Raw genomic sequence first — 55,249 nt, forward strand, 5'->3', positions numbered from 1 at the left:
CCGCCGTGGCCTTCCTGACCCTGGTGGGCGCGGCAGGTTTCCGCGCCGCCCCGTCGGTCCTGATGGTGCCGCTGGAGGAGGAGTTCGGCTGGTCCCGGGGCGTCCTGTCGCTGGCCGTCAGCATCAACCTCGTCCTCTTCGGGCTCACGGCACCGTTCGCCGCGGCACTCATGGAACGGTTCGGCATCCGCCGGATCACCTCGCTCGCGCTGCTGGTCATCGGAGCGGGCAGCGCCCTGACGGTCCTCGTGCGTGAGCCCTGGCAGATCCTGCTCACGTGGGGCGTGCTGATCGGGCTGGGCACGGGCAGCATAGCCCTCGTTTTCGCGGCGACGGTCGCCTCCACCTGGTTCGTCCGCCGCCGCGGCCTCGTGGTCGGCATCCTGACGGCCGGCAGCGCCGCGGGCCAGCTGGTCTTCCTGCCGGTGATGGCCGCCCTGGTGGACACCGCGAACTGGCGTGTCGCCTCCCTGGTCATCGCCGCCGGAGCGCTCGCGGTGATTCCGCTCGTCCTCGTCTGGCTGCACGACGCACCCGCCGACATCGGCGCCCGGCCCTACGGTGAACCGCCCGGCGATGCGGTTCCGGCATCCGCCCCGGCGCAGCGGACCAACGCCGCGGCGCGTGCGCTCCGTGCCCTCCGGACCGCCTCGCACCACCGCACGTTCTGGGCACTCGCCGGCGGCTTCGCGATCTGCGGGGCCACCACGAACGGGCTGATCGGCACGCACTTCATCCCGTCCGCCCACGACCACGGCATGTCGACGACGACGGCGGCAGGCCTCCTCGCCCTCGTCGGGGTCTTCGACATCGTGGGGACCATCGCCTCCGGCTGGCTCACCGACCGGTACAACCCGAAGGTGCTCCTTGCCGTCTACTACCTGTTCCGCGGGATCAGCCTGTTCGTGCTGCCGGCGCTGCTCGCGGCGACCGTGCAGCCCCCGATGATCATCTTCATCGTCATCTACGGGCTCGACTGGGTGGCCACCGTGCCACCGACCGTCGCGCTCTGCCGCTCCGCCTTCGGCGCTGACGGCCCGCTCGTCTTCGGGTGGGTGTTCGCCGCACACCAGCTCGGTGCGGCAGCGGCGGCCGTGGGTGCTGGCTTCATCCGGGATACCAGCGGCGAGTACACGATCGCGTGGTTCGGAGCGGCGGCCCTGTGCGCAGTGGCAGCCCTCCTCACGTTCCTCGTCCGGCGGGACATCGCGCAGGACCCTGGGGCGTCGGCACCGGTGGGCGGTGCCCGTGCGGCCGCCGAAGCCGCACCCTCCGGCCGCTGAGCGGTGGCAGGGCGACGAGGTCCTCGAGGAGGGCGTCGGACGGTGCCCGGCGTGTCACGGGGCGCCTGCTGGTGCCCGCACCAAGAACCGGTAGGCAGGGGGTTGCGGGCGTCCTACGCTGGTCTCGTATCGGACACGGGCCCCCAGCACCGGGATGGAGTGGACCAGCAGTGAGTACTCGCACGTCGTTCGTGGATGACGAGCTCCCCGGCCTCGAGGAGCGGGAGCGGCGCGCCCTGCGTCTCCTCGACGCCTTCCCTTCGGCGCAGGCGCGGGAGGCGTACCGGCGGGCGTCCCTCGACCTGCTGGTCTACCGGCTCGGCCATCAGCAGGTCCCCCGCTAGCTGCGGTCAGGCCCGGGCAGGATCACCTCCGGAAGCGCACCGTGGATCCCGGCGCGAGCTGCGCCGCACGGTCGAGGTCCGCGGCGGCCACGACGGCGATGACCGGATAGCCGCCCGTGACGGGGTGATCGGCGAGGAACAGCACCGGCAGACCCGACGGCGGCACCTGCAGGGCGCCGCGGACCGCGCCCTCGCTCGGCAGCTCCCCCTCCCGGGTCCGCGCCAGTGCAGGACCGTCGAGCCGCAGCCCGATCCGGTTGGACTGTGCCGTGACCGTCCAGTCCGTCGCGCACAGGCGGGCCGCCCCGTCCTCGAACCAGTCCTCGCGGGGCCCGGGGATCACACGCAGCACCTCGGGGTCACCGATCCGCCTCGGCTCCTCGGGGTCCCCGACCGTCGACCCCGCGGCCGGCCGGCCCACCACCAGGCGCGTGCCCGGCCCGAGAGCGGGTGGCCCGAGCCCGGACATCGAATCGGTGGAGCGACTGCCCAGCACCTCCTCGGCCTCGAAGCCTCCGCGGACGGCCGTGTAGGTCCGCAGCCCCGACGCCGGGGGCGACTGTCGCAGCACCTCGCCGGCGCGCAGGAGGAACGGGGCGCACAGGGCGGGCTCGCGCTCCTCCTCGTCGGGCAGGGCGATGGTCAGACCGACGTCGGCACCCGTCACGGCCAGCACCTGGTCCTCGTCGGCCTGCAGCACGAGGCCGCCGTGCACACTCTCGATCACGGCGGATCCGGCGCTGTTGCCCACCAGCCTGTTGGCCTGCCGCAGGGCGGCGCGGTCGAGCGCACCGGCCTCCGCGACGCCGAGGGCCATGAGACCGGGCCTGCCGAGATCCTGGAGCGCACTGTAGAGCCCGGGGTGCACGACGGTCAGTCCGGAGGCCACCGGCGCGGGCGTCGTGTCCCGATCGGACGACGCTGTGGTGTACGGCCCGGGAGCGACGCCGGAGCGCACCTCAACGAGTTCGCGCACCGCGCTGAACCGCACCCTGGCACCGGGACGGATGAGGGCGGGCTCTATCCGGCGGAGGTCCCACAGGACGGCGTCCGTGCGTCCGATCAGCTGCCATCCCCCGGGTGACTCCCGCGGGTAGATCGCCGAGAACTCCCCCGCGAGCGCCACGGACCCGGCGGGGACGGCCGTGCGGGGCGAATCCCGCCGGGGCACCTCGAGGCGTGCGTCGCCTCCGGTGAGATAGGCGAAGCCGGGTGCGAAGCCTCCGAACGCCGCCACCCACGGGGTCGCTGTGTGGGCCGCGACGACGGCCTCCTCGCTCAACCCCGTCCGGGCGGCGACGTCGGCCAGGTCGTCGCCGTCGTACTGCACCTCGATGGTGATGAGCGTGCCGTCCTGCCCTGCGGTCAGGGTCGGGTCGATCGTCCGGAGCCGGTCGGCGAGGGCGGCGACGTACCGGGCGTCCTCGACCGTGACGAGGACCGTCCTGGCCGCGGGCACCACGTCCACCTGTCCTTCGGCGGGGTGATCCCGCAACTGGGCCTCCACGCTCAGCACCTCGGGCAGGCCGGGCAGCTCGGCGAGCAGGGCACGATCGCCGACGGGCCGCAGGGAGATGCCCGGGCCTGCACCGCCGGGACCGGCGGCGCTAGGCGAAGGCACCGACGTCCACGCCTGCCGAGGTGAGCGCCCGGCGCACCGCTGCGGCCATCGCGACGGCCCCCGGCGTGTCCCCGTGGACGCAGATGCTCTCGGCGGCGATCCGGAGGCGCGACCCGTCGACCGCCACCACCTCGCCGTCGGTCGCGATCCGCAGGACATGCTCGACGACGTCGGACTCGGCGTGCAGCACGGCGCCCGGCTCGCGCCGGGGCACCAGGGCACCGTCGGGCCGGTACGCGCGGTCGGCGAAGGCCTCCACCACCGTGCGGAGCCCAGCGGTGCGGGCCTCCGTCTCGATGACGGTTCCGGGGAGGACCAGCAGAGGCAACGCGTCGTCGACCTCGCGGACCGCCCGCACCACCGCGCGTGCCTGGCGCTCGTGGACGGCGATGGTGTTGTAGAGCGCGCCGTGGGGCTTCACGTACCGCACCGAGGTGCCGGCCGCGCGTGCCAGCGCCTGCAGCGCGCCGATCTGGTACACGACGTCGTCGGTCAGTTCGCCCGGGTCGACGTCCATGAACCGCCGGCCGAACCCCGCGAGGTCCCGGTAGCCGGGGTGCGCGCCCACGGTGACGCCGGCGGAAGCGGCCGCAGTGCAGGTGGCGCGGATGCCGGTGGGGTCTCCCGCGTGGAATCCGCAGGCCACGTTGGCGCTGGAGACCGACGCGATGATGCCCGCGTCGTCGCCGAACGTCCAGTTGCCGAAGGACTCCCCGACGTCGCTGTTCAGGTCGATCGCCACACGCTCTCCATCCCGCTGCCTTGTGTCCTGCCGCCCTCGGTCACGCCGACCTCAGGGGTCGGAGCGGAACCCGGTGAGCTTGTGCGAGCCGTCGCAGTACGGTTTCAGCACCGATGCCCCGCAGCGGCAGAGCGCCACCGTGCGGCGCGTGCGGGGCAGTTCGTTGCCGTCGGCCCCGATCAGTTCGAAGTCCCCGCGGATCAGCAGCGGACCGTTGGGGCACGCGACCACGGACACCGGCGTGGCGGTACCCGAGTTCAGCGCGTGCGCCGGAGGGCCGCCCGGCTCCTGCGCCCCGCTCCCGGTTCCCTCGCTCATGAGGCCATCACCTCCGAGGGGCGCAGGGAGGAGCGACCCTCCTCCCAGGCGGCCATGATCCGCACCGTCACGAGGGAGTCGATGGCGAGAGCCGCCGCAGCTCCGAACAGGACGTCCGGCAGGAGCGCGGGGTCGGACTCGACCAGCCCGCCCGCCATGTCGCGGCCCGCGATCTGCTCGTGCACGGCGTCGGCCTCGACGTGCTCGTCGAAGTACGCGGTGGCGGCGTCACCGTACCCGAGCCGCGCGAAGCCGCGGGAGTACAGCCGGTTGGGCTGGGAGGACGTCATCTCGTAGGCGGCGAGGTGCCCCACGATCGCACCTCGCAGCCGGCGGTTGAGCCCGAAGAGGGACATGAGGTTGTTGTTCGCCAGTGTGATGGCCGGCGCGGCATCGAGGTAGGCGCCGTAGGCGTCGTCCATCCCCAGTTCGCGCATGGTGCGGGCGAAGAGGGACGAGTGCATGCGCGCAAGCAGGCCGTTGCCGTACTCGTCGGCCTGGATCTCCACCAGCGCGGCCTTCGCCCGCCCTGCCAGCCGGGGGATGGCCCACGTATGGGGATCGGCTTCCCGGAGCTGGGAGACGGACTTGTGGACGAGGAACTCGCGCAGCTGGTCGTTCGATGCGGTCTTCGCCACGAAGCGGGACATGCTGGGGCCGGAGTCCTCGCCGGTCAGGCGGAACAGTTCGGCGCAGACCGCTTCGCTCGTGGCCTCCGGCAACGCGCCGACGACCGCCTCGGCACGGACCCGGGCCTCGAAGGCCGCCTCGAGGCGCTGCCGCACGCCCAGCAGCCGGAGGTTCCACTCCCACTCGTCGGCCGCCCCGTCGATGCCGCTGTAGTGCAGCTCGTAGAGGCAGAAGAGCGCGAGCTGGAGGTCGTCGTCGTGGAGGATGTCCGGGGTCCGGGCCAGGGCGTCCTCGACCACGGCCTCGAGGCGCGAGAGGGCTTCCTGCCCTGATTCCACGGTGCCGGCGATGACGGCCAGGAGCAGGGCGCTGGCTTCGCCGCGGGGTGAGGGTTGCTTCATCGAGGACCTCTTCTGTCGGGTTGACCCGCTGGGCCGGGCATCGATGCCAAGCCTACTTCCCTCCTCCGACGTGGGGCCCGGAACAGGATTGACGCGACGACGCCGGACCCGCGGCACCAGGGGTGCCGCCGGTCCGGCGTCGATGATCCTGCTCCCGGACGAAGGATCCGGGAGCGTCGTGCCGCCCGCTGCCACGGGCGCCGCGTCTAGGTGCGCGCCGACCTGTCCCGGGCGCCACGGCTCAGGGCGAGTGCGAGCCCGATCATGGCGACGGCCAGGATGAAGTGCAGCCAGTTGTCCGCGGTGTTCAGCGGGACGAAGTTGGCCGACGAGTCCTGCCCGATGACGAGCCCGTAGATCCACAGGATGGCGTAGATGATGCCGCCGCCCAGCAGGTAGTTCCTCGAGCCGGAGACGGTCTTCGCCATGGCGAGACCGGCGACGCCGAACAGGAGGTGGACGATGTTGTGCAGGATCGAGACCTGGAAGATCCCGAGCAGCAGCGCCCCCGACTGATGGCCGGCGAACTGCAGGGTCCCGTAGTTCGAGGTGATGCCCGGGATGAACCCCAGGATTCCGACGAGCAGGAACACGACCCCCATCGCCTGTGCGGCGCGCTGCAGGGTCGTCCGGCCGCCGGCCCTGGTCCGGTCGTTCGTATTTGTCATCAGGGTCTCCTTCTCTTCTGTATGCGAACGGTTATTCGCGGTTCAGTTTGTCCTGCACGGTGCCGGCCATCTTCTCGACGGTGTTCGGGATCTCCGTGGTGCCGTAGAAGCGTGCATCGGGATGCGTGGCCGGCGGCATCGGGGCCGAGGTCGTCGGGCCCTCGTGGTACGTGAACTCGCCCTTGCCGTCCGGTGTGGGACCGGAGGCCCAGCTGCCCTGCGACGCCGTCTTGCCGTCGGAGAAGTTGAGGTACTGGTAGGACACCTCGCGCAGTTCCTTCTTGAGGGGGAAGTTGCTCGGCACGGGCAGCTCTTCCAACTTCTCCTCCTGGAGTTCCCGCGCGGCCGCGGTCCACTGGTTCTGGTGCATGGTGTCCCTGGCCAGCAGGAAGGACAGCATGTCCCGGACCCCGTGGTCATCGGTCATGTGGTACAGCCGCGCCACCTGGAGCCGGCCCTGCATCTCCGCGTTGGCGTTCGCGGTGAAATCGGCGAGCAGGTTGCCGCTGGCGGTGATGTAGCTGCCCTGCCAGGGGTTTCCCATGCTGTCCACGGCACGGGCGCCGGCGCCGGCGACGATGGCGTGCTGCATGTCCGTCCCGCCGATGACCGCTGCGACGGCCGGGTCGGACTGGACCGCTTCCTCGGTGATTCCGAGAGGGGACTTTTCGAGGAGCTGCGCGATCATCGTCGCGAGCATCTCGACGTGCCCCATCTCCTCGGCCCCGATCCCGAAGAGCAGATCGCGGTACTTACCGGGGATGTGGGCGTTCCAGGCCTGGAAGCTGTACTGCAGGGCCACGGTGATCTCGCCGTACTGGCCGCCGAGGACCTCCTGAAGCTTCCGCGCGTAGATCGCGTCCGGCTTGTCCGGGGTCGCCTTGTACTGGAGCTCCTGCTTGTGGAAAAACACGGATTGAACCTCCCCACGTAGGGGCCGCCCGGGCTTGGCCCGCTCCTTCTTGAAGCGGCCGCGGGCGGTCCTCTTGTTTCGACCGTACGAGCGCCCCTACGATTTTCGGAAGATACTAAGTCTACTTATTTAGAAGTTGCGGAATCTCCAGAAAGGGCTTGCACGGAGGAAGGTAAGCATGCTTAGCTTCAGTGACAGATCCAGCACGAGATGCGGACCATCGTATCGATCCACACCGTGGATGGTCCGCATTACGGCAATATCAACGTTAGGAAGATCATGACTACGCAGAATTGGCCGCAGGATCCCCTGGTTCCCTCCACGACCGGCAACGAGTCGTCCACGTCGAACCTCGGCGCAACCGAGCTCGGCACCACCGGCGGTAACACCGGCGCCGACGACTCCAAGAAGTCCGTCGCCAAGGATCAGGCCAAGCAGGTCGGCCAGGAGGGCAAGGAAGCGGCCAAGAACGTGGCAGGCACCGCCGCCGCCGAGGCGAAGACGGTGGCCGCGGAGGCCGGCTCGCAGGCCAAGAATCTGCTCGGTACGGTGACCTCCGAGGTCAAGAGCCAGGCCGGTACACAGCAGCAGAAGATCACCGAGGGCATCCGCGGGATCGCGAACGAGCTGAAGTCCATGGCCGACAAGTCGGACAACCACATGGTGTCCAACGTCGTGCAGCAGGCCTCGCAGCGCACCGACACCGCCGCTAGCTGGCTCGAAGGCCGTGACGCCGCCGACATCCTCGAGGACGTCAAGGCCTTCGCCCGCCGCAAGCCCGGCACCTTCCTCGCCATCGCCGCCGGCACCGGCCTCGTGGTCGGTCGCCTGACCCGCGGCCTGACCGGCAACCGCTCCGACAGCACCCCGGGCGGTCAGGGCTTCACATCGACCGGCACGTCGACCGGCACTGCGACCGGTACCTACCCGGGCTACACCGAGGTGGACTCCGACGCCTACAGCGGCACCCCCGCGACCGCCGGCTTCGGCGAGACCACCCGCGGTCAGCACGTCGCCGGGTCCAACCCGGCCTTCGTCGACCCCACCGACGACTACCCCACCATCCCGCCGGGAACCCCTCCCGTGGGCACCCTGCCGAATGACGGGAGCCTGCGCTGATGAGTGAGGCATACGTGGGCGGTGCCCACCAGGGCGGCGCCCATCAGGCCGCCGCACCCCTGCCGACGGAGGCGGAGCAGCGCTCCGCCAACGCCTCGGTGGGCGAACTCCTCGGGGAGGTGACCAAGGACCTCTCCAAGCTCATGCGCCAGGAGGTGGCCCTGGCGAAGGCCGAGGCGACCGAATCGGCGAAGAACGCCGGAAAGGGCGCGGGCATGTTCGCCGGCGCCGCGGTCGGCGGTCACTTCGTCCTCCTGTTCCTCTCCCTCGCACTGATGTGGGGACTCGGAGCGCTCATGCCCCTCGGCTGGGCCGCCCTCATCGTGGCCGTCATCTGGGGCATCATCGCCGCGGTGCTCGCGCTGCAGGGCAAGAAGGAAGTCAAGAAAGTCAAGGGTCTCCCCCAGACAGCGGAGACCGTCAAAGAGATTCCGCCGACACTGAAACCAGGTGAGCAGACACGATGAGCCAGACACCAGACGAGATCCGCGCAGATATCGAACGCACCCGCCAGGAGCTGGGAACCGACGTCGACGCCGTGGCGGACAAAGTGAACCCGGCGAACATCGCGCATCGCCAGACCGAGAAGGTCAAGCACAGCTTCAGCAACGTGAAGGAGACCGTCATGGGCAAGGCCGAGGACGTCAAGGATTCCGTGCTCGGCAAGGCCGAGGACGTGAAGGACACGGTCGCCGACAAGGCCGGGCACGTCAAGGACAAGGCTGGAAGCGGGATCGGCAGCGGTGTGGGCAGCGCCCAGTCCGCCGGTGGATCCGCAAAGGACAAGGCGCATCATGCCGGGCAGGTCGTCCAGGGTGCACCCCGCCAGCTGAGCAGCAAGGCTGCCGGCAACCCGCTCGCCGCAGGCCTCATCGCCTTCGGGCTCGGCCTGCTCGTGGCCAGCATCATCCCGGCCAGCGAGAAGGAGCAGCAGGCAGCATCGCAGCTCAAGGAGCAGGCCGCTCCGCTGAAGGACAAGGTGACCGAGGCTGCCAAGCAGGTCGTCGAGGATGTCCGGGAGCCCGTGCAGGAGGCCGTGCAGTCCGTCAAGGAGTCGGCCGCCGACTCGGTCCAGACCGTCAAGGGTGAGGGCCAGCAGGCTGCCAGTGACGTCAAGGGCAGCGCGCAGGACGCGAAGTCGACCGTCCAGCAGAGCTGACCACGTCGATCCGAACGGAAGGCCACCGGTTCATCGCCGGTGGCCTTCCGTCGTTCCACAGCGCCGGTCAGCCGAGGAGCGCCTCGGCCTCCGCCTGTCCGACGATGCCCTGCCGGTATTCGACCGACAGGATCTCGAGCATCGCTTCGGCGTACTGGTCGTTGGTGCTGCCGATCGCATCGAGCGCATAGCTGACACGGAAGTCGTGGGCGAAGGCATCCGCCCCGGTGTGCGCCACGCAGTTGTGCGTGGACACCCCCGCCAGGACGAGCCGCTCCACCCCCAGGGTCCGGAGGCGCGTGGCGAGGTGCGTGCCGAAGAACGCGCTGTCGCGGGTCTTCGTCACGGTCTCCAGCCCGTCCACGCGCAGGCCGTCCAGGACGTCGGCCTGATGGGAGCCCTCGAAGATGAACCCCTGGTCGTCGTCGAGCATGGAGAGGGTCCACGTGGAGCGGTCGCTGAGGTGCTCGGTGCGTGCCACGATGACGGGCGCTCCGCCCCGGCGCGCGGCGTCGATCAGGTTGTTGCACGCTCCCACCAGCGGCTGCTGCACGCGGGCCAGCTTCTCGTCCTCGAAGAAGGCGTTCTGCATGTCGATGATCAGCAGGGCCGTTGCACCCTGCGGTCCGGCCGGACCGGAAGCACCATCAGAGCGCGGCATCGGGCTCGCGGGAGGCACTGCCGGACAGGTCGATCAGTCCGTGATCCTCGTGCGGCTGTGTCCCATCCGTCAGCGACGGCGTGAGGGACAGGGAGGGATGCGCTGCCAGGGACGGTGTCGCGAGGGCGACGAAGTCCACGGGGACCTCCGGTCCGACGGATGGCGCCTCGGCATGGCGGCGCACCTCCGATTCGGTCATGTTCGCAGCCTGGGCGATCTGCGGGTACAAGAAACCGCCGGCGAGGGCCTGCCGGATCGCGGCGCCGCAGGCCAGGGCGAGCCTGTCACGGTGGAATTCGGCGTCCTCGAGATCCGCTGCGGCGATCAGGACATCGTTGAGGTGCGGGTGCCGTTCAGTGTGCATGGTTGCCCTTTCAGGGGCTCGGCGAACCGGCCGGCCGGCCGGCCCCGGGGAACCGCTCCACCCGCCGCCCGACGGGTTCCGTGCGGCGGCGCCCGGCGGTGCCGGACGTCTCGGGGGGCTGCTCCGCATGGGACCCATGCACTGGCTCGATTCGTGAATGTTCGGCCGGTGGCTGGACCTTCTTGCCATCATACGGAAGCGGACGGCGGCACGAAAACCGCGCGGCGACGGACCTCGATCGTGCCCGCACGGCCTGGGTCGACCACCCGGTCGCCCCACCCGGACGCTAAGCCTGCTTCCAATTAACTACTAAGTGTGCTTACTCTAGAGGCCGGTGGTTCGCACGGGCTTCGGCCCTGACGGAACCTACAGCCGAGAATTCCATACCCCTCGCATGAGATTGCTCAGAAGGAGAAGGAAATGATTACTCAGGAACACATCGATACCCTGCTCGGTAACGGCGGCAACGTCCTCGGTTCGGATGGCGAGAAGATCGGCTCGATCGGACAGGTCTACCTGGACGACCAGACGGGCGAGCCCAGCTGGGTCACGGCCAAGACGGGCCTGTTCGGCACGTCCGAGTCGTTCGTCCCCCTGCAGGGCGCAGACGTCGAGGGCCATGACGTCCGCGTACCCTACTCGAAGCACCAGGTGAAGGACGCCCCCCGGGTCGAGTCCGACGGAAACCTGAGCCCCGAGGAGGAGGACCGCCTCTACCGTCACTACGAGATCGGCGGCGGCACCAGCGGCTACACCGACACGACGACGACGGACACCACCGGCACCGGCACCGGCACCGGCACCGTCGGCCACGGCGACCGCGACGTGGACATCGACACGCACTCCGGTCGCCACACCGGCGTCGGCGACACGACGAACACCTTCTCGGACACCGACACGAGCACGGGCCGCGACACCGCCCGCGACACCGTGGGCCATGACACCTCCGGCCCCACGACCGACGATGCGATGACCCGCTCGGAGGAGCAGCTCCACGTCGGCACCGAGCGACGCGAAGCCGGCCGCGCACGCCTGCGCAAGTACGTCGTCACCGAGAACGTCACACAGACCGTCCCCGTCAGCCGCGAGGAAGTCCGTGTGGAGCGCGAGCCCATCACGGATGCCAACCGCGGCGACGCGTACGACGGACCGGCCATCAGCGAGGAGGAGCACGAAGTCGTCCTCCACGCCGAGCGTCCCGTCGTCGAGAAGGAAGCCGTCCCCGTCGAGCGAGTGCGCCTCGACAAGGAGACCGTCACCACCAACGAGACGGTCAGCGGCGAAGTCCGCAAGGAAGAGATCGAAGTCGAGGGCGCGGATGACACCCGTCACGGCAAGAACCTCTAAGTAGTACCTGCCGACGCGAGGAGGGCCCGGAGCTGCGCTCCGGGCCCTCCCGTCTTTCCGGTCCGGCCCCGATGGGCCACTCCGGCGCACACGGGCTCCGGCAGAGCCGGCCCCACCCCGACCAATAATAAGCATGCTGTCTATTTAGGGCAAAGTTGTCTACAGTAAGTAGTGAGCAAGGGAATTCACCGCGTAAGAACCAAGGGGAAGGACACGCCATCGTGCCGGAGTTGAACGATTGGTCGACCAGCCGCCTGCTCACGACCGCGGCCCGCATCGTCGAGCACTCATGGAACGAGAAACTCCTGGGCATCGGCATAACGCACGCGGGACTGACCACATTGGGAGTGCTGGAGCGGGAGGGGACCCTGACGGGCGTCCGCCTGGCTCAACTCGTCCATGTGCAGGCACAGACCGTGGGACGCACATTGGACCGCCTCGAGAAGCGCGGTCTGGTGACGCGCCTCCGCAACACAGCGGACCGCCGCAGTCAGCGGATCACCATCACCTCGGCCGGGCTGAAAGCCCTGGAGCGGGCGAAGAACATCGAGAACGAACTGATGGCCGAGGACGGCCTCGCCTCGCAGGACCTGCGAGACCGCCTCAAGACCGTCATCAACGAGCTCGGTCCGAAGAAGGACTAGTAGCCGCCGCCGTCCGCAGCCATGTTGTTGAAGCGCGAGTAATGGCCTTGGAAACCGACCACCAGGGTCTTGGTCGGGCCATTACGGTGCTTCGCGACAATGACGTCCGCCTCGCCGGCGCGCGCCGACTCCTTATCGTAGACGTCGTCACGGTGCAGCAGGATCACCATGTCGGCGTCCTGCTCGATCGAACCGGACTCGCGGAGGTCCGAGACCTGGGGACGCTTGTCGGTCCTCTGCTCGGATCCTCGGTTGAGCTGGGACAGCGCGACGACGGGGACGTTGAGTTCCTTCGCCAGCAGCTTGAGTGCCCGTGAGAACTCCGACACTTCCTGCTGGCGGGATTCCACCCGCTTGCCGGAGGACATCAGCTGCAGGTAGTCCAGCACCACGAGCTTGAGGTCGTGCCGCTGCTTGAGCCGCCGGCACTTCGCCCGGATCTCCATGAGCGACATGTTCGGGCTGTCGTCGATGAACAGCGGGGCGTCGTTCATGCGACCCATCGTGGTGGCGATCTTGCCCCACTGCTCGTCCTTGATGGTGCCCTTGCGCAGGTCCTGGAGACCGATGGTCGCCTCGGCCGAGAGCAGGCGCATGGCGATCTCGTTCCGGCCCATCTCGAGGGAGAAGAACACCGTGGCCATGTTGTGCTTGATGGCCGCCGACCGCGCCCAGTCGAGCGCGAACGTGGACTTGCCCATCGCGGGACGCGCGGCCACGACGATCATCTGACCGCCGTGCAGCCCCTGCGTCAGTTCGTCGAGTTCGTAGAAGCCCGTGGGCACGCCCGTCATACCCTCTCCACGGTGACCCGCGGACTCGATCTCGTCGACGGTCCCCTCGATGATGTCCTTCAGGGCGACGTAGTCCTCCGCGGTGCGGCGCTCTGCTACCGCGTACACCTCGGCCTGCGCGGCGTTGACGAGGTCGTCCACCTCGCCGTCGTTGGAGTAGCCGAGCTGCACGATCTTGGTGCCGGCGTCCACCAGGCGGCGGAGGACGGCGCGCTCGCGCACGATCTCCGCGTAGAACCCCGCATTGGCGGCCGTGGGCACGGACTGGATGAGCGTGTGGAGGTAGGCGGGGCCGCCGATGCGCGAGATCTCGCCACGCTTGGTCAGCTCGTCCGACACCGTCACGGCATCCGCCGGCTCGCCGCGGCCGTAGAGGTCGATGATCGCCTCGTAGATGCTCTCGTGCGCCGGCCGGTAGAAGTCGAGCCCGCGAAGGACCTCGACACAGTCGGCGATGGCGTCCTTCGAGAGCATCATCCCCCCGAGGACCGACTGCTCCGCGACGAGGTCCTGCGGAGGCGTGCGTGAGAACTCCGGGCTACGTGTGTCCGTCGATGAATCTGCATGTGCCAGGGACACTGAAGGGCCTCTCTCCTGCTGCTGAAGCGGTGTTCGCCAGAGCGGACCACCGGGTTCCCGGGGCTGGTCTGACAGGACAGGCCTATCACCCGGCGCCCTCACTATTGGGAATCTCCGGCTACGGTAGTCCCCCGATCGGAGGCGGCAAAGCGCCAACCCAACAGGGGGTGTGGGTAAGTGGGAGGATGCTGTGGATTGCAGGCCGTATCTTGTGCACAGGATGGGGACAACCCTGTGGACAGTACTTCCCATTCCCGGCAAAAGGGCCTCTGACCTGCGGGAACGTTATCCCCCGGGTGTGGATCAAAACTATTTTCCTGGCCACTCCATCCACAGGGGCGCTGTTGACAACTCCCGGTTCGAGGTCGCGGCGAACGCCTACGAGCCCATATGCCCGTACTGCCACGTGTCCTGTCGACGTGTGCCGGATCATGCGGACCCCGGACGAGGGCGTATGAACTGCAGGGCACCCCTTCCGAGGGTACGCGAAGCCGAGAAGTCGCCGCCGGGCATGTCTCAGGAGCTGCATACCGTCGGGGCCATGGAAAGGCCGGCGCGGGGGTGGGCCGGCGCGGGAGTGGACGGCCACTGCGGCCCCGGCTACCAACGCAGGAAGCCCCCGCCAATGGCGGGGGCTTCCTGATGAACCCGGTGAGGCCGGCCGGTCATGCCGCCGGCCTCGCTCCCGGAGCCGCTTCGCGGGTCCGGGAGCCCGGCTTCCCTAGCTGGCGACGACGTCCAGGTCGATGACGGCTGCGACGTCCTCGTGGAGACGGACGTTGGCCTGGTACGAGCCGACCGACTTGATGTGAGCCGGGAGTTCGACCTTGCGCTTGTCGATCTTGCCGAGACCGGCGGCCTCGACGGCCTTCGCGACGTCGTCGGCCTTGACGGTGCCGAACAGGCGGCCGGAGCCACCCGCCTTCACGGTCAGGGTGACGGGCTTGGCCGAGAGGGCCGCCGCCTGGCGCTGGGCGTCCTCGAGCGACGCGTGCTCGCGGGCGGAGCGGGCAGCCTTGATCGACTCGACCTGCTTCTCGCCACCCTTGCTCCACGTCAGGGCGAAACCGCGGGGCAGAAGGTAGTTACGTGCGTAACCGTTCTTCACCTCGACGACGTCGCCTGCTGCACCGAGTCCGGTGACTTCCTGGGTCAGAATGAGCTTCGACATTGTGTGTCCCTTTCCCTAGCCGCGGCCGGCGCCGGAGTACGGCAGCAGTGCGACTTCGCGGGCGTTCTTGATTGCCTGGGCGATCTTGCGCTGCTCCTGCACGGTCACGCCGGTGACGCGACGGGCACGGATCTTTCCGCGATCGGAAATGAACTTACGCAGCAGGGCTACGTCCTTGTAGTCGATGACGGTGACGTCAGCGGCCTTCAGGGGGTTGGACTTTGGTTTGGGCTTACGGAGTTCAGCCTTAGCCATCGTGGTGCTCCTTTTACTCTTGGAGCCCGCAGAACGATTCTGCGGGATGGGAGATACCAGTCACTCGCGTGACTGCGGCAGGGATCCCGGGAACGGGACCGCGCTGCCTGGGAATGCTAGAAGGGAGGCTCGGAGTCGGCGCCGTTGCCCCAGCCCTGCGAGCCGCCACCCGAGGGCGCGCCCCAGGGGTCGTCCGCGGGCTGGTTGGACTGCTGGCCGCCGCCGAAGCCGCCACCCTGGTTGCCACCGGAGTTGCCGCCGAAGCCGCCACCCTGGTTGCCGCCCGAGTTGCCGCCGAAGCCGCCACTGTTCCCGCCGCCGGAGCGCTGGGTACGGGTGACCTTCGCGGATGCATAGCGCAGGGACGGACCGATTTCGTCCACCTCGAGCTCCATGACGGTGCGCTTCTCGCCCTCTTTGGTGTCGTACGAACGTGACTTGAGCCGGCCCTGGGCGACCACACGGGTTCCCTTGGTCAGGGTCTCGGCCACGTTCTCCGCAGCCTCACGCCATACCGACGCGCGGAGGAACAGCGTCTCGCCGTCCTTCCAGTCGTTGGACTGGCGATCGAACGTGCGAGGAGTGGACGCGATGGTGAAGTTGGCGACCGCCGACCCGGACGGCGTGAACCGCAGTTCGGGGTCGTTGGTGAGGTTGCCGATCACCGTGATGACTGTTTCGCCTGCCATGGTGCCTCCTTGAGTTCCTGCCCGCCGGAGCGGGATGGATGGATGAGGGATCTGCCGAGACTACTCGGCGGAAACCTTCTGCTCCTCGGGGCGGATGATCTTGGTGCGCATGATCGTCTCGTTGAGGCTCAGCAGGCGGTCGAGCTCGGAGGCAACGGCCGGGGTCGCGGTGAAGTTGACGACGGCGTAGATGCCCTCGGTCTTCTTCTGGATCTCGTACGCAAGGCGCCGGCGTCCCCAGATATCCACCTTGTCCACAGTGCCGCCGCCGTTGCGGACGACATTGAGGAACTTCTCGAGTGTCGGGTCGATGGAGCGTTCCTCGACATCGGGGTCGATGATTACCATCAATTCATATGCACGCATGTGTGAACCCACCTCCTCTGGGCTGAGCGGTCGCGGTCTTTCCGCAACAGGAGGTTCTTTAGCGTTGGTCCGGCCGCCGTCCGCGGTATTTACCGCCGGCGGGCTGTGGCACAGACGTATCAATGCTACCGGACGATCCCGCGGTGACGAATTCCCGCCCTACCGGCCGCCGCGGAAGAACGTGGCGGTGGCCGTGGCGAGGTGCCCGGGATCGTCGACGCCGCAGAGTTCACGCGCCGAGTGCATCGACAGCAGGGGTGTTCCGACGTCGACCGTGCGGATGCCGAGCCTCGTGGCCGTGAGCGGGCCGATGGTGGACCCGCAGGGCATCACGTTGTTGGACACGAACTCCTGATAGGGCACGCCGCTCGCGCGGCACAGCTCGGCCCAGAAGGCAGCGCCGGGCGCGTCCGTGGTGTACCGCTGGTTGGCGTTGATCTTCAGGAGCGGCCCGCCGTTGAGGACGGGCAGGTTCGCCGGGTCGTGCCGCTCCGCGTAGTTGGGGTGCACGGCGTGCCCCGCATCCGCGGACACGCAGAACGACGACGCCAGCGCACGCAGGCGCTCCTCCGTCCCCGCCCCGAGGCAGAGCGAGATGCGCAGCAGCAGATCCTCGAGGAACGGTCCGCTCGCACCGGAGCGGGACCCGCTGCCCACCTCCTCGTGGTCGAACGCCGCGAGCACCGCGATGGGACCGTCCGCCCGCTCGTCCGACGCCGCGGCGATGATCGCCGTGAGGCCGGCATGCACGGAGGAGAGGTTGTCGAGCCTGCCGGAGGCGAAGAACTCCCCCTGCGCACCGAAGACCCGCGGTTCCTGCGTGTCGGCGACGACGACGTCGAATCCACCGACCTCCCGCGGGTCGATCCCGGCGCTATCGGCGAGGAGCCCGAGGAGGTCGGCGTCCGCCGGGTCGCCCAGACCCCACACCGGGTTCATGTGGCGCTGCTTGTCGAGGCTCAGGCCGTCGTTGACGGCGCGATCGAGGTGGATGGCGAGCTGCGGGAAGCGCAGCAGCGGCCCGGTGGCCACGAGGTGCTCACTGCCGTCGCGCAGGGTCAGCCGGCCGGCGAGCGCGAGCTCGCGGTCGAGCCAGGAGTTGAGGAGGGGCCCGCCGTACACCTCGACTCCGGCCTGCAGCCAGCCGTACTTCCCCGTGGTGGGGCGCGGCTTGAGCTTGAACGACGGCGAATCGGTGTGGGCGCCGAGGATGTGGAAACCGGTGGTGGGGCCCGCACCCGTGGGGACCGTCCAGGCGATGAGCGCGCCGTCGCGGACGACGAAGTACCGGCCCGCGCCGCCCTCCCAGGCGTCCTGCTCCGCCAGCTCCCGGAAACCGGCGGCCGCGAGGCGGCGCCCGCCCTCCCTGACGGCGTGGAAGCTCGACGGCGACGCCGCGACGTAGGCGCCGAGGTCCTGGATGTGCGCGGGTGCTGAGGTCATCCTCCGATTCAACCAGAAACGCACGGGGACCCGCCGGGCACCGTGGCTTCAGTCGCGCTTCACCTTTTCTTCGGTCTCGGTACGGTCTTCGGATTTCCTTCGCCGAGGATGCGCGGGAAACGCGCGCTGCGGTTTAGCTTCGGCCATCAGAGTGGATACCAGAAGAACCGGGACCCACTGGGGGTGCCGGAGGACACACCACCAGGTTCCAGGAAAAGGGTCTCACCATGGCACGCACCGCTCGCACCTCCCGCATCAGCATGAAGTCCACCTCCGGCAAGGTCCTGGCCTCCGTCGCCCTGCTGGGAGTCGCAGCCTCCGTCGCCGGCCTGGGCACCTATGGTTCCTTCACCTCCACCACCTCCGCCAGCGAGACCGTCACCGCCGGCACCGTGGACGTCAAGCTCGGCGCCGACGGCACCGCCGCCAACCGCCTCTCCGTCGCCGCGACCGGCGTCGTCCCCGGCGACTCCATCCAGCGCGCGGTCACCCTCAGCAACACCGGCAACCAGAACTTCGGCGGCGTGACCCTCACCACCGCCCCCGTCGGCACCGCCACCCTGCTCACCACCGACGCCCTCAACGGCCTCCAGCTCACCGTCGACGCCTGCACCGTCCCCTGGACCGAAGCCGGCACCGCACCCGCCTACACCTACACCTGCGCCGGCACCACCACGCAGGTCCTGGCACCCCGCCAGATCATCGGCACCGACGTGGTCCTGAACAACCTGCAGTCCATCACCACCGCCAAGGCCGACAACCTCCGCGTCACCGCGACGCTGCCCACCACCGCCGGCAACACCTTCCAGAACCTCACCAGCACCGTGAGCCTGGCCTTCACCGCCACCCAGCGCGCAGCCACCAGCCGCTGACCCCCACGGTCCCTGCTGCCCCGGAGATTCCCGGGGCACCAGGGACCTCGGCGTTCCACGACGCATCCCTGACGCATCCCTGACGCATCCCTGACGCATCCCTGACGAGGAAGGACGACCATGAACCAGCAGCACGGCCCACGCCACCTTCGCCGGGTCCGCTTCCTCGTGCGGGTTCTCATCACCGTCCTGGTCTTCATGTGGGCGCCGACAGTTGCCCAGGCCGCCTTCTCCGACGCCGCGTCGGCACCCGTGACCGTCGGAACCTACGCCATCCCGGCTCCGGCGAGCCTGACCGGCAACTACTCCTGCACATCGGCCAGGACATCGATGACGGTGACGATCTCCGATTTCGGCGCCGTCAGCCGCGCCACGGGCTACACCGTGACGCTCACCGCCCCGAATGGGCAGGTGACGACGAACAATCTTCCGGCGACGACTCGAGCGACCACGATCACACGTACCTCCACATCGGTGGGCAATTACACGCTGCGTATCCGCGCGAACGTCGGGTCCTGGATCGGGCAGAACGCCGAGCGGGTCCTCACCTGCCCCTGATCCCTCTGCGGGAGCGTCAGTGCGCGGGCCCCGGCACCACGATCCCGTTCTCGTAGGCATACACCACGGCCTGCACGCGGTCCCGCAGGTCCAGCTTCGTGAGGATACGCCGCACGTGGGTCTTGATCGTGGCCTCCGACAGGAAGAAGCGCGCCGCCAGCTCGGCGTTCGAGAGGCCCCCGGCGATCGCCTCGAGCACCTCCCGCTCCCGCGGCGTCAGCTCGGCGAGCCGCCGGTCCGGCACGGCCGCCGTCAGGTGCGCCGGCGGTAGCGAGCGCACATAGGTCTCGAGCAGCCGCTGGGTGACGCGCGGGGCGACGACGGCGTCACCGCTCGCGACGATCCGCACCGCGTGCACCAGGTCCTCGGGGGCCACGTCCTTCAGCAGGAACGCCGACGCCCCCGCCTGCAGGCCGGAGAACGCGTACTCGTCCAGGTCGAAGGTGGTCAGGATGATGATGCGTGAGCCGGAGGCCGACGCCGTGATCTGGCGGGTGGCCTCGATCCCGTCCCCGAAGGGCATCCGGACGTCCATGAGCACCACGTCCGGCGTCAGTTCCGCGGTGAGGCGGACGGCCTCGGCGCCGGTCGACGCCTCGCCGGCGATCTCGAGATCCGGCTCGCCCTCGAGGATCAGCCGGAAGCCCATCCTCAGCAGGGGCTGGTCGTCAGCGAGCAGAACCCTGATGGGTGTGCCCTGCGTGCTGTGGTGCGTGGTCATCTTTCTCTTTCCCCCGTGGGTTTCCCGTGCCGCCTTCGGCGTCGGGGACTGTCAATCGGACCTCCACGGCCCAGCCGCCCGACGGGCGGACCCCGACGTCCACCGAACCGGCATAGATGGCGGCCCGCTCCCGCATGCCGGCGATGCCCTGGCCCGAGCCGAGGGACACGGCCGGGCCCATGGTGCCCCGACCGTCGTCGGCGACGCGCAGGGAGACCGCCTCCCCGGTGCGGGCGATCGAGATGTCCACCAGAGTAACCCCCTTGGCGTACCGCAGGACGTTGGTCAGCGATTCCTGCAGGATCCGGTACACCGTCAGCTGGAACGCGGGATCGTCCGGCAGTCGCGGCCCGCTCGTGGTCACCCTGAGCGGCAGCCCTGCCGCCCGGAACCCGTCGAGGAGCTGCGTGAGGGAGCTCGACGCCGGCAGCGGCTCCAGGGTCTCGCTCGCGGCCTCGGCGCGGAGGACCCCGAGGACCCTCCGCATGTCCGCGAGGGCCGTGCGGCCGGTCCCGGACAGTTCGCGCAGCACCGCGCCGGCACGCTCCGGGTCCCGCTTCATGACGACGGCGGCGCCGTCGGACAGCGCCACCATGACCGTCAGTGAATGCGCGACGACGTCGTGCATCTCCCGCGCGATGCGGTTCCTCTCCCCCGCGGACGCCAGCTCCGCGTTGCGGCCGGCCCACTCGCGCAGCTCGCTCTCGTGTTCGCGGTCCCTCCGCACCGTGATGCCCACGCCGACCGCGATCCCGAGGAACATCACGATGAAGCCGCTGAGCAGCCACGTGACGCCCGGGGCGCCCTCGAACGCGCTGACCGGGATGAGGAACAGGGCGCTGACGGACAGGACGGTCGCCGCAGCCGCCGCGACGAGCACCGGCCGCAGCGGGTAAGTGGAGGCGACCGTGTACAGGGCGAACATCGTCGCCACACCGCTGCTGCCCGTGCCCTCGGTCAGGATGCTGACCGGGACGTCGAGGACGGCGACGAACGCGAGGACGAGCAGGGGCCGGTCGCGCCGGAACGCCAGTGCGGCGGCCGACAGCACGACACCCGGGAGGCCGATCCAGTTCCCGGAGTCGATGATCAGCAGGAGCGCGCCGGGGAAGCCGAAGAGCACGAACACCACGACGACCACGGCGTCCATGGCCCGCGGATGCCTGCGGAAGAACCGCCGGAACGGACCCAGCCGGCGGGCGTTGAGCTCCGTGAAGGAGACCGCGGTGCTGCGCTCCGCGGTCTCCCTCATCGGGTGGGTCTCACTCAAGGGTCAGGTCCATGAGGCGTCGGGCGTTCCTAGACGTCCCGCTTCTTCGCGACGACGAGGGCGAGGACCAGGAGCACCAGGGCCCAGGCACCCATGACGAGACCGCCCTCCCACTGGGTCAGCGCATCCTCTGCCGTCGTCACGGCGACCATCTGCGTCCCCGCGTCTCCGGGGAGGAACCGCGCTGCATCGGGGATCCAGTCGGCGAGCCCCGAGATGAGCTGCACGATGATCGGCAGCACGAAGAAGATGCCGACCGCCGTCACCACGCCTCCGGCCGTGTTGCGCAGCAGGATCCCGATCGACATCGAGATCACCGCCACGAGAGCGAGGAAGGTCCCGGTGTTGATGACGCTTGCGAGGACGCCGTCCTCCGTGAGGGCGAAGTCGAGATCCTCTCCCCCGAGGATGGGCTGGGCGACGAGGTAGGACATCAGTGCGCTACCGAAGCCTACGACGAAGGCGACGACCGCGACGATGACGGTCTTCGCCAGCAGCGCAGGGGTGCGTTTCGGCACGGCGACCATCGTCGAGCGGATCATGCCGGTGGTCCACTCCGAGGCGATGAGGACCACGGCGAGCGACGCGATGAGCAGTTGCCCGAATACCAGGCCCGACGACGGCGTCGTCAGGGCTTCGAACGCCGCGCTCCCCGGGCCTTCCGTGGGTGCCTGGAACTCCGCCGGCACGCCCGGATCGCCGGCGGACTGCGCCATGACGGACAGTGACCAGGCGAAGAGCGCGGCGAGTCCCACCATCACCACGACGGTGGAGACGATGAGGATGACGGTCGAGGGGACGGTGGTGACCTTGATCCATTCGGATTTCAGCACCCGGCCGAAGTTCACGCCCGAGCCGGCATCACGCTGCGGCCGGGGCCGCTGCTGGGTGGGGGCGGGTGAGGTCGACGTTGCCATGGTCAGCGTCCTTCCACTGGTGCGGCAGCCTGAGCGGCGGTGGGGAGGTCGTGCGAGTGGTACTCGACCTCGGTCTGGGTGAGCTCCATGTAGGCGTCCTCGAGGGACACCTGGAGCGGGGTGAGTTCATAGACCAGGACACGCTCCCGGAGGGCGATCTCTGCGATGCGGCGCGGTTCGACGCCGGTGATCTCGACCAGTTCCGGCTCGAGGACCTGCGAGGACACGCCCTCGCCGGCGAGGCCGCCGAGGAGGTCCTGCGGCCGGTCGGCGCGGACCCGCACGCGCACCTTGCCCTGGCCGTCGATGATCGACTGGATGGGGGCGTCGGCGATGATGCGGCCGCGGCCGATGACGATGAGGTGGTCGGCGGTCAGGGCCATCTCCGACATGAGGTGGGAGGAGAGGAAGACGGTGCGGCCCTCGGAGGCGAGGCCCCTCGCGAGGTGGCGCACCCACTGGACACCTTCCGGGTCCAGGCCGTTGACGGGCTCGTCGAGGATGACCGTATGGGGGTCACCGAGGAGGGCCGCCGCGATCCCGAGGCGCTGGCCCATGCCGAGGGAGAACCCGCCCACCCTCTTCCGGGCGACGGGACCGAGTCCCGTGAGCTCGATGACCTCCCTGACCCGGCTGTTCGGGATGCCGTGCGTCGCCGCCATCGCGCGGAGGTGGTTGTACGCCGAGCGCTTGGTGTGGACGGCCTTGGCATCGAGCAGCGCACCCACTTCGCGGAGCGGTGCGCGGTGCTGGGCGTAGGGCTGACCGTTGACGGTCACCCGGCCGCCGCTGGGGTTGTCCAGGCCCACGATCATGCGCATGGTGGTGGACTTGCCGGCGCCGTTCGGGCCGAGGAAGCCCGTCACCTTGCCGGGCTGCACGGTGAAGGAGACGGCGTCGACGGCGGTCTTCGCGCCGTACCGCTTCGAGAGGGCCTGGGCCTCGATCATGGGGCGTCCTTTGACTGGAGGTGGTTCGGGCCGTCCCGCTACTACGGGCCGGTACCACCAACAGTAGGCCTGGGGCCGGTGCGGATTCACCGGCCCCAGGGATGATCACGGGCGGACGAGCCGTACCCCTTTCGGACGACCGCCACGCGGCGTCGGTCGCCTTGAGGACGACCGACGCCGCAGGGACGGCGCCTCCGGTCAGCGGCTGCTGATGAGCCTGAACTTCCGGATGCACAGCGGCACGAAGACCACGAGCATCAGGGCGGCGCCGATCAGGACGGTCAGGACCGCGTTCTGCATGGGCCAGACATCGGGGGCAGGGAGGGTCCCCGTGTTGCCGAACAGCTCGCGGGCCGCCTGGACGAGCGCCGAGACCGGGTTCCAGTTGGCGAAGGTCTCGAGCGCACTCGGCAGGTTCTGGGACTGCACGAACGCGTTCGAGATGAACGTGAGCGGGAAGAGGATCATGAACGACGCGTTGTTGATGACCTCGGGCGACTTCACGGACATCCCGAGCAGTGCCATCACCCAGCTGAACGCGTAGGAGAACAGCAGCAGGAGGCCGAGGCCGGCGAGGAAGCTGCCCATGGACGCGTTGACGCGCCAGCCCACCAGGAATCCGGTGCCCATCATGATGACCACCGACAGCGCGTTGAGCACGAGGTCGCTGTTGGTCCGTCCGACCAGCACCGCGGACGGGCTCATGGGCAGGGTCCTGAAACGGTCGATGATGCCGTCCTTGAGGTCCTGGGCCATGGCCGAGCCGGAGAAGGTGGAGCCGAAGATCACCGTCTGCGCGAAGATGCCGGCCATGAGGTACTGCGTGTAGTCCGCGCCCTCCACCTGGATGGACCCGCCGTAGATCTGGCTGAACAGCAGCACGAACATGATCGGCTGGAGGACGGCGAAGACCAGCATGTCGGGTGAGCGCTTCAGCTTGGTCAGGTTGCGTTTGGTCACGGTCCAGCCGTCGGAGAACCACATGCTCAGCTCCGACGGCGGCTCGGGCACATCTCCGCGGATCGCGGACCGACGGTTCTCGGGCTGCCTGTTCTCGGGTGCCAGGACGCTCATGCTGCTGTCTCCTTCTGGGGGGCTTCCGCCGAGGCGTCCTCGGTCCGGTGACCGGTGAGCGTGAGGAACACGTCGTCGAGGCTCGGCCGCCGCATGCCGGCGTCGTGCAGGCCGACACCCGCCTCGCCGAGGTCCGACAGGATGTACTGCAGGGCGCGGGGCCCGTTCGTGACCGCGACCTCCACGGTGCGGCCGTCCCCGCCGACACCGGGTTCGCCGTCGCCGTGGCGCCCGAGGATCTCGCGGGCGGTCGGGGCGTGGGCGGCGTCGACGAGCGACACCACGACGCGGTGGCCCCCGATCTGCGCCTTCAGCTCGTCCGCGGTGCCCGCGGCGATGGTCCTGCCGCCGTCGATCACCGCGATGTCGTCGGAGAGCTGGTCCGCCTCCTCGAGGTACTGGGTGGTGAGCAGCAGCGTGGTGCCGTCCTTCACGAGGTCCTTGATGATGCCCCACATGGACAGCCGGCTCCGGGGGTCCAGCCCTGTGGTCGGCTCGTCCAGGAAGAGGATCTTCGGCTTGATCACCAGCGCCCCGGCCAGGTCGATCCGGCGCCGCATGCCGCCGGAGAAGCCCTTGACCGGGCGGTTGCCGGCTTCCGTCAGCTCGAACTGGTCGATGAGCTCCTGTGCCCGGCGCCTCGACTCGCGGGCACCGAGGTGGTAGAGCCTGCCCACCATCTCGAGGTTCTCGAAACCGGTGAGTCCCTCGTCGACCGCCGCGTACTGGCCGGAGACGCCGATGATGCGGCGTGCGGCCTTCGGATCGCGCAGGACGTCGATGCCGTCGATGCGCGCGGCGCCGGCGGTCGGCTGGACGAGGGTGGTGAGGATCTTGACCACGGTGGTCTTGCCTGCACCGTTGGGCCCCAGGAGGGCCTTGACTGTTCCCTGGGGAACGGAAAGGTTCATGCCGTCGAGCGCGTGGACGGGGCCGCTCTTCGACGAATAGGTCTTCTTCAGACCTTCTGCCTCGATAATCGCCATCCCAAAAGGGTAGGACCCCCGCCCGAGGGAACCTAGGCGCTTCGGTCAGTTACTGTCCGCAATCCCGCATCGTCCGTCACCGGTCGTTCGCGGGCTGCGGGGGCCACGAGGAAGGAGGCCAGCACGGCGACCCCGACGGCCAGCAGGGCGTTGCGGATGCCGACCACGTCGCCGAGGAAGCCGATGAGGGGCGGCCCGGCGAGGAAGGCCGTGTAGCCGATGGTCGCGACGACGGAGACGCGCGCGGCGGCACGATCGGGATCGTCCGCCGCCGCCGACATGCCCATGGGGAATCCGAGCGCGGCCCCCGCACCCCAGAGGACGGCTCCGACGGCGGCGAGGGGCACGTTCGGTGCGGCGACGAAGACCACGAGGCCCGCGAGGGAGGACCCGAGGCTGGCCTGCAGGACCCGCACCCGGCCGAAGCGGTCGATCAGGGGCCCGCCGAGGAAGCGCAGCGCCGTCATCGCGGCCACGAACACCGCGAACATGACGGCCCCGGTGCTCTCCGAGGTGCCCAGGCCGTCGACGCTCGCCTTCGCCACCCAGTCGTTGGCGGCCCCTTCGGTCAGCGCGGCGCCCAGCACCACCAGACCGATCAGCAGCGTGCGGGGTTCGCCCCATGCGCCGAGGCCCCGCCGCCGGGCGCCGTCGGACGCCGGTCCCGTCGCGGACCCGTCCGCCGGCGCCTCGGGCAGGAAGTGGCGGGGCGTCCACAGGGAGACGGCGAGGCTGAGGACGGCCACGGCGACGAGGTGCGCCGACAGGGACACGTCGACGGCGGACAGACCGGCCCCGATGAGGGCGCCCACGAACGCTCCCCCGCTGAATGCGGCATGGAAGCGCGGCATGATGGTCCGCCCGACGAGGCGCTCGACGTCGGCGCCCTCGATGTTCTGCCCCACGTCCCACAGGGCGATCCCGCAGCCGAACAGGAACAGTCCGACGGCCACCACCGGCACGGAGGCGATGGCCAGGCCGAAGGCGACGGAGGTCGCGGCGACGGCGGCGGCGGTGCCGCCGATCCGCACGGTGTTCCCGGTGCCGAAGCGTGCTGCGACGAGCCCGGCGAGGGGGAGGGACAGGACCGAGCCGACGGCGCCGACGAGGAGGAGTCCGCCGGTCTGGCCGGCTCCGAGTCCCAGCGTGTCCGATGCGGCCGGGATGCGCGCCGCCCAGCTCGCGAAGACGAGGCCGTTGAGGCCGAAGATGGCGTAAGTGGCGATCATGGCGGCGCGGACGGCGGGTTTCACTCTGCCACCGTAGGCGGCGGCCGCGGTGCGCCACAAACGGGGTCAGCAGGCAAGGCCTCCGCGTTGTCCACAATTTGTGGACAACCCTGTGGACGGCGCTGTGGAGGAGGTGTGGACGAACGCGACTCAGCGCGCCCGGACCACCCGGCTCTCGTCCCAGACGGGCTCCTTCGTCTCGTACACCCTGCCGTCGGAGCCGAACACGAGGAACCGGTCGAAGCCGCGGGCGAACCAGCGGTCGTGCGTCACGGCCATGACGGTGCCCTCGAACGCGCCGATGGCCCGCTCGAGGGCCTCCGCGGAGTGCAGGTCGAGGTTGTCCGTGGGCTCGTCGAGCAGCAGGAGGGTGGCGCCGGAGAGCTCCAGGAGCAGGATCTGCAGCCGCGCCTGCTGGCCGCCGGACAGGGAGTCGTAGGGCTGCTCGGCCTGCGACGCCAGCCCGTAGCGGTCCAGGACGGCGGACGCCGCCTCGCGGCCCAGCCCCGAGCGGTGCTCGTCGCCGCGGTGCAGGATGTCCACGAGCGTGCGGCCGAGGAGATCGGGCCGCGAGTGGGTCTGCGCGAAGAAACCGGGGCGGATTCGCGCGCCGAGCTTCACGGTGCCCTCGTGCGGCACCTCGGCGATGTCGACCTCGGACACCGGCAGGTGCTCCCTGTCGGGATCCGAGCCGCCGGCGGCGAGCAGCCGCAGGAAGTGCGACTTGCCGGAGCCGTTGGAGCCCAGGACGCCCACGCGGTCCCCGAACCAGATCTCGGTGCTGAAGGGCTTCATCAGCCCCGTCAGTTCGAGCTTCTGGGCGACGACGGCGCGCTTGGCGGTGCGCCCGCCCTGCAGGCGCATGGACACCTTCTGCTCCAGCGGGATCGCCTCGGGCGGCCCGGCCTCGAGGAACTTCGCGAGGCGCGTCTGGGCGGCGTGGTACCGGTTCGCCATGTCCGAGCGGAATGCCGCCTTGTTCTTGTACATGTTGACGAGTTCCTTGAGCTTGATGTGCTCCTCGTCCCACCGCTTGCGCAGTTCCTCGAACCGCGCGTTGCGGTCCTCGCGTGCCTTCAGGTACGTCTCGAAGCCCCCGCCGTGCGTCCACGACGACGCCCCGAGCACGCCGGGCTCAAGGGTCACGATGCGCGTGGCGGCATTGGCGAGCAGCTCGCGGTCGTGGCTGACGAAGAGCACGGACTTCTTCGACTCGCGCAGCTTCGCCTCGAGCCAGCGCTTGCCTGGGACGTCGAGGTAGTTGTCCGGCTCGTCCAGGAGCAGGAGCTCGTCGGGGCCGGAGAACAGGGCCTCCAGGACGAGCCGCTTCTGCTCCCCGCCGGAGAGCGACGACGCCGCCCGGTACTGCGCGCGGTCGAAGGGGACGCCGAGGGCGGCCATGGTGACCTCGTCCCACGTGGTCTCGAGCTCGTAGCCGCCTGCGTCGCCCCAGTCGGCGATGGCCTGCGCGTACCTCATCTGCGTGGGTTCGTCGTCGGCCTCCATCATGGCGAGTTCAGCGTCGTCGATCCGTTGCGCCGCCGCGGCGAGCGCGGGCGGCGCGGCCGATACGAGGAGGTCCCGGACCGTGGTGTCGTCGCGTACCTGGCCGACGAACTGCCGCATGATGCCCATGGATCCGGACCGGCTGACCGCCCCCTCATCGGGCACGAGGTCGCCGGCGACGATGCGCAGGAGGGTGGTCTTGCCGGTGCCGTTCGGGCCGATCAGGGCCGTCTTGTGGCCGTCGCCCACCTTGAAGGCCACGCCGTTGAGCAGTTGCCTGCCGTCGGAGAGGAAGTAGTCGATACCGGAGACGTCGAGATGAGCCACGTATCCAGTCTTCCACCCGGGCACAAACCGGGGCGACTGCTCCGGTCAGCGCCCGGTGTCGCCCGGCGTCATGCGGTACCCCACGCCGCGCACCGTGCGGATGAAACGGGGGTTGCTCGTGTCCTCGCCGAGTTTCTTGCGCAGGTTGCGGATGTGCACCTCCACGAGATGGTGGTCCTGGCTCCAGCCCTCACCCCAGACACGGTTCAGGAGCGCCTCCCGCGTCCACACCCGCTGCGCCCCCGTCAGCAGGGTCTCGAGCAGGTCGAACTCGATGCGCGTCAGTGCGAGCTCCTGCCCGTCCAGCGCGACGACGCGTCCCTCCACGTCCATGGTCAGGTCGTTGTGGCGCAGCAGCGCGTTGCCGTCGGACACCGGCACGGGTGCAGGACCGGGACCGGCACCGGTGCGGGGCCTGCGGAACATGGCCGAGACACGCGCGGAGAGTTCCCGTGGGCTGAACGGTTTGCCGATGAAGTCGTCGGCTCCGATCTCGAGGCCGATCAGCCGGTCGATCTCGTCCTGCCGGGCGGTCACCATCACGATGTAGGCGTCGGTGGAGGCCCTGCACTGCCGGCACACCTCGACGCCGTCGAGATCCGGCAGGTTGAGGTCGAGCGTGATGAGATCGGGTGAGTGCTCCGCCAGTGCGGCCAGACCCTCGAGCCCGGAGGAGGCCTCGACGGTCGTGAAGCCGTTCATGCGCAGCGTGGTGGCGAGCAGTTCGCGGATGTCCGGATCGTCCTCGATGATCAGCGCGGTGCGCTGGGACGTGGGAACAGACATGAGTCAAGAATTCCATATGTCGGGGCCCCAGGTCGCCCCGAACGGCCGATCGCCTTGAACGAATCTTGAGGAACCACGCTCCGGCACCCGTAGACTGCCGGGATGCTATCGACGACCCTCCGCACGGTGCTGGTGGACGGCTTCACCATCCGCGTCCGCACCACCCCGGGGCCGGAGAATCCCGCCTCCCCCCGCAGCCCGTACGTGCTGGTCCACGGTCTGGGCATGACCCACCGCTACTTCGACCGCCTCCGCGCGGAACTCGCGGCCGACGCCGAGGTGCACGCCGTGGACCTCCCCGGCTACGGGGCATCGCCCCGGCCGCGCACCCACCTCGGCGTGGAGGACCACGCCCGGTTGGTCGTCGAGGCGCTGTCCGCCCTCGGGGTGGCCTCCTGCACGCTCGTGGGGCACTCGATGGGCGTGCAGTTCGTGGCGGCGGCGGCACTGCAGGCGCCGGCCCTCGCGGAGCGGGTGGTCCTCATCGGTCCCGTGGTGGACAGGCAGCGCCGCACGGTCCTGCAGCAGGCCCTCTCCCTCGGCCACGACACGTTCCGTGAGAGCCCCTCGGCCAACGCCATCGTGTACCTCGACTACCTGCGCACGGGCCTCCGCTGGTACGTGCGGCAACTGCTGCCCATGATGCGGTACCCGCTGGAGCGCGCCGTCGAGCAGCTCCACTGCCCCGTCCTGGTGATGCGCGGCGGGCGCGATCCGGTGGCACGCCACCGGTGGAGCCGGGAGCTCACGGAACGTGCCCGTGATGGCATGCTGGTGGAGATCGACGGTCAGGCCCATGTGGTCCAGCACTCGGCGGCCCGCGCCGTCGCGGCGGAGATCATCGCCTTCGCCACGCGGACTGCCCGCCGGCGGATGGCCGTCTTGCCGCAAGCTTCGGACGGGTCACCGGGAAAACTTGAAGATAGAAGCGCATGATGGACCTGTTGCGGCTGATCCCGTCCCCCTGCACCATCCGGTCAGCCGCAAGGACACGACACCCGGCCGGCGCTGGTCTGCAGTACCGGCCGGGTGTTTCAGCCCTGGAAGGAACATCGCATGTCTGAACTGGAAGAGTGGTCAACCAGCCGCCTGCTCACCACCGCCGCGCGCCTCGTGGACCACGCCTGGAACGAGAGGCTGCTCGACATCGGGATCACCCATGCCGGCTACACCACCCTGGGGGTCCTCTCCCGGCAGGGCACCATGACGGGCGCCAAGCTCGCGCTCGCGGTGCACGTCCAGGCGCAGACGATCGGCAAGACGATCGAGAAGCTCGAGCGGCAGGGCTTCATCTCACGCATCCGCGACAGCATCGACCGCCGCAGCCAGCGCATCACCATCACCCCGTCCGGGGTGGATGCCCTCGCGAAGGCCGAGGACATCGAACGGACCCTGATGGTGGGCGAGGGACTCGAATCCTACGAACTGCGCAGCCTCCTGCGCGGCATCATCGGGGAGCTCGCGCCCCAGCGCCAGAAGCCGGCAGCCGTCGTCGTCTGAGTCCCGCGCAGGGCATCCCGCACCACCCACGAAGAACGGCCGTCCCCCGGGACGGCCGTTCTTCTCGCGTCCCGCCTCCCTGCACAGTCGGCACCGATGCGTGGCGCCGATTCATGCTTGACGTGCTCAGGCCCTGCTTGTCAGTTTTGATCGGTAAGCACGCTTACTGATTGCACGAGGGAGACCTGATGGACCAGAACGAGACACCCGTGCTCACCGCGCTCGCCGAACACCAGAAGCTGGGCCGGTACGGTTTCACCCCGCCGGCCCACCGGCAGGGCCGTGGTGTGGATCCGCGGGTGCTGGACGTCCTGGGGGAGCAGAGTTTCCGGTCCGATGTCCTGGCCAGTTCCGGACTCGACGACAGGACGTCCTCCCATGGTCACCTGGAGCGGGCCCAGGAGCTGATGGCGGAAGCGGTCGGGGCGGACAAGACGTTCTTCTCGACCTGCGGCAGTTCCCTGTCGGTGAAGGCGGCCATCCTCGCCGTCACCCATGGCGAGGGTGAGATCCTGATCGGGCGTGACGCCCACAAGTCAGTGGTCTCCGCCCTGGTCCTCGGGGGCCTGCAGCCGCGGTGGATCCGTCCGAGCTGGGACAACGACCTCAAGCTCGCCCATCCGCCGATCCCCGGGGAGGTCGAGGCGATGTGGGAGAAGTACCCGGATGCGTCGGCCGCGCTGATCGTGAGCCCGACGCCGTACGGGACCTGCACCGACATCGGGGCGATCACGAAGATCTGCCATGACCGCGGCAAGCCGCTGATCGTGGACGAGGCGTGGGGGGCGCAGCTGCCCTTCCATCCGGACACGCCCACCTGGGCCATGTCCGCAGGTGCGGACCTGTGCGTGGTGAGCGTGCACAAGATGGGCATCGGCTTCGAGCAGGGCTCGGTGTTCCACGTCCAGGGTGACCTCGTGGACCCGGTCAGGCTCGAGCACTGCAAGGACATCCTGTCCACCACCAGCGCGAACGTGATGATGTACGCGGCGATCGACGGGTGGCGGCGCCAGATGGTCCAGGACGGGCACGACATCATCGGGCGCGCCCTGGCCCTGACCCGCACGGTGCGGGAGCGGATCGATGAACTGCCCGGCCTGCACGTGCTGGAGGAGGAACTGACCTCCCACGAGGCCTCGCACGATCTCGACATCATGCACGTCCTCGTGGATGTCTCGGGACTGCGGATCACCGGGTACCAGGCCCACGACTGGCTGCGGGAGAACCGCCTGCTGGACTTCGGCACCACGGACCACCGCCGGTTCGAGATCACGATCTCCATCGCCGACGACGAGTACACCGTGGATCGCCTGATGGATGGCCTGCGCCTGCTCGTCGACGCCGCCCCGACCTTCCCGGAGTCGCCCGCCGTGCTCATCCCCGACGAGGGCGAGCTGGATCTCGAGACGGCGATGCTGCCCCGCGATGCATTCTTCGGACCCGTCGAGGACATCCCCGTCGAGGAATCGGTCGGACGGATCGTCGCCGAACTGGCCACGCCCTACCCTCCGGGAGTCCCCGTCCTCCTCCCCGGGGAACGCATCAACGAAGCATCGATCAAGTACCTGCGGAGCGGCGTCGACGCGGGCATGGTCCTGCCCGACCCGGGCGACGCCACCCTCGCGACCGTGCGCGTGGTGAAGGAGTAGGTCCCCTCCGCGCTGCACGGGATCCGCCGCGGTCAGCAGGGGCAGGTCGGCGCGGTATCCGGCCACGAAGGCGTCCCCCGCCGCCGCGTCCGGCACACTGACCGTATGGCCTTCGAGCGGTTCCCCATCCGGCGACTCACCGAGCACCCCGCCCACCCGCTGGACCGGCGCACCTGGCCGGCCACCCTGGCCCCCGTCACGGACATCCTCGATCGCGGCCTCGAGCTCGGCCCGGCGACCGTCCTGGTGGGCGAGAACGGGTCGGGGAAATCGACCGTCGTCGAAGCGATCGCCCTGGCGTACGGGCTCTCCCCCGAGGGCGGATCCACCGGGGCCCGGCACACGTCCCGGCCCACGGAGTCCGTCCTCGCCGATCACCTCCAGCTGGTCCGCAATGCGGGCACCACCCGGCGCGGGTACTTCCTGCGCGCCGAGACCATGCACGGGTTCTTCACGTACCTCGAGGCGAACCCGGGCAGCGCCGGCACCGACGTCCCCTTCCACGAGATGTCCCACGGTGAGTCGTTCCTCGAACTCGTGGTCGACAGGTTCCGCGGGCCCGGGCTGTGGGTCCTCGACGAACCGGAGTCCGCACTGTCCTTCTCCGGGTGCCTGGCGCTGCTCGGGGTCCTCAAGGAACTCGTGGCGTCCGGGAGGTCCCAGGTGATCCTGTCCACCCACTCGCCCCTCCTGGCGGCCCTGCCCCAGGCGCAGATCCTCGAGGTCGGCAGCTGGGGCCTGCGCCCCCGCCGGTGGGAGGACCTGGACCTCGTCACCGCCTGGCAGGCCTTCCTCGCCTCACCCGAGCGGTACCTCAGACACCTCTAGCGGACGGGGACGGGCACGCCACCCGGATTCCCGGTGGCGTGCCCGTCCCTGCCGCGGTCCTAGAGGTAGGGTTCCACGTTCTGCTCGAAGGAGCGCTGGATCGCGGTGCTGGCGGTGGCGAAGGCCTGCTGCGGATCGCCCTGCTGCAGGATGATGCTCTCCAGCGCCGTCGTCAGTTCCTTGTCGCCACCCGGGACGAACACGCGGCCCCAGTCCTGCACGCGGGTGGTCTCGAGCTGGTCGACGGCGGTGCGGAACTGCGGCGACCGGGTGTAGACCTCACTCATGATCTCGCTGTCGCGTGCCGAGGTCCGCACGGGCATGTAGCCGGTGTTGGAGGAGAAGTACGCGGTGCTGTCGGTGCTGGTCAGGAACTTCAGGAACATGCCCGCGGCCAGCTGCTGCTCGGGTGTGCGGTCGGAGCTGATGGCCACGCCGGTGCCGCCGGTGGGGCAGGCCGGCCCTGCAGGACCCGCCGGGAGGAACCCGGTGCCCACCTCGAACTTCGCGGCCTTCAGGATCCCGGTCAGCGACCCCGTGGAGGCGATCGTGCAGCCGGTGAGCCCCGCACCGAAGTCGACGGCGTTGTCGGTCGCCGCGATGGTGGCCACCTTGTCCTCGAAGATCATGGACTGCACGAACGTCGCGGCGTCCAGGGCCTCGGGGGTGTCCAGCGTCATGGTCCACTCGTCCGAGTACGCGCCTCCCCTGCCCCACAGGAAGTTGCAGAACCACCAGGCCGCCCAGGAGGTGCCCTTGCCGAGGCCGAGCGGCGTGATGCCACCGGCGGCGAGCTTCGGGGCCCACTCCATGAACTCGTCCCACGTCTCGGGCGAGCGGTCCGGCAGGCCTGCAGCGGCCCAGGCGTCCTTGTTGTAGTAGAACAGCGGCGTGGACCGCGCGTAGGGCACGGCCCAGTGCGCGTCCTTGAACCGGTAGTCGCTGTACAGCGTCTCGTTGTAGTCCGCGGTGTCGAAGTCGAGGTGCTCGGCGATCTCGTCGAGGGGCAGGGACTGCCCGTTGATCATGTACCGGAACCACCACACGTCGCTGGCGACGACGACGTCGGGGCCGTTGCCGGTGCCGGTGGCGGCCTGGAACTTCTGGGCCACCTCGTCGTAGTTGGCGCCGGCCGTGACGAGGTTGACCGTGATGCCGCTCTCGGCGGTGAAGCGCCTGATGAGTTCCTCCTCCACGGGCTTGGAGGCGCCGGGGTGGTTGCTCCACCAGGTGATCTCCTTCGCCGGCGTGACGGACGCCCAGTCGGTCGCCGCCTCCGTGGCGGCACCGCCGGAGACGTCCGAGCTGACGGCCGGGCCGCTGCAGGCCGCGAGCGCCGCGGCGCCGCCGAGAAGGGCTGAGAACTGGAGGAGCTGGCGGCGGTTGAGGGCCGGCTGCGGGCGCGGGGACATGGGGACTCCTTGAGAGGTAGGGGCGGGGTGGGAGCGGGTGGGAGCGGGTGGGAGGATTTGGGTCAGCCGGTGACGGCGCCGGCGGTGAGGCCGGAGACGATGCGCTTCTGCAGCGCGAAGAACGCGATCAGGACGGGCGCCGTCACGAGGACGGTCGCCGCCATGAGGACACCCCAGTCGGCGATGCCGTCGTTGTTCTGCAGCAGCGTCAGCCCCACGGGCAGGGTCATCATGTCCGCGCGGTCGACGACGAGCAGCGGCCACAGGTACTCGTTCCACTCCGCGACGATGGACACGAGCGCCACGGCGGCGATCGTCGGGGCGGAGATCGGCACGATGAAGCGCCACAGGCGCGTCCAGTGCCCGGCTCCGTCGAGCGCGGCCGCCTCGAGGATGGAGACGGGCAGCGTGAGGAAGTGCTGGCGGAACAGGAAGGTTCCGAAGGCGCTCGCCAGGCCGGGCACGATGATGCCCTGGTAGGTGTTGATCCACCCGAGCTCGGCCACGAGCGTGTAGTTGGGGATGATGACGATCTGCTGCGGGACGAGCAGCGCGAAGATCACCACACCGAACACGAGCTTCTTGAGGGGGAACTCGAGGAAGACGAGCGCGTACGCCGTGGTCAGCCCCAGCATCATCTTCAGGCCGGCGCCGATCACCGTGGTGATGGCGCTGTTGAGGAAGAAGTTCCCGAACGGCACGGCGTCGATCGCCGTGGTGTAGTTCGTGGCATCCACCGTGGCGGGCAGCCACCGGATGGGTGAGCTGTAGATCTCGTCGGGATCCTTGAAGCCCGCCAGGACCATCCAGACCAGGGGCAGGACCATGACGGCCACGGCGATCACCAGCGTGAGGTAGCTCCCCCACGGTGCCGGGCGCCGTCGTGCCGTGTGCGCCTGCGCTGTCGTGGCACTCATCAGTAGTGCACCTTCCTGTCGACGTACTTCAGCTGGGCGAAGGTCACGAGCAGCAGGACCACGAAGAGGATCGTGGCGATGGCGGACGAGTAGCCTGCGCGTCCGCTCTGGAAGCCCTCCTGGTAGATCTGGTACATCATCGTGGTGGTCCCCCCGAGCGGCCCGCCCTTGGTCATGGCCTGGATGATGTCGAAGGACTGCAGCGACGTCAGCAGCGTGGTGATGGCCAGGAAGAACGTGGTGGGTCCGAGCAGTGGCAGCACGATGGAGCGGAAGGACCGCACCGACGACGCCCCGTCGATCGAGGCGGCCTCCACGAGGTCCCGCGGCACCGACTGCAGCGCGGCCAGATAGATGAGGGCCACATAGCCCACGTTCTTCCACAGGTACACGACGACCACCATGACGAGCGCCCACTGCGGGTCGTTGTACCAGTCCGGCGAGGCGAGTCCCACGAGCCGCAGCAGCGCCGCGGTGACCCCGAAGTTCGGGTCGAACACGAAGAGCCAGAGGAGGCCTACGGCCACGCCGGACAGCACGTAGGGGGCGACGACGACGGTCCGCGCGGCGCCCGTCCCGCGCAGCCTGCGGTTCAGGACGAGCGCGAGCGCGAGGCCGATCACCATCCCGCCGCCCACCGTCGCGAGGGTGAACACGAGCGTGACGGCGACGATCCCCGGCGTGGTCGGATCCGTGAACCAGTCGAGGTAGTTCTGGAAGCCGACGGGCATCGCGACGGGCGAGCCGATGTTCCACTGCAGCGTGGAGTAGTACAGGGACTGCAGCAGCGGCTTGTAGGTGAACACCACGAGCAGGGCCACGTTCGGGCCTGCGAAGAGCAGGAACAGCAGCCACGCCTTCCAGGGGGTCCTGCGCTTCCGCCGCGCGGGCTCCGGGAGGGCCCGGGTGCCGCCGGGCGACGGCGGGACGCGGTCGGAGCGGTCCGTCCGGTCGAGCCGGTCCGTCCGCACTCCGGGGACCACGGGGGTGTCCGCCACTTGTTCCATCGATCGTCCTTCGCTCTGGGTCGTGAACCTCTGCAAGGCTAGGGGCGACACACGCCCGGACGACCCGGAAAGGCGCTTCCTCACGGACTTGTCCGGCAGAGTTCACCGGGCATTAAGGGCTCCGACCTGCTGTTCTCCTGCCGGTCACCGAAGCGGGCGGGCCGCCACGGGACCGGTGCGTCGCGGGCGGGTCCGAGGGTGGCTCACGGGCACCTCCCGCCCGTACACTTCTTCCGTTCCCCTGCCCCCGCCCATGAGATCCAGGAAAGTCACGCCATGAAGCTCGCTGTTGCCGGCGGAACCGGGACGGTCGGACAGCACGTCGTCGCCGTCGCCCGGGAGGCGGGGCACGAGGTCCGCATCCTGTCCCGCTCGAAGGGCGTGGACCTCACCGCTGGTGGGGGTCTCGCCGGTGTCCTCGAGGGGACCGACGCCGTCATCGACGTCACCTCCACGGCCTCGCAGTCGGACCGCCGGTCGCGGGAGTTCTTCGCCACGGTCACGGGCAACCTGCTGGCCGCCGGGAGGACCGCGGCGGTGCCCCACCACCTCGCCCTCTCCATCGTCGGCAGTGACCGGGCGCCCTTCGGCTACTACGCGGGCAAGAAGGTGCAGGAGGACCTTGTGTCGTCCGGCTCCGTCCCGTGGACGATCCTCAGAGCCACCCAGTTCCACGAATTCGCCCACCAGATCCACGGCCGGTCCGGTCTGGGGCCGCTCCATCCGGTGCCGGCGATGGTGTCGCAGCCCGTCGCGGCGCGGGAGGTGGCGCAGCGCCTGGTGTCCCTGGCCGAGGGAGGACCCGCAGGGCGCCCGGCGGATCTGGCGGGGCCGGAGACCCTGCGCATGGTGGACATGGTGCGTGCCTACGCGTCGGCGGTCGGGCGCCGCGGCGTGATCCTGGAGTTCCCGCTGCCCGGAGGGTTCGGCAGGGCCCTGCGGGACGGCACGCTCCTGACGAGCGGCTCCGCCGACCGCGGGACCCAGACCTACGCGGACTGGGTCTCGCGGCTCGGCCAGGCGTCCCGGGCCCGCTGAGGCGGGACCGGGCCCTAGGCCCGGATCATCCCGGAGGCCGCGAGTCCCGCGAGGTCGTTGAAGCTGTACAGGTGCAGCCCCGCGTAGCCGGCGCCGTCGAGCGCGGCCACGAGCGGCGCCGGATCGTAGGACGCCGAGGAGATGAGCTGCCGCACCACCGAGCCGGTCTCGCTCCCGCCGGCCGAGCGGCGCAGGAAGCCGAGGGACTGTCCCACGCCGATGCTGCCGGCGAGCCGCAGCAGCCGGGCCACGCGGACGGGCCCGGGGACGCCCGCCCAGACGGGCAGGTCGATGCCGGCGAGCCGGAGCCGGGAGGGGTAGGCGTGCAGGGTGTCCGGGGAGAAGCAGAGCTGCGTGACGCACCACGACGCGAGGCCCTGCTTCGCGCGCAGCGTCCTCGCGAGCTCGTCCTCCGCCGTGCCCGGGTGGCCCTCCGGGTAGACCGCGACGCCCATCCCGAGGGTGCCGCCGGAGAGGTCGGCGATGTCCTCCATGAGGGCGCCGCTCCACGCGTAGGGCCCCGCGGCGGTGGCGGCGTCGCCGCCGATCACGAAGACGTCGGCGATCCCTGCATCGCGGCACAGCGCCACGTAGCGGCCGAGCTCGGCGCGGTCCGCGACGGATCGCGCGGCGAGGTGGGGGATCACCGTGTAGCCGGCCGCGGCGAGATCCACCGCCGTCCCGACGGCCTCCCGCGGGCCGTGGTGCGGCAGGCAGGTCACGGTCACGACGGCGGGGGCGGGCAGGGAGGCCCGGAGCCGCTGCACGAGACCCTCCGCCGGGACGACCTCCACCCGGACCGGCAGACCGACCGTGCTCAGGTCAGCACTCCACCACGTTGAGCGCCAGGCCGCCGCGCGCGGTCTCCTTGTACTTGTCCATCATGTCCGCGCCCGTCTCGCGCATGGTCTTGATCGCGACGTCGAGGGACACGTGGTGCTGCCCGTCGCCGCGCACGGCCATGCGGGCCGCGGTGATGGCCTTCATGGCGCCGACGGCGTTCCGCTCGATGCAGGGGATCTGGACGAGGCCCCCCACGGGATCGCACGTCAGGCCGAGGTTGTGCTCGATCCCGATCTCGGCCGCGTTCTCGACCTGCTCGGGCGTGCCGCCGAGCACCTCGGCCAGGGCCCCGGCCGCCATGGCGCAGGCTGAACCCACCTCTCCCTGGCAGCCCACCTCGGCGCCCGAGATGGACGCATTGCGCTTGAACAGCGAGCCGATCGCCGTCGCGGCGAGCAGGAAACGCACCACGCCGTCCTCGTCGGCGCCCGGCACGAAGTCCACGTAGTACTTCAGGACCGCCGGGATGATCCCCGCGGCGCCGTTGGTCGGCGCGGTGACCACGCGGCCGCCGGCGGCGTTCTCCTCGTTGACGGCCAGGGCGAAGAGCGTGACCCACTCCATGGTGCCGAGCCGGTCGCTCGGGTCGTCGGCCTTCTCGAGCAACTGGCGCTGCCGTTCGGCCCGCCGCCGCACGCTGAGGCCGCCGGGAAGGATCCCGCCCGTGGTGGTGCCCCGCCGGATGGTGTCCTGCATGACGGACCAGATCTCCAGCAGGCCCGCGCGCACCTCGGCCTCGGAGCGCCAGGACAGCTCGTTGGCGAGGACGACGTCGGAGAAGGACCACCCGGTGGTCCGGCAGATGCCGAGCAGCTGGTCCGCGGTGTCGAAGGGGTGGGACAGCGGCACGGGTGTCAGATCTGCGATCTCGGCCCCGATCTGGTCCTCGTCGAGGACGAAGCCGCCGCCCACGGAGAAGTATTCCCGGGTACGAATAAGTTGGCCGTCACCCGAATATGCCGAGAACCGCATACCGTTGGTGTGGAATTCCAGGCGTTGCCGCCTGTGCAGCACCACGTCCGTCCCGGGGTCGAACGGGATGGGGCGTTCCGCGGCGAGGTTCAGCGACCGGCGCTCGCCGATGCTGGCGACGCGCGCGTCGGCGGAGGTCGGATCCACGAGGTGCGGCTGCTCCCCCTCCAGGCCCAGCAGCACCGCCTTGACCGTGCCGTGACCGTGGCCGGTCACGCCGAGGGACCCGAAGAGGTCCACCTGCACGCGGTCCACGGAAGGAAGGAGCGCGTCCGTTCGGAGCAGCTCCGTGAAGAGGTAGGCGGCGGTCATCGGCCCGCCGGTGTGCGAGCTCGAGGGGCCGATGCCGATCTTGAAGAGATCGAAGGCGCTGATGGTCACTGCGCGGTCCCGGCGGCCTTCTCGCGCCGGTAGAACGGCGTGGGGATCACGGTGAACGGTTCCGGGCGGCCGCGGAGGTCCACCTGCACCTCGGTGCCGATCACGGCGTGGGCGGCCTCCACGTAGGCGAGCGCCACGGGGTAGCCGAGGGTGGGGCTCGGCAGCCCCGACGTCACGGTGCCCACGCGCGCGCCGTCGACGACGACGTCGTACCCTGCGCGGGCGGACCGACGGCCGACGGCCCGCAGGCCCACGAGGCGCCGTGCGGGCTCGACGGCCTTGAGGGGTTCGAGCACCGAGCGTCCCACGAAGTCGTCGGTCTTCTTGGTGCTGACCACGGGCCCGAGCCCGGCCTCGAAGGGGTTGGTGTCGAGGCCGAGCTCGTGGCCGTAGAGGGGCATGCCGGCCTCGAGGCGCAGGGAGTCGCGGGCGGCCAGGCCGCAGGGCAGCAGCCCGTGCGCGTCCCCGGCCTTCAGCGCGGCGTCCCAGAGGCGGACGGCGAGGTTGCTGCCGATGAAGATCTCGAAGCCGTCCTCACCGGTGTACCCGGTGCGCGCCAGGAGGACGGGGAGTCCCGCGAGCTCGAGCTCCACCGCGGCGTAGTACCTGAGGCCGCGGACGGCCTCCGCGTCCTCGGGGCGTGCGAGGTCCAGGAGCACCGCCTCGGCCGTGGGGCCCTGCACGGCGATGAGAGCCGTGGCCTCGGACTGGTCCTCGACGGCGACGTCGAAGCCCTTCGAGCGCTGGCGCAGTTCCTCCGCGACGACCTCGGCGTTGGAGGCGTTGGGCACCACGAGGAAGGAGTCCTCGGCGAGCCGGTACGTGATGAGGTCGTCGATCACCCCGCCCTCGGCGGTGCAGATCAGGGAGTACTTCGCCTTTCCGACGGCGATGACCGCCAGGTTGCCGACGAGGGCGTAGTTGAGGAACTCGGCGGCCTGGGGGCCGCTGACGAGGACCTCGCCCATGTGCGACAGGTCGAACAGACCCGCGGCCCTGCGGACGGTGTGGTGCTCCTCCAGTTCGCTCCGGTACTTCAGGGGCATCTGCCACCCGCCGAAGTCGGTGAAGGACGCGCCGTGGGCCTCGTGCTGCGTGTACAGGGCGGTGTGCTTGCTCAGCTCGCTCATGGGGCCGGGCTCCTAGTCTTCGAAGGCTTCGATGGGCGGGCAGGAGCAGACGAGGTTGCGGTCGCCGTGGGCTCCGTCGATCCTGCGCACCGGCGGGAAGTACTTGTCGTGGCGGAGGCTCCGCAGCGGGTACGCGGCGAGCTCGCGGGGGTACGCCTGCGTCCACTCGTCGCCGATGAGCACCTGCGCCGTGTGGGGCGCCTGGCGCAGCGGGCTCTCCTCGATGCTGAACTCGCCCGAGGCCACGCGGTCGATCTCGCCCTTGATGGCGATCATCGCGTCGACGAAGCGGTCCAGCTCGGCGAGGTCCTCGGACTCCGTCGGTTCGACCATCAGCGTCCCCGCCACGGGGAAGGACAGCGTGGGGGCGTGGAAGCCGTAGTCGATGAGGCGCTTGGCGACGTCCTCGGCCGTCACGCCGGTGGCGGCGGTCAGGGGGCGCAGGTCCAGGATGCACTCGTGCGCCACGAGACCCTGCACGCCGGTGTAGAGCACGGGGAAGTGCTCGGTGAGGCGTGCGGCCACGTAGTTGGCGGCCAGCAGGGCGTGCGCCGTCGCGCTGGTGAGACCCTCGGAGCCCATGAGGGCGACGTACGCCCAGGAGATCGGCAGGACGCCGGCGGATCCGTACATCGACCCGGAGACGGGCGTGCCACCCTCGGCGTCGGGTCCGCCGTCCGTGGCGATGTCGCGGTTCGCGTCGCCCGGCAGGAACGGCGCGAGGTGCGCGGCCACGGCCACGGGACCGACGCCGGGTCCGCCGCCGCCGTGGGGGATGCAGAAGGTCTTGTGGAGGTTCAGGTGGGAGACGTCGCCGCCGAACTCGCCGGGCTGCGCGAGTCCCACCAGCGCGTTGAGGTTGGCGCCGTCGATGTAGACCTGGCCGCCGGCGTCGTGCACCTTCTCGCAGACCCAGCGCACGTCCTCCTCGAACACGCCGTGCGTGGAGGGGTAGGTGATCATGATGGCCGAGAGGTCCCCGGCGTGCTGCTCGATCTTGGCGAGCAGGTCGTCGTGGTCGATGTTGCCGTTCGGGGCAGTGCCGACGACCACCACCTTCATGCCGGCCAGCACGGCGGAGGCCGCGTTGGTGCCGTGCGCGGAGGACGGGATGAGGCAGACGGTGCGGTTCTCGTCGCCGCGCGAGCGGTGGTAGCCCCGGATGGCGAGGAGCCCGGCGAGTTCGCCCTGCGAGCCGGCGTTCGGCTGGAGGGACACGCGCGCGTAGCCCGTGATCTCGGCGAGCCGGTCCTCGAGGTCGGTGATCAGTTCGCGCCAGCCCTCGGTCTGGCTCTCGGGCGCGAACGGGTGGATGGAGGCGAACTCGGGCCAGGAGATGGACTCCATCTCCACCGTGGCGTTGAGCTTCATGGTGCAGGAGCCCAGCGGGATCATGGTCCGGTCCAGGGCGAGGTCCTTGTCGGAGAGCCGGCGCAGGTACCGCAGCATCGCGGTCTCCGAGCGGTGCCGCGAGAACACGGGGTGCGTCATGAACGCGGACGTGCGGTGCAGGTCCGCGGGGATCCGCCCGCCCGCGTCCTGGTCCGCCGTGGCGCCGACGGTCCCGCCGAACACCCCGGCGACCGCCGCGACGTGCTCCGGCGTCGTGGTCTCGTCGCAGGAGATACCGAGGTGGTCGGCGTCCACCCGGCGGAGGTTGTAGCCCAGCGCCTCGGCGGCGTCGGCGAGCTCGGCGGCCCGGCCCGGGACGCGGACCAGGAGGGTGTCGAAGAACGCGGCGTGCACGACCTCGGCGTCGGTCCCCTCGAGGGCGGCGGCGAGTGCGGCGGCGCGCTGGTGCGTGGTGCGGGCGATCGCCGTGAGGCCTTCGGGGCCGTGGTAGACGGCGTACATGGAGGCGACGATCGCGAGGAGCGCCTGCGCGGTGCAGATGTTGCTCGTGGCCTTCTCGCGGCGGATGTGCTGCTCGCGGGTCTGCAGGGCGAGGCGGTAGGCGGGGGCGCCGTCGGCGTCCTTGGAGACGCCCACGAGGCGGCCGGGCAGCATGCGCTCGAGGCCCTTTCGCACGGCCATGTAGGCGGCGTGCGGGCCGCCGAAGAAGAGCGGGACGCCGAAGCGCTGGGCGGAGCCGACGGCGATGTCCGCGCCCTGCTCGCCCGGGGCGGTGATGAGCGTCAGGGACAGGAGGTCCGCGGCGACCGTGACGAGTGCGCCGCGCTCCTTGGCGGCGGCGATGACGGCGGCGTGGTTCCGAAGGGCGCCCGAGGCACCCGGCTGCTGGAGGACGACGCCGTTGATGTCGCCGTCGGGCAGTCCGGCGGAGAGGTCCGCGATCTCGACGTCGAAACCGAGCGCCTCGGCGCGGCCGCGGACGACGGCGACGGTCTGCGGCAGGGCGTCGGCGTCGATGACGGTCCGGCCCTTGTTCCTGCCGGAGCGGCGCATGAGGAGGACGGCCTCGGCCACGGCGGAGGCTTCGTCCAGCAGGGAGGCATTGGCGATGTCCAGGGCGGTGAGGTCCTGCACCATGGTCTGGAAGTTCAGGAGGGCCTCGAGGCGTCCCTGGGAGATCTCCGGCTGGTAGGGCGTGTAGGCGGTGTACCAGGCGGGGGATTCGAGGACGTTGCGGCGGATGACCGGCGGCGTGACGGTGTCGAAGTATCCCTGGCCGATCATCTGGACCGCGGTGCGGTTGCGGCCGGCGATGCGCCGGAGCTGCGCCAGCACCTCGGTCTCGCTGAGGGCCGCGGGCAGGTCGAGGGCCCTGTCCAGCCGGATGCTGGCGGGGACCGCCAGGTCGACGAGCTTCTCCAGGCTCGGGTAGCCGAGGACCTCGAGCATCTTCCCGGCGTCGGACGTGCGGGGCCCGATGTGGCGGTGGGCGAAGGTGGAGGCGGGGCCGGGGACGGAACCGGTGGTGCCGGGCGCCGTGTCTGGGGTTGCGGTCATGGGAACTCCGTACGTCGGGTGGCACCGCGGTCGCGCGCGCCAGGTCGGGTTCCTCCCCGCTCTGTGTGGGACCTGAGAGTTTCCGCAGGGCTCCGCGCCTGCTTGCACCGTCGGTGAGCGCCGGATCATGCCGGGGCTGCTTTCCAGAGTTGCCTAGCCGCAGCGGTACGTTCGCCTGAGAGATTCCTGGGGAGGATTTGCTCCTACGGCGCCTGCCGGTGTTGAGTCAACGGCAGAACTCTCCCGCTGCAGATCGATGGCGTATTCAGTTGGGATGTGCGGCTGTGAGCCGCCCCACAGCTTACCGTGCGGAGCGGACGGGAGGCAAAGGTACCCGGCCCGGCGGCGGAACACTACCCGGGGCCGCGGTACGGGGGAAGGGTTGCACATGAAGCCGGGCCGGGTCGGCCCGCAGCCGCCGATCCGGCGCTAGCGTGGGATCGACAGCACCTTCCGCACCAGGAGTATCGATGATGATCCCCCGCCTCCGCTCCGCCGCCGTCGTCCTCCTGCTCGCGGGCGCCCTGCTGTCCGCCCCGCCGGCCGGTGCTGCGGCACCCTCCTATGTGGCCCTCGGTGATTCCTACTCCTCGGGTACGGGCACGCGGGCGTACCTCGCGGACGGCTCGTCCTGCCGGCGCTCGGTGTACGCGTATCCCTCGCTGGTGGCCAGCGCCAAGGGCTACGCCCTGAACTTCCGCGCATGCTCCGGGGCCACCGTCCCCGACGTCGTCGCGACCCAGCTCGGCGCCCTGAGCCCCACGACGGCGTACGTCTCGCTGAGCGTCGGCGGGAACGACGCCGCCTTCGTGGACGTGCTGACCGAATGCGCGCAACCCGCCTGGATGAGCGACTGCAGCGCTGCGATCGACCGGGCGCAGGCCGTCATCACCGGAGCCCTCCCGGGGAGCCTGGCCTCCCTCTACGGGCAGGTCCGGGCACGGGCGCCCCGGGCGAAGGTCGCCGTCGCGGGCTATCCGCGGATCTTCAACGGCGAGGACTGCAACGCGGCCACCTGGTTCTCCCCCGAGGAGGAGGCGCGCCTGAACGCGATGGCGGACCTGCTGAACCGGACGACGGCGGCGGCTGCCGCGGCGGCCCGCTTCGCCTTCCGCGCGCCCGCCTTCACCGGGCATGCCGTGTGCGACGACGTCGAATGGGTCAACGGGCTCTCGAACCCCGTCTCGGACTCCTACCACCCGAACCGGGCAGGGCAGGCCTCGGGATACGTCCCGCTGATGGGCGCAGCGCTCGCCGGGAGCGCCGTGGCCGTCACGCAGGGCACCCTGCAGGCCGCCGAGCTCTCCGCGCCCGAGCTCGCCCGGCAGCAGGGCGCCTTCGCCGTGCAGGACGCCGGGATCCGGCCGGAACGGTTCGTGCTGCCTGACCTGAAGAGCCCGGCGGCCCGGGCGGCGGCGGTGCGGGCCGGGGTGGACGTGACGGATCCCGCGAGCATCGACCGGGCGGACCGGGCGGCGGAGGCCCGGCAGCTCAGCCGCTAGGGCACGGCTCCGGAGCCCTGCGTCCCGCCGGGTCCCCTGCGCCCGCCCTCCCCGCCCGCCCCGCCCTCGCCTGATGCATACATATGCATGGAATAACGAGGGGGTGCGGCCGGTTCCAGTATCAGGCCCAGGGTGGGTCCGATCGTCGGAGTACGGGAGCACAACCATGACACGCGAACTGGAACTCGGTCTCGACACCTTCGGGGATGTGACGCGCGGGGAGGACGGCAGGCCGCTCCCCTACCCGCAGGTGATCCGCAACGTCATCGCCGAGGCCGTCCTGGCCGACGAGGTCGGCGTCGACTTCATCGGGATCGGCGAGCACCACCGCGACGACTTCGCCGTCTCCGCCCCCGAGACCGTCCTCGCCGCCATCGCCGGGAAGACCGAGCGCATCCGCCTCGGCTCCGCCGTGACCGTCCTCAGCTCCGACGACCCGGTGCGCGTCTACCAGCGCTTCGCCACGCTCGACGCCGCCTCCGACGGTCGCGCCGAGGTGATCCTCGGGCGCGGATCCTTCACCGAGTCCTTCCCCCTCTTCGGCTACGAGCTCTCCGACTACGAGCGGCTCTTCGAGGAGAAGCTCGATCTGTTCTCGGAGCTGATCAAGGAGGGTCCCGTGACCTGGTCCGGCAGCACGCGGCCGGGGCTCCAGGGCCACGAGGTGTACCCGAAGACCGAGGGAGGGCGCCTGAAGACGTGGATCGGCGTCGGCGGCAGCCCCGAGTCCGTGGTGCGTGCCGCGCGCTACGGCATGCCCCTGATGCTCGCGATCATCGGCGGCGACCCCGCCCGCTTCGCCCCCTACGTCGACCTCTACCACCGGGCGCTCACCCAGCTCGGGCAGCCGACCCTCCCCATCGGGGTCCACTCCCCGGGATACATCGCGGATTCGGACGAGCAGGCCCGCGAGGAGCTGTGGCCTGACAACCGCATCATGCGCGACCGCATCGGCCGCGAGCGCGGCTGGGGGCCCACGACGCGCGCCGAGTTCGACCAGGAAGCCGATTCCGGCTCGCTCTACGTGGGCTCGCCGGAGACGGTCGCGAAGAAGATCGCGGCGACGGCGCAGACCCTCGGGATCGACCGGTTCGACATGAAGTACAGCGCGGGCCCCCTGCCGCACGAGAAGCTGATGCACAGCATCGAGCTGTACGGCACGAAGGTCATCCCGCTCGTGCGGGAGATGCTCGCCTAGAGCGCGCCGCCGTTCCCGGGGCTTCGCTCTTTCTTCGGGTTTCTTTCGCACTTCGGGCACGTCGCGTTTGAGCGCAGCCGAGGAGAGTGGATCCCAGGAGTACAGCACTCCGTGATCCTCCCGCCGGTTCCGGTCCGTCCACCGGGACCGGCGGGCAGCCTCAGCAGGAACCAGCGGCAGTACCGAAGGAGCAGGCGTGACGACGATCGACCTCCCGTCCATCACCCCGGGGGTGCGGGCCGCCCGCGAGGCGCGCCACGCCGCCGCAGCGCCTGCAACAGCGCCTGCAACACCGGCGGCCCCCGCAGCAGCAGCCGTCGCGGTCGTCGCCCCGGCGGCGGACCGCCCGTCCGTCCTCCAGCGCCTCGCGAGTCTCCTCGGCACCGTGTTCATGGTGCTCGCCGTCGTCGCGGTCCTGTTCTTCGCGATCGGCCCCCGCTTCTTCGGCTACCAGACCGCCACCATGCTCACCGGCAGCATGGCGCCGGACATCGTCCCGGGCGACGTCGTGGTCACCACGCTGCAGCCCGTCGACGAGATCGCCGTCGGGGACGTCATCAGCTACCACATCCCCGTCGAGGACCACCGCGTGGAGACCCACCGCGTGGTCGAGGTCGTCCGGGGAGCCGACGGCACCACCGCCGTGCGCACCAAGGGTGATGCCAACGAGTCCGTGGACCCGTGGCTCGCGACGCTCGACGGCGATTCCGTCTACGAGGTCGCCGCCGTGATCCCGCAGGTCGGCAACGCGATCCGCGCCCTCCGCACCCCCGCGGTCAGCCACGTCCTGGTCTACGGCATCCCCGCCGTGCTCGTCGGGGCCCTGCTCCTCATGATCTGGTCCCGTCCCGACGACGCCGACGACGACGCCGATGCAGGCGCAACGGCTGCCACCATCGACGCCACAGGTGCCGGCCCCGTCCCCGACCTCCCGCGTCCCGCGACCGGGAACCCGGACCTGCCCACGCTCGACCGGTCGATCCTCGAGAACCTCGGTGAGGAGCTGTCCAGCCAGGCGGGTGCACTGCAGTTCGCGGATGCGTTCGTGGACCTGCTCCCGCAGCGGATCGGCGCCGTCGAGGACGCCTTCACCGCCCGCGACGCCGACGCCGCCGTCGTGGCGCTGCTCAGCCTCAACGTCAGCGCCTCCATGGTCGGGGCGGTCCGGCTCGAGGAGGACTCGGCGGCCGCCATGGACGTCATCGACCAGCCCCGCGACCACGCGGCGGTCGTCGCCCGCCTGCGGGTCCTGGCCGGGGAGTTTCAGGCCGCGCTGGGCGGCATCATCCGGTAGCCGACCCCGCGGACCGTGCGGATGAAGCGGGGGGCCTTGGTGTCCTCCCCCAGCTTCTTGCGCAGGTTCCGGATGTGCACCTCCACGAGGTGCTGGTCGTTGACCCAGCCGTCGCCCCAGATGCGGGAGAGCAGCGTCTCACGCTGCCAGACGCGGCGCGGGCCCGAGACGAGCGTCGCCAGGAGATCGAACTCGATCCGCGTGAGCGGCAGCTCGACGCCGTCGAGCATGGCGATCCGGCCCTCGGCGTCGATGGTGATGGGCCCGTGCGTCAGCAGGTTCTCGGTCTGCGCGGGTGGCGCGGCGACCGCCGTCGCCACGGCGCCGGGCTGCGGTGCCTCCCTGTCCTCGGTACCCGCCGGGAGCTGCGATCCGCCCTGGCCCGTGCTCCGCGGCCGGCGGAACATGGCGTTGACCCGCGCACCGACCTCCCGCGGGCTGAACGGCTTGACGACGAAGTCGTCCGCCCCGATCTCGAGGCCGATCAGGCGGTCGATCTCGTCCTGCCTGGCGGTGATCATGACCACGTACGCGTCGGTGAGCGGCCGGATCTGGCGGCACACCTCCACGCCGTCGATGTCCGGCAGGTTCAGGTCGAGGGTCACCAGATCGGGGCGGTGTTCCCGCACGAGCGCGACGCCCTGGCGCCCGTTCTCGGCTTCGATGGTGGTGAAGCCGTTCATGCCCAGGGTCATGACCAGCAGCTGCCGCACGTCGGCGTCGTCTTCGATGATGAGTGCAACGCGCGCATGAGGGTCGGATGTCATGGGTACCACACTGCCAGATGTTGCATCGACCACCGAGCTCATCGGGGCCGGTGAGGCGTATCTCTAGCCGATCCGCTAGCCGGACCGGTTGCGAGGCGGGCCCGCGCACCCTCAGGTGCGTGCTGCCCGCGCGCCGCGCGCACCGATCCAGGCCGAGACCTCCGCCGCGGGAAGCGGCTCGGAGACGTGGAAACCCTGGGCGAGATCGCACCCCAGCGCCCGCAGTTCCTCCTGCGTCCGATCGTCGCAGACGCCTTCGGCCACCACCCGGAGGCCCAGACTGTGGGCCAGGTCGATGATCGACCCCACCAGTCCGACGGCACGCTGGTCCTCCTGCATCGCGACGACGAAGGACCGGTCGAGTTTCAGTTCGTCGACGAGCAGGTCCCGCAGGTAGGCCAGGGAGCTGTAGCCGGTCCCGAAGTCGTCGATGGAGATCTGGATGCCCTCCGCGCGGAAGCGCTCGAGGATCGAGGCGGTGCCGGCCGGTGTGGACATGAGCACGTCCTCGGTGATCTCGAGCATGATGCCCGACGGCGGCACGTCGTGCTGCCCGAGGAGCGTGAGGATCTGATGGGGCAGGCACGGGAGGATGCAGGAGCCCGACAGGTTGACCGCCACGATCACGTCGAGGCCTTCGGCCCGCCACCGTGCGGCCCGTCGGATGGCCCGCTCGAGCACGAGTCCCGACAGCGCGGGCATCAGGCCGGCCTCCTCGGCAAGGGGCAGGAACGCATCCGGGGAGAGGCGGCCCCTCGTCGGGTGGTTCCAGCGCAGCAGCGCCTCGACGCCCACGACGCGGTCGTCGGACAGGGAGACCTTCGGCTGGTAGTGCAGTTCGAACTCGTTCCCGGCCAGCGCCGTCCGCAGTTCCTGGACCGTCCGCAGCCGCAGCTCGCCGTCGTCGTCGTCCGTCACGTCGTACACGTGGTGCCCGCTCCGCCCGGACTTGGCACGGAACATCGCGATGTCCGCCTTGCGCATGAGCGGGCCCAGGTCGGTGCCGTGCTCCGGCGTCAGGGCTATCCCGATGCTGGCGCTGACCTCGAGGGAAGCGCTGCCCACCAGTACGGGCTCGGCGAGTTCGGTCTCCAGCCGCAGTGCGGCCGCCACCGCCTCCGCCTCGGTCACGCCCTCGAGGAACACCGCGAACTCGTCGCCGCCGAGCCGCGCGAGCAGGTCGTCCGGCCGCAACTGCGCCGCGAAGCGCCGTCCGACCTGCACGAGGAGTGCGTCCCCGACGTCGTGCCCGAGTGCGTCGTTGACGTGCTTGAAGTGGTCGAGGTCGAGCAGGAAGAGGGCGCCCGTGCTGCCGCCCGCGAGCCGCACCGGCACATCGGTGAGCAGGGCCCGGCGATTGGGGAGGCCCGTCAGCTCGTCGGTCCTCGAGAGGACCACGAGCATCCGGTTCCGGAAGACCAGCGGTACCACCGCGAGGGCGAGGGTCGAGGCGGCGAAGAGCACGGCGAGGAGCGGGATGCGCGCTTGGCTGCCGACGACCAGGACGGCGAGCGCCGCCGCCGTGGACACGACGGGCGCCGCGAGTTCGGGGACACCGCGGCGCTGGTGGAGTGCCGCCCGGCCGGTGTCCGCGGCGCCGTCCACCCAGACCGCGATCGCGATGACGCCCGCCACCCAGCCGATGTCGATGATCGAGCCGACGGCGTAGTCCTGCATGCCCAGGGCGTAGGCGACGTCCGCGGCCGAGAACGCGAGCACGCCGCCGATGAGGACCGGCCAGCGGGGGCCGACGTCCAGACCCCGCGAGGCGAGGATGCCGCCGATGGCGGTGATGAGGAGGAGGTCGAGGAGCGGGTAGACGACAGCGATGATCACCTCGAACGTGGTGCCGGCTGCGGCCTCCGCGGTGAGGAGCGGCGCGAGGATCAGGGCCATGATCGACGCGGCTCCCAGCGCCCCGACGACGCTCTCGAGCAGCAGCGGCCAGAGCATGCTCCTCAGCTTGCGGACCACCACCACACCCAGCGCCCCGAGCATGAGCGGGTAGAAGGCCAGATATGCCACATCTGCGAAGGAGGCGTAGGCCAGGGCGTCCTCGCCTGCCAGCGAGGCCGCATAGTAGGCGTCCCCGGCGGTGTAAGCGGTGACGGCGGCGCCGCCGAGCACGACCTGGGGTTTCGCGAACCGGGTCCGGACCGCCGCGCTGACGCACAGGCCCACGCCGGCCAGCTCCGTCAGGATGGACAGCCAGCCGTCCATGAGCGGGTCGAAGGTCTCGGGATCACCGAGGAGGAGCCCCGCGGCATAGATCGCCAGGAGGGTGAGCATCCCGGCCATCAGCGGGCCGACATGGCCCGGCCGCGCGGTGGGTCGCCTGTCGGCGCGGGCATCGTCGCGCCGCATGCCACTCCCGTCCTCGCTGTGCTCCTATGGTGTGAACACCATAGGTGGACGTGGCGGCAGCCGACGGGATCTTCGGTCCCCGGTGGCGGTATCCTGCGAAAATACTTGGCTTGGGGCAACAGTTCCCCGCCGTCGGTACCCTCGTCCTATGTTCACCATCGTCGATCAGCTCCGCATGGTGCCCGAAGTGGCCCGCCTCGCCAGGCTGACGCCGCGCGATCCGGTCACGGCGTGGGAGGGGTACTGGAGCCGCGTGCGGACCACCGGGACGCAGGGCGAAGTGCTGTGGGACGCGGAGATCGGCGCGGAGGCGGAGCAGTACGCGCACGCCGTCGACGGCTTCATGGACCATGCTCTCCCCGTCATCGACGTGGGCTGCGGCAACGGGCGGTGGACGCGCTGGTTGGCGGACCGCTTCCCCTCGGCCCTCGGCGTCGACGTCGCCGACAGCGCCGTGGAGCGCGCGGCGGCCGAATCCGCCCATCTGCCGGCGGTCTCCTTCCGGACGCTCGACCTCACGGCGCCGGGCGCGGGCAGGCTGCTGCAGGAGGAGCACGGGGAGGCGAACGTCTTCGTCCGGGGGGTCTTCCACGTCCTGCGTCCACGGCAGCGCAAGGATCTCGGCAGGAACCTCCGGGACATCGTGGGCAGCCGGGGGCGCGTCCTGCTCACCGAGACCAACTTCCGCGGGAACCCCCTCTCCTACATGCACAGCCTCGGTGCGAGGCCGGGGAGCATCCCGGCGCCGCTCCGCCGGGCGATCGGCGGCATCCCGGTGCCGGGCCACTTCGGGTCCGCCGAGCGCCGCGCCGCGTTCCCCGACGGCTCCTGGACGGTGCTCGCGGACGGCCCTGTCACCATCGAGGCCGTGCCGATGGGCGGGCGGACCAGCACCGGCATCCCCGGATACTTCGCTATGCTGGACGCTCGCTGATCCTCGGTCTCACAGGGACGCACGGCCCCCGGCCCGGAAGTCTCAGCGCCGTTAGGAGATGGGCCATGACCGCACAACCGATCGGGGGCGGCAAGGCCACCCTCGCGCTCCTGCCCAACGGCATCCTCCACCTCGCGTGGGACAGGGACTGCACCATCACCGCGGAGGACGCCGAATCGGCCATGGCCGCCGTCAACGGGCTGGCCGGCGGGGAGGGACACCCCATGCTCGTCGACATGGAGACCACGCGGACCGTCACCCGTGGGGCCCGTGCGGTGTTCGCGATCCCCTGCGCCGCATCGCGGATCGCCCTGCTGGGCTCGTCGCCCGTGGACAGGATGATCGCCAACTTCTTCCTCGGCGTGAATTCGCCCCCCTGCCCCACCCGGTTCTTCACCTCGAGGCACCTGGCGGTCGCCTGGCTGCAGGGTGAAGCGCACGAGCACCCCGCCAGTGCCTGACGCGCCGGCACCGCCTAGCCGAGATGCACGGCCTCGTTCGACGTCGTGAACGCGTCCCGCGGCACATTGATCATGAACCAGGCGACCGGCGACGCGAGCGCCAGGGCGATCGCTGCGGCGAGGAAGACCACGGAGTAGCCGTCCACGAGGGGCTGCAGTCCGCCCGCAGCCCCCGCTGCGCTTCCCGCACCCACGGTGTACAGCGCCGTGAAGACCGCCGTGCCGATGGATCCGCCGATCTGCTGGGTCGCGGTGACCGCGGCGCTGGCGACCCCGGCGTCGCGCGGGGCGATACCGAGCAGGGCGACGTTCTGGAGCGGCACGAAGACGAGGGCGAGGCCGATGCCGAGGAGGATCTGCGCGGGGAGCACCTCGAGCGCGTACGAGCCGCCCACCGTGATGCGGCTCAGCAGGAGCAGCCCGGCGGCTGCGATCAGGGGACCGGCCGTCATGAGGATGCGGGGACCGACCGTGGGCAGGAGCCGTGAGACGATGCCCGCCGACACGATGATGGCCGCCGTCATGGGCAGGGACGCCAGGCCGGACACGAGCGGACTCATGCCGAGGACGATCTGGAAGTGGAGCGTCAGGTAGAGCAGCGCGCCCAGCAGCGCGGCGCCGACCGCCACGGAGGACAGGTACGCACCGGCACGTGCGCGGTTCGTGATGATGCGCAGCGGGAGCAGCGCATGCGCCGACCGGGACTCGACGAGGACGAAGAGGGCCAGCAGGACCACCCCGAGGGCGAGGAAACCGAGGGTGTCGGCCCGGACCCAGCCGGCCTCCGCCCGGGAGAAGCCGTACACCACGGAGGCGAGGCCGAGGCTGACGAGGACGGCCCCCGGTACGTCGTAGCGGGTGCTCCCGTCGGCACGGCTCTCGCGGAGCACCGGGATGCCGACCGCGAGGGCCACGACGGCGATCGGCACGTTCACGAGCAGGCACCAGTGCCAGCTGAAGTACTCGGTCAGCACGCCGCCGAGCAGCAGGCCGACGGCGGCCCCGCCACCGGCGATCGTCCCGTACACGGCGAAGGCCCGCACACGGTCCTTGCCGCCGGGGAAGGTCACCGACAGGATCGCCAGCGCCGCGGGAGCCAGCAGTGCCGCGAAGGCCCCCTGGAGGCCACGGGCCACGAGCAGCATCTCGCCCGAGGTCGCGATGCCGCCGAGTGCGGACGCGAGCGCGAAGCCGCCCATGCCGATGAGGAACGAGCGCTTCCTGCCCCAGAAGTCGGCGATGCGGCCGCCGAGGAGGAGGAGGGCGCCGAAGGTCAGGGCGTACAGGGTCACCACCCAGCTGCGGTCGCCGTCGGACATGCCGAGCTCGGCCTGGGCCTGCGGCAGGGCGATGTTGACGATCGTCCCGTCGAGGACGACGGTGAGCTGGGCGAGCGCCACGATGGCGAGCACGAGCCAGCGGTTGGCGGGGGCCTTGGGAGCGGCGCCCTCGAGGGTGGATGGCCCGGGCGAGCCCGGAGTGGGGACGGACATGGATCTCCTCATAGTGGTGTGGCCTCCGACAGTAGGGCGGGCCCGGCCTCAAAGTCAAACGAACTAGTTCGTTTGGGTATACTCGAGGAATGCACCCGACGACGGACGTACGCTCCCGCATCCTCCTGGCGGCGCGGTCCGAGTTCGCCACCTACGGGCTGGCGGGGGCGAGGATCGACCGGATCGCGAAGGCGGCCTCGGCCAGCAAGGAGCGCCTGTACGCGCACTTCGCCGACAAGGCCGCCCTGTTCCAGGCCGTCCTCGACGCCAACGCCGCCGAGTTCCACGCGGCCGTGGCGCTCGACCCCGCCGATGTCGCGGCGTTCGTGGGGGCCGTCTTCGACCACGCGCACGAGCACCCGGACATCCTGCGCATGCTCACCTGGGCCCGGCTCGAGGGGATCGACTACGACCTCCCGGGCGGTGCCGAGCCGGACGCCAAGCTCGCGGCCGTGCGGCGGGCACAGGACCTCGGCCACATCGACGCGTCCTGGACCCCGGAGGAGTTGCTCCCCATCCTCTTCGGCATCGCGCAGGCCTGGGTGCAGGCTCCCCTCGTCGCCCACCGCAACGCCGCCCGCACGCCGCTGTCGGCGCACCGCGCCTCCGCGGTGGAGGCGGCCCGGAGGGTCCTCGCGCGCAGCGCCTGAGCCCGCTCGCGCCCCGGGCCCGGTCCCGGTCCCGACGCCGTGGGTATCAGGACTCGAAGAGCCGTGATCCTACGTAGTCACCCTCCGTGGCCCCGCCGGGTACGGCGAAGATCGCCGATCCCACGTGGCGGATGTACTCGTTGAGGAGATCCGACCCGGCCAGGCGTGTCTGCACCGGGATGAAGGCGCGCTCGGGGTCCCGCTGGAAGCAGATGAAGAACAGGCCGGCATCGAGCCTGCCGAGGTCGTCGTTGCCGTCCACGAAGTTGTAGCCGCGCCGCAGCATGCGGGCGCCACCGTTCGTGTCCGGATGCGCCAGCCGCACGTGCGCGTGCTCGGCGATGACCGGCTGCCCGCCGCTGCCGGGCAGGGAGAAGTCGGGCGCCGCGAACTCGTCGCCGCCGGACAGGGGCGCCCCCTGGCCCTTGGTCCTGCCGATGGACCGCTCCTGCTCCGACAGGCGCGTGCGGTCCCACGGTTCGATGTTCATGCGGACCTTGCGGGAGACGAGGTACGAGCCGCCCGCCAGCCAGGCCTGGTCATCGCTGCCGCCCACCCAGACGTGCTCGTCGACGCCCGCGGGGTCCTCGGCCTTGAGGTTGGCCGTGCCGTCCTTGAACCCGAAGAGGTTGCGCGGTGTGACCTGGGCGGTGCTGGTGCTGGACGTGCGGCCGAAGCCGAGCTGCGAGTACCGCAGGGAGGCACGCCCGAAGGCGATGCGGGAGAGGTTCCGTATGGCGTGCACGGCCACCTGGGGGTCGTCGGCGCATGCCTGGATGCACAGGTCCCCGCCGCTGATGCGTTCCTCGAGCATGTCGCCGGAGAACTTCGGCAGCTCCACGAGGGCCCGGGGCCGGCGGGCGGCGAGGCCGAACCGGTCGGTGCCGTCGGCGGTGGTGAACAGCGTGGGGCCGAACCCGAAGGTGATGGTCAGACCGGAGGGGCCGAGGTCCATCGCCTCGCCGGTGTCCTCGGGCGGGGCCTCGTAGGGTCCGGCGTCGGGAGCGTATGCGCCGGCACTCGCCCCCTGGCTCATGCGTGCCGCGGCGGTCGTCCAGTCCCGGAGCAGGCCGATCAGTTCCGTGCGGGAGATGTCGTCGACGTCGAACGCCGCGAAATGCAGGCGGTCCTGCGCAGGGGTGGTGATGCCCGCCTGGTGGTCGCCGTAGAACGGGTAGGTCAGCGCGGCGGGATCGGTGGGGCCGGCCGACGCCTCCGGAGCGGCGCGCCCCGCCGCCACGCCCGCGCCGACCCCCGCTGCGGCGCTGGCCCCGGCGAGGGTCAGCGCCCTC

Annotated in this window: 54 protein-coding genes and 1 riboswitch (2 of these 55 cut by a window edge); of the genes, 20 read left to right on the forward strand and 34 right to left on the reverse strand. The window is 70.3% G+C overall.

Annotated features, from left to right (window positions below):
* Together V6S67_RS17245 and V6S67_RS17250 are read left to right on the forward strand one after the other, a co-directional pair.
* Positions 1 to 1,283 carry the 3' portion of an MFS transporter gene (locus V6S67_RS17245; protein ID WP_334211406.1) on the forward strand. 61 nt of this gene lie to the left of the window's left edge, so only the last 1,283 of its 1,344 coding nucleotides appear in the window; the start codon falls outside the window, past its left edge; the stop codon is at positions 1,281 to 1,283.
* 170 nt (positions 1,284 to 1,453) lie between these two features.
* On the forward strand, positions 1,454 to 1,627 hold the full coding sequence (locus V6S67_RS17250) for a hypothetical protein (protein ID WP_334211407.1): 174 nt from the start codon (positions 1,454 to 1,456) through the stop codon (positions 1,625 to 1,627).
* A gap of 22 nt (positions 1,628 to 1,649) precedes the next feature.
* On the opposite strand, the gene V6S67_RS17255 is transcribed toward V6S67_RS17250, so the two are convergent.
* The 6 genes from V6S67_RS17255 to V6S67_RS17280 all read right to left on the reverse strand — a co-directional run bounded on the left by V6S67_RS17255 (position 1,650) and on the right by V6S67_RS17280 (position 6,920).
* Positions 1,650 to 3,248, reverse strand: coding sequence for a 5-oxoprolinase/urea amidolyase family protein (locus tag V6S67_RS17255; protein ID WP_334211408.1), 1,599 nt, complete (start codon positions 3,246 to 3,248; stop codon positions 1,650 to 1,652).
* Positions 3,235 to 3,990 (reverse strand): LamB/YcsF family protein, encoded by a 756-nt coding sequence (locus V6S67_RS17260; protein ID WP_334211409.1) that lies wholly within the window; start codon positions 3,988 to 3,990, stop codon positions 3,235 to 3,237. The genes V6S67_RS17255 and V6S67_RS17260 overlap by 14 nt, the downstream gene beginning before the upstream one ends.
* A 51-nt stretch (positions 3,991 to 4,041) precedes the next feature.
* On the reverse strand, positions 4,042 to 4,308 hold the full coding sequence (locus V6S67_RS17265; protein WP_334211410.1) for a CDGSH iron-sulfur domain-containing protein: 267 nt from the start codon (positions 4,306 to 4,308) through the stop codon (positions 4,042 to 4,044).
* Complete coding sequence (locus V6S67_RS17270) at positions 4,305 to 5,339, reverse strand: iron-containing redox enzyme family protein (RefSeq protein WP_334211411.1); 1,035 nt, start codon at positions 5,337 to 5,339, stop codon at positions 4,305 to 4,307. Before V6S67_RS17270 ends, V6S67_RS17265 begins: the two co-directional genes overlap by 4 nt.
* A 206-nt stretch (positions 5,340 to 5,545) precedes the next feature.
* Entirely contained in the window at positions 5,546 to 6,007 is a 462-nt protein-coding gene (locus tag V6S67_RS17275) for a DUF4383 domain-containing protein (protein WP_334211412.1), read from the reverse strand.
* Positions 6,008 to 6,038: 31 nt separating this feature from the next.
* On the reverse strand, positions 6,039 to 6,920 hold the full coding sequence (locus V6S67_RS17280) for a manganese catalase family protein (protein ID WP_334211413.1): 882 nt from the start codon (positions 6,918 to 6,920) through the stop codon (positions 6,039 to 6,041).
* Positions 6,921 to 7,199: 279 nt separating this feature from the next.
* Here V6S67_RS17280 and V6S67_RS17285 point away from each other — a divergent pair, with 279 nt between their 5' ends.
* The 3 genes from V6S67_RS17285 to V6S67_RS17295 are packed head-to-tail and all read left to right on the forward strand — an operon-like array spanning position 7,200 to position 9,198.
* Entirely contained in the window at positions 7,200 to 8,039 is an 840-nt protein-coding gene (locus tag V6S67_RS17285) for a hypothetical protein (RefSeq protein WP_334211414.1), read from the forward strand.
* Complete coding sequence (locus V6S67_RS17290) at positions 8,039 to 8,506, forward strand: phage holin family protein (protein ID WP_334211415.1); 468 nt, start codon at positions 8,039 to 8,041, stop codon at positions 8,504 to 8,506. The genes V6S67_RS17285 and V6S67_RS17290 overlap by 1 nt, the downstream gene beginning before the upstream one ends.
* Positions 8,503 to 9,198 carry a DUF3618 domain-containing protein gene (locus V6S67_RS17295; RefSeq protein WP_334211416.1) on the forward strand — a complete coding sequence of 232 codons (696 nt, stop codon included), beginning with the start codon at positions 8,503 to 8,505 and terminating at the stop codon, positions 9,196 to 9,198. Before V6S67_RS17290 ends, V6S67_RS17295 begins: the two co-directional genes overlap by 4 nt.
* Positions 9,199 to 9,265: 67 nt before the next feature.
* Here V6S67_RS17295 and V6S67_RS17300 read toward each other — a convergent pair whose 3' ends face one another.
* Both V6S67_RS17300 and V6S67_RS17305 read right to left on the reverse strand, forming a co-directional pair.
* Positions 9,266 to 9,859, reverse strand: a complete 594-nt coding sequence (locus tag V6S67_RS17300) for a cysteine hydrolase family protein (RefSeq protein WP_334211417.1) — start codon at positions 9,857 to 9,859, stop codon at positions 9,266 to 9,268.
* Positions 9,846 to 10,223: a hypothetical protein gene (locus V6S67_RS17305; RefSeq protein WP_334211418.1), complete on the reverse strand. Its 378-nt coding sequence runs from the start codon at positions 10,221 to 10,223 to the stop codon at positions 9,846 to 9,848. The genes V6S67_RS17300 and V6S67_RS17305 overlap by 14 nt, the downstream gene beginning before the upstream one ends.
* Before the next feature lie 420 nt (positions 10,224 to 10,643).
* On the opposite strand from V6S67_RS17305, the gene V6S67_RS17310 reads away from it, so the two are divergent.
* Positions 10,644 to 11,570, forward strand: coding sequence for a PRC and DUF2382 domain-containing protein (locus V6S67_RS17310; protein ID WP_334211419.1), 927 nt, complete (start codon positions 10,644 to 10,646; stop codon positions 11,568 to 11,570).
* Positions 11,571 to 11,791: 221 nt separating this feature from the next.
* On the forward strand, positions 11,792 to 12,214 hold the full coding sequence (locus V6S67_RS17315) for a MarR family winged helix-turn-helix transcriptional regulator (protein WP_334211420.1): 423 nt from the start codon (positions 11,792 to 11,794) through the stop codon (positions 12,212 to 12,214).
* Here V6S67_RS17315 and dnaB read toward each other — a convergent pair.
* The 6 genes from dnaB to V6S67_RS17345 form a co-directional block, all read right to left on the reverse strand.
* Positions 12,211 to 13,587, reverse strand: coding sequence for a replicative DNA helicase (gene dnaB, locus V6S67_RS17320; protein ID WP_104051917.1), 1,377 nt, complete (start codon positions 13,585 to 13,587; stop codon positions 12,211 to 12,213). The two genes, V6S67_RS17315 and dnaB, sit on opposite strands and share 4 nt — an antisense overlap.
* A 721-nt stretch (positions 13,588 to 14,308) precedes the next feature.
* Positions 14,309 to 14,758 (reverse strand): 50S ribosomal protein L9, encoded by a 450-nt coding sequence (rplI, locus tag V6S67_RS17325; protein ID WP_104051916.1) that lies wholly within the window; start codon positions 14,756 to 14,758, stop codon positions 14,309 to 14,311.
* A 15-nt stretch (positions 14,759 to 14,773) separates the two neighbouring features.
* Positions 14,774 to 15,013: a 30S ribosomal protein S18 gene (rpsR, locus tag V6S67_RS17330; RefSeq protein WP_005273147.1), complete on the reverse strand. Its 240-nt coding sequence runs from the start codon at positions 15,011 to 15,013 to the stop codon at positions 14,774 to 14,776.
* Between the two features lie 116 nt (positions 15,014 to 15,129).
* The gene (locus V6S67_RS17335; protein WP_334211421.1) at positions 15,130 to 15,702 is read right to left on the reverse strand and encodes a single-stranded DNA-binding protein; all 573 of its coding nucleotides are present in this window, start codon (positions 15,700 to 15,702) and stop codon (positions 15,130 to 15,132) included.
* A 60-nt stretch (positions 15,703 to 15,762) separates the two neighbouring features.
* Positions 15,763 to 16,068 (reverse strand): 30S ribosomal protein S6, encoded by a 306-nt coding sequence (rpsF, locus tag V6S67_RS17340; protein WP_104051914.1) that lies wholly within the window; start codon positions 16,066 to 16,068, stop codon positions 15,763 to 15,765.
* Positions 16,069 to 16,227: 159 nt separating this feature from the next.
* Positions 16,228 to 17,511, reverse strand: a complete 1,284-nt coding sequence (locus V6S67_RS17345; RefSeq protein WP_334211422.1) for a M18 family aminopeptidase — start codon at positions 17,509 to 17,511, stop codon at positions 16,228 to 16,230.
* A 227-nt stretch (positions 17,512 to 17,738) separates the two neighbouring features.
* Here V6S67_RS17345 and V6S67_RS17350 point away from each other — a divergent pair, with 227 nt between their 5' ends.
* Together V6S67_RS17350 and V6S67_RS17355 are read left to right on the forward strand one after the other, a co-directional pair.
* A complete protein-coding gene (locus V6S67_RS17350; protein ID WP_334211423.1) occupies positions 17,739 to 18,383 on the forward strand; it encodes a TasA family protein in 645 nt (214 codons plus the stop codon).
* 120 nt (positions 18,384 to 18,503) lie between these two features.
* Positions 18,504 to 18,941, forward strand: a complete 438-nt coding sequence (locus V6S67_RS17355; protein WP_334211424.1) for a hypothetical protein — start codon at positions 18,504 to 18,506, stop codon at positions 18,939 to 18,941.
* A gap of 16 nt (positions 18,942 to 18,957) precedes the next feature.
* Here V6S67_RS17355 and V6S67_RS17360 read toward each other — a convergent pair whose 3' ends face one another.
* From V6S67_RS17360 to V6S67_RS17400, 9 genes are all read right to left on the reverse strand, one after another.
* Positions 18,958 to 19,662 (reverse strand): response regulator transcription factor, encoded by a 705-nt coding sequence (locus V6S67_RS17360; protein ID WP_334211425.1) that lies wholly within the window; start codon positions 19,660 to 19,662, stop codon positions 18,958 to 18,960.
* Positions 19,610 to 20,932 carry a sensor histidine kinase gene (locus V6S67_RS17365; protein ID WP_334211426.1) on the reverse strand — a complete coding sequence of 441 codons (1,323 nt, stop codon included), beginning with the start codon at positions 20,930 to 20,932 and terminating at the stop codon, positions 19,610 to 19,612. Before V6S67_RS17365 ends, V6S67_RS17360 begins: the two co-directional genes overlap by 53 nt.
* Before the next feature lie 29 nt (positions 20,933 to 20,961).
* The gene (locus V6S67_RS17370; protein WP_334211427.1) at positions 20,962 to 21,849 is read right to left on the reverse strand and encodes an ABC transporter permease; all 888 of its coding nucleotides are present in this window, start codon (positions 21,847 to 21,849) and stop codon (positions 20,962 to 20,964) included.
* A gap of 2 nt (positions 21,850 to 21,851) precedes the next feature.
* On the reverse strand, positions 21,852 to 22,799 hold the full coding sequence (locus tag V6S67_RS17375; RefSeq protein WP_334211428.1) for an ABC transporter ATP-binding protein: 948 nt from the start codon (positions 22,797 to 22,799) through the stop codon (positions 21,852 to 21,854).
* Positions 22,800 to 22,997: 198 nt separating this feature from the next.
* Entirely contained in the window at positions 22,998 to 23,783 is a 786-nt protein-coding gene (locus V6S67_RS17380) for an ABC transporter permease (RefSeq protein WP_334211633.1), read from the reverse strand.
* An 86-nt stretch (positions 23,784 to 23,869) separates the two neighbouring features.
* Positions 23,870 to 24,859, reverse strand: coding sequence for an ATP-binding cassette domain-containing protein (locus V6S67_RS17385; protein WP_334211429.1), 990 nt, complete (start codon positions 24,857 to 24,859; stop codon positions 23,870 to 23,872).
* Between the two features lie 32 nt (positions 24,860 to 24,891).
* Positions 24,892 to 26,088: an MFS transporter gene (locus V6S67_RS17390; protein ID WP_334211634.1), complete on the reverse strand. Its 1,197-nt coding sequence runs from the start codon at positions 26,086 to 26,088 to the stop codon at positions 24,892 to 24,894.
* A 150-nt stretch (positions 26,089 to 26,238) separates the two neighbouring features.
* Complete coding sequence (locus V6S67_RS17395; protein WP_334211430.1) at positions 26,239 to 27,921, reverse strand: ABC-F family ATP-binding cassette domain-containing protein; 1,683 nt, start codon at positions 27,919 to 27,921, stop codon at positions 26,239 to 26,241.
* Positions 27,922 to 27,966: 45 nt separating this feature from the next.
* A complete protein-coding gene (locus V6S67_RS17400) occupies positions 27,967 to 28,707 on the reverse strand; it encodes a response regulator transcription factor (protein WP_334211431.1) in 741 nt (246 codons plus the stop codon).
* A gap of 102 nt (positions 28,708 to 28,809) precedes the next feature.
* On the opposite strand from V6S67_RS17400, the gene V6S67_RS17405 reads away from it, so the two are divergent.
* From V6S67_RS17405 to V6S67_RS17420, 4 genes are all read left to right on the forward strand, one after another.
* Positions 28,810 to 29,643 carry an alpha/beta fold hydrolase gene (locus V6S67_RS17405; RefSeq protein ID WP_334211432.1) on the forward strand — a complete coding sequence of 278 codons (834 nt, stop codon included), beginning with the start codon at positions 28,810 to 28,812 and terminating at the stop codon, positions 29,641 to 29,643.
* Between the two features lie 120 nt (positions 29,644 to 29,763).
* Positions 29,764 to 30,207, forward strand: a complete 444-nt coding sequence (locus V6S67_RS17410) for a MarR family winged helix-turn-helix transcriptional regulator (RefSeq protein ID WP_334211433.1) — start codon at positions 29,764 to 29,766, stop codon at positions 30,205 to 30,207.
* A gap of 188 nt (positions 30,208 to 30,395) precedes the next feature.
* The gene (locus tag V6S67_RS17415) at positions 30,396 to 31,856 is read left to right on the forward strand and encodes an aminotransferase class I/II-fold pyridoxal phosphate-dependent enzyme (RefSeq protein WP_334211434.1); all 1,461 of its coding nucleotides are present in this window, start codon (positions 30,396 to 30,398) and stop codon (positions 31,854 to 31,856) included.
* Between the two features lie 105 nt (positions 31,857 to 31,961).
* Positions 31,962 to 32,684, forward strand: coding sequence for an AAA family ATPase (locus tag V6S67_RS17420; RefSeq protein ID WP_334211435.1), 723 nt, complete (start codon positions 31,962 to 31,964; stop codon positions 32,682 to 32,684).
* Positions 32,685 to 32,743: 59 nt separating this feature from the next.
* Here the strand turns inward: V6S67_RS17420 and V6S67_RS17425 are convergent, their stop codons facing one another.
* From V6S67_RS17425 to V6S67_RS17435, 3 genes are all read right to left on the reverse strand, one after another.
* Positions 32,744 to 34,096 carry an ABC transporter substrate-binding protein gene (locus V6S67_RS17425; RefSeq protein WP_334211436.1) on the reverse strand — a complete coding sequence of 451 codons (1,353 nt, stop codon included), beginning with the start codon at positions 34,094 to 34,096 and terminating at the stop codon, positions 32,744 to 32,746.
* 62 nt (positions 34,097 to 34,158) lie between these two features.
* Positions 34,159 to 35,013, reverse strand: a complete 855-nt coding sequence (locus V6S67_RS17430) for a carbohydrate ABC transporter permease (protein WP_334211437.1) — start codon at positions 35,011 to 35,013, stop codon at positions 34,159 to 34,161.
* On the reverse strand, positions 35,013 to 36,020 hold the full coding sequence (locus V6S67_RS17435; protein WP_334211438.1) for a carbohydrate ABC transporter permease: 1,008 nt from the start codon (positions 36,018 to 36,020) through the stop codon (positions 35,013 to 35,015). The genes V6S67_RS17430 and V6S67_RS17435 overlap by 1 nt, the downstream gene beginning before the upstream one ends.
* A gap of 276 nt (positions 36,021 to 36,296) precedes the next feature.
* On the opposite strand from V6S67_RS17435, the gene V6S67_RS17440 reads away from it, so the two are divergent.
* On the forward strand, positions 36,297 to 37,058 hold the full coding sequence (locus tag V6S67_RS17440; RefSeq protein WP_334211439.1) for an SDR family oxidoreductase: 762 nt from the start codon (positions 36,297 to 36,299) through the stop codon (positions 37,056 to 37,058).
* Between the two features lie 14 nt (positions 37,059 to 37,072).
* Here V6S67_RS17440 and V6S67_RS17445 read toward each other — a convergent pair whose 3' ends face one another.
* The 4 genes from V6S67_RS17445 to gcvP are packed head-to-tail and all read right to left on the reverse strand — an operon-like array spanning position 37,073 to position 43,294.
* Entirely contained in the window at positions 37,073 to 37,852 is a 780-nt protein-coding gene (locus tag V6S67_RS17445) for a methylenetetrahydrofolate reductase (RefSeq protein WP_334211440.1), read from the reverse strand.
* A gap of 28 nt (positions 37,853 to 37,880) precedes the next feature.
* Positions 37,881 to 39,254, reverse strand: a complete 1,374-nt coding sequence (locus V6S67_RS17450; RefSeq protein WP_334211441.1) for an L-serine ammonia-lyase — start codon at positions 39,252 to 39,254, stop codon at positions 37,881 to 37,883.
* A complete protein-coding gene (gene gcvT, locus V6S67_RS17455; protein ID WP_334211442.1) occupies positions 39,251 to 40,384 on the reverse strand; it encodes a glycine cleavage system aminomethyltransferase GcvT in 1,134 nt (377 codons plus the stop codon). The genes V6S67_RS17450 and gcvT overlap by 4 nt, the downstream gene beginning before the upstream one ends.
* A 12-nt stretch (positions 40,385 to 40,396) precedes the next feature.
* On the reverse strand, positions 40,397 to 43,294 hold the full coding sequence (gene gcvP / locus V6S67_RS17460) for an aminomethyl-transferring glycine dehydrogenase (RefSeq protein WP_334211443.1): 2,898 nt from the start codon (positions 43,292 to 43,294) through the stop codon (positions 40,397 to 40,399).
* A gap of 153 nt (positions 43,295 to 43,447) precedes the next feature.
* Positions 43,448 to 43,550, reverse strand: a riboswitch (glycine riboswitch).
* 214 nt (positions 43,551 to 43,764) lie between these two features.
* On the opposite strand from gcvP, the gene V6S67_RS17465 reads away from it, so the two are divergent.
* From V6S67_RS17465 to V6S67_RS17475, 3 genes are all read left to right on the forward strand, one after another.
* Complete coding sequence (locus V6S67_RS17465) at positions 43,765 to 44,796, forward strand: SGNH/GDSL hydrolase family protein (RefSeq protein WP_334211444.1); 1,032 nt, start codon at positions 43,765 to 43,767, stop codon at positions 44,794 to 44,796.
* Between the two features lie 166 nt (positions 44,797 to 44,962).
* A complete protein-coding gene (locus tag V6S67_RS17470; protein ID WP_334211445.1) occupies positions 44,963 to 45,994 on the forward strand; it encodes an LLM class flavin-dependent oxidoreductase in 1,032 nt (343 codons plus the stop codon).
* 196 nt (positions 45,995 to 46,190) lie between these two features.
* On the forward strand, positions 46,191 to 47,288 hold the full coding sequence (locus tag V6S67_RS17475) for a signal peptidase I (RefSeq protein WP_334211446.1): 1,098 nt from the start codon (positions 46,191 to 46,193) through the stop codon (positions 47,286 to 47,288).
* Here the strand turns inward: V6S67_RS17475 and V6S67_RS17480 are convergent.
* Complete coding sequence (locus V6S67_RS17480; RefSeq protein ID WP_334211447.1) at positions 47,258 to 48,055, reverse strand: response regulator transcription factor; 798 nt, start codon at positions 48,053 to 48,055, stop codon at positions 47,258 to 47,260. The two genes, V6S67_RS17475 and V6S67_RS17480, sit on opposite strands and share 31 nt — an antisense overlap.
* A gap of 111 nt (positions 48,056 to 48,166) precedes the next feature.
* Positions 48,167 to 50,419, reverse strand: a complete 2,253-nt coding sequence (locus V6S67_RS17485) for a putative bifunctional diguanylate cyclase/phosphodiesterase (protein WP_334211448.1) — start codon at positions 50,417 to 50,419, stop codon at positions 48,167 to 48,169.
* Between the two features lie 148 nt (positions 50,420 to 50,567).
* On the opposite strand from V6S67_RS17485, the gene V6S67_RS17490 reads away from it, so the two are divergent.
* Both V6S67_RS17490 and V6S67_RS17495 read left to right on the forward strand, forming a co-directional pair.
* On the forward strand, positions 50,568 to 51,353 hold the full coding sequence (locus tag V6S67_RS17490; protein ID WP_334211449.1) for a class I SAM-dependent methyltransferase: 786 nt from the start codon (positions 50,568 to 50,570) through the stop codon (positions 51,351 to 51,353).
* Positions 51,354 to 51,418: 65 nt separating this feature from the next.
* On the forward strand, positions 51,419 to 51,814 hold the full coding sequence (locus tag V6S67_RS17495) for a DUF7793 family protein (protein ID WP_334211450.1): 396 nt from the start codon (positions 51,419 to 51,421) through the stop codon (positions 51,812 to 51,814).
* Between the two features lie 14 nt (positions 51,815 to 51,828).
* On the opposite strand, the gene V6S67_RS17500 is transcribed toward V6S67_RS17495, so the two are convergent.
* A complete protein-coding gene (locus V6S67_RS17500) occupies positions 51,829 to 53,307 on the reverse strand; it encodes an MFS transporter (RefSeq protein ID WP_334211451.1) in 1,479 nt (492 codons plus the stop codon).
* Between the two features lie 89 nt (positions 53,308 to 53,396).
* Between V6S67_RS17500 and V6S67_RS17505 the strand changes: the two genes are divergently transcribed.
* Positions 53,397 to 53,957, forward strand: coding sequence for a TetR family transcriptional regulator (locus V6S67_RS17505; protein WP_334211452.1), 561 nt, complete (start codon positions 53,397 to 53,399; stop codon positions 53,955 to 53,957).
* A gap of 46 nt (positions 53,958 to 54,003) precedes the next feature.
* Here V6S67_RS17505 and efeB read toward each other — a convergent pair whose 3' ends face one another.
* Positions 54,004 to 55,249, reverse strand: the 3' portion of a protein-coding gene (efeB, locus tag V6S67_RS17510; protein WP_334211453.1) for an iron uptake transporter deferrochelatase/peroxidase subunit. The gene runs 29 nt beyond the window's last position; 1,246 of the gene's 1,275 nt are visible here — the last part of the coding sequence; its start codon lies off the right edge, out of view; it ends in the stop codon at positions 54,004 to 54,006.

It is taken from the genome of Arthrobacter sp. Soc17.1.1.1, assembly GCF_036867195.1.
Taxonomy (GTDB): Bacteria; Actinomycetota; Actinomycetes; order Actinomycetales; family Micrococcaceae; genus Arthrobacter_D.

What these genes read in the sequence shown, in the direction of transcription:
- V6S67_RS17345 (WP_334211422.1), bottom strand. Translation starts at nt 17,511, where the DNA reads ATGACCTCAGCACCCGCGCACATCCAGGACCTCGGCGCCTACGTCGCG.
- V6S67_RS17425 (WP_334211436.1), bottom strand. Translation starts at nt 34,096, where the DNA reads ATGTCCCCGCGCCCGCAGCCGGCCCTCAACCGCCGCCAGCTCCTCCAG.
- V6S67_RS17335 (WP_334211421.1), bottom strand. Translation starts at nt 15,702, where the DNA reads ATGGCAGGCGAAACAGTCATCACGGTGATCGGCAACCTCACCAACGAC.
- V6S67_RS17285 (WP_334211414.1), top strand. Translation starts at nt 7,200, where the DNA reads ATGACTACGCAGAATTGGCCGCAGGATCCCCTGGTTCCCTCCACGACC.
- V6S67_RS17375 (WP_334211428.1), bottom strand. Translation starts at nt 22,799, where the DNA reads ATGATCGAGGCCCAGGCCCTCTCGAAGCGGTACGGCGCGAAGACCGCC.
- V6S67_RS17305 (WP_334211418.1), bottom strand. Translation starts at nt 10,223, where the DNA reads ATGCACACTGAACGGCACCCGCACCTCAACGATGTCCTGATCGCCGCA.
- rpsR (WP_005273147.1), bottom strand. Translation starts at nt 15,013, where the DNA reads ATGGCTAAGGCTGAACTCCGTAAGCCCAAACCAAAGTCCAACCCCCTG.
- V6S67_RS17400 (WP_334211431.1), bottom strand. Translation starts at nt 28,707, where the DNA reads ATGTCTGTTCCCACGTCCCAGCGCACCGCGCTGATCATCGAGGACGAT.
- V6S67_RS17505 (WP_334211452.1), top strand. Translation starts at nt 53,397, where the DNA reads ATGCACCCGACGACGGACGTACGCTCCCGCATCCTCCTGGCGGCGCGG.
- V6S67_RS17410 (WP_334211433.1), top strand. Translation starts at nt 29,764, where the DNA reads ATGTCTGAACTGGAAGAGTGGTCAACCAGCCGCCTGCTCACCACCGCC.
- V6S67_RS17430 (WP_334211437.1), bottom strand. Translation starts at nt 35,013, where the DNA reads ATGAGTGCCACGACAGCGCAGGCGCACACGGCACGACGGCGCCCGGCA.
- V6S67_RS17265 (WP_334211410.1), bottom strand. Translation starts at nt 4,308, where the DNA reads ATGAGCGAGGGAACCGGGAGCGGGGCGCAGGAGCCGGGCGGCCCTCCG.
- V6S67_RS17270 (WP_334211411.1), bottom strand. Translation starts at nt 5,339, where the DNA reads ATGAAGCAACCCTCACCCCGCGGCGAAGCCAGCGCCCTGCTCCTGGCC.
- V6S67_RS17415 (WP_334211434.1), top strand. Translation starts at nt 30,396, where the DNA reads ATGGACCAGAACGAGACACCCGTGCTCACCGCGCTCGCCGAACACCAG.
- V6S67_RS17350 (WP_334211423.1), top strand. Translation starts at nt 17,739, where the DNA reads ATGGCACGCACCGCTCGCACCTCCCGCATCAGCATGAAGTCCACCTCC.
- V6S67_RS17360 (WP_334211425.1), bottom strand. Translation starts at nt 19,662, where the DNA reads ATGACCACGCACCACAGCACGCAGGGCACACCCATCAGGGTTCTGCTC.
- gcvT (WP_334211442.1), bottom strand. Translation starts at nt 40,384, where the DNA reads ATGAGCGAGCTGAGCAAGCACACCGCCCTGTACACGCAGCACGAGGCC.
- V6S67_RS17275 (WP_334211412.1), bottom strand. Translation starts at nt 6,007, where the DNA reads ATGACAAATACGAACGACCGGACCAGGGCCGGCGGCCGGACGACCCTG.
- V6S67_RS17465 (WP_334211444.1), top strand. Translation starts at nt 43,765, where the DNA reads ATGATGATCCCCCGCCTCCGCTCCGCCGCCGTCGTCCTCCTGCTCGCG.
- V6S67_RS17490 (WP_334211449.1), top strand. Translation starts at nt 50,568, where the DNA reads ATGTTCACCATCGTCGATCAGCTCCGCATGGTGCCCGAAGTGGCCCGC.
- V6S67_RS17420 (WP_334211435.1), top strand. Translation starts at nt 31,962, where the DNA reads ATGGCCTTCGAGCGGTTCCCCATCCGGCGACTCACCGAGCACCCCGCC.
- V6S67_RS17485 (WP_334211448.1), bottom strand. Translation starts at nt 50,419, where the DNA reads ATGCGGCGCGACGATGCCCGCGCCGACAGGCGACCCACCGCGCGGCCG.
- V6S67_RS17385 (WP_334211429.1), bottom strand. Translation starts at nt 24,859, where the DNA reads ATGGCGATTATCGAGGCAGAAGGTCTGAAGAAGACCTATTCGTCGAAG.
- V6S67_RS17495 (WP_334211450.1), top strand. Translation starts at nt 51,419, where the DNA reads ATGACCGCACAACCGATCGGGGGCGGCAAGGCCACCCTCGCGCTCCTG.
- V6S67_RS17300 (WP_334211417.1), bottom strand. Translation starts at nt 9,859, where the DNA reads ATGCCGCGCTCTGATGGTGCTTCCGGTCCGGCCGGACCGCAGGGTGCA.
- V6S67_RS17440 (WP_334211439.1), top strand. Translation starts at nt 36,297, where the DNA reads ATGAAGCTCGCTGTTGCCGGCGGAACCGGGACGGTCGGACAGCACGTC.
- V6S67_RS17405 (WP_334211432.1), top strand. Translation starts at nt 28,810, where the DNA reads ATGCTATCGACGACCCTCCGCACGGTGCTGGTGGACGGCTTCACCATC.
- V6S67_RS17355 (WP_334211424.1), top strand. Translation starts at nt 18,504, where the DNA reads ATGAACCAGCAGCACGGCCCACGCCACCTTCGCCGGGTCCGCTTCCTC.
- V6S67_RS17370 (WP_334211427.1), bottom strand. Translation starts at nt 21,849, where the DNA reads ATGGCAACGTCGACCTCACCCGCCCCCACCCAGCAGCGGCCCCGGCCG.
- V6S67_RS17380 (WP_334211633.1), bottom strand. Translation starts at nt 23,783, where the DNA reads ATGTGGTTCTCCGACGGCTGGACCGTGACCAAACGCAACCTGACCAAG.
- V6S67_RS17290 (WP_334211415.1), top strand. Translation starts at nt 8,039, where the DNA reads ATGAGTGAGGCATACGTGGGCGGTGCCCACCAGGGCGGCGCCCATCAG.
- V6S67_RS17390 (WP_334211634.1), bottom strand. Translation starts at nt 26,088, where the DNA reads ATGATCGCCACTTACGCCATCTTCGGCCTCAACGGCCTCGTCTTCGCG.
- V6S67_RS17480 (WP_334211447.1), bottom strand. Translation starts at nt 48,055, where the DNA reads ATGACATCCGACCCTCATGCGCGCGTTGCACTCATCATCGAAGACGAC.
- rpsF (WP_104051914.1), bottom strand. Translation starts at nt 16,068, where the DNA reads ATGCGTGCATATGAATTGATGGTAATCATCGACCCCGATGTCGAGGAA.
- V6S67_RS17500 (WP_334211451.1), bottom strand. Translation starts at nt 53,307, where the DNA reads ATGTCCGTCCCCACTCCGGGCTCGCCCGGGCCATCCACCCTCGAGGGC.
- V6S67_RS17470 (WP_334211445.1), top strand. Translation starts at nt 44,963, where the DNA reads ATGACACGCGAACTGGAACTCGGTCTCGACACCTTCGGGGATGTGACG.
- gcvP (WP_334211443.1), bottom strand. Translation starts at nt 43,294, where the DNA reads ATGACCGCAACCCCAGACACGGCGCCCGGCACCACCGGTTCCGTCCCC.
- rplI (WP_104051916.1), bottom strand. Translation starts at nt 14,758, where the DNA reads ATGTCGAAGCTCATTCTGACCCAGGAAGTCACCGGACTCGGTGCAGCA.
- V6S67_RS17435 (WP_334211438.1), bottom strand. Translation starts at nt 36,020, where the DNA reads ATGGAACAAGTGGCGGACACCCCCGTGGTCCCCGGAGTGCGGACGGAC.
- V6S67_RS17310 (WP_334211419.1), top strand. Translation starts at nt 10,644, where the DNA reads ATGATTACTCAGGAACACATCGATACCCTGCTCGGTAACGGCGGCAAC.
- V6S67_RS17295 (WP_334211416.1), top strand. Translation starts at nt 8,503, where the DNA reads ATGAGCCAGACACCAGACGAGATCCGCGCAGATATCGAACGCACCCGC.